The following is a 57,671-nucleotide window of genomic DNA, read 5'->3' as shown; positions in this document are numbered from 1 at the left end:
ACGGCGAAGCCGAAATCGGCCAGCAAATCGCAGACGCGATGCAGAAGGTTGGCAATGACGGCGTGATCACCGTGGAAGAGAACAAGGGCCTAGAGACCGAGACGGACGTTGTTGAAGGCATGCAGTTCGACCGCGGTTACCTCAGCCCTTATTTCGTGACGAACCCGGACAAGATGACGACAGAGCTCGAAGACTGCATGGTCCTGCTGCACGAGAAGAAGCTTTCCTCGCTGCAGCCAATGGTTCCGCTCCTTGAATCGGTGATACAAAGTCAGAAGCCACTTTTAGTTATCGCCGAAGACATTGACGGAGAAGCACTGGCCACTCTGGTTGTTAACAAGTTACGAGGCGGCCTGAAGATCGCAGCGGTCAAGGCACCGGGCTTCGGTGACCGTCGTAAGGCCATGCTGCAGGACATCGCGATCCTGACAGGTGGTCAGGTGATCTCCGAAGAGCTGGGCATGAAGCTTGAGAGAGTAACGAAGGAAATGCTCGGTGAAGCCAAGCGCGTTCATATTACAAAGGATGACACGACGATAATCGATGGAATGGGCGACAGAATCGCGATTACGGAGCGTGTTTCTCAGCTGCGTCGTCAGATCAAAGGCGAAAAGGTTACTAGAACTTCTTCTATTCCACCTACAGAGGAAGTGATGGTTGAGATACTAGACCAGTCAAAACTGGTAGTAACTGAAGAGTTCCAAAAACGATTTGGACTGGATACCAAGGAAAGATACGAATACTTTTTGCAACTTCTTAATTTTGTAAATCATTCAAGGGTGCAAATAATTCCTAGTGGTTTCTTTGTCAAAGGAAAGACTTACGGATTTGAGCGAGATGAATTGATTGAAATACAGAATTTCCTTTCTGGCTTTCGCCTGCAGCAAATCGATTACTTAGAAAAGGAAGCCGAGAAGCGGACTATCACCCGTAAAACGGAACAGTACGTTGGGGGTACAAAATCTGACTACGACCGCGAAAAGCTGCAAGAACGTGTTGCCAAGCTGGCCGGCGGTGTTGCCGTGATCCGCGTCGGTGGCATGACAGAAGCGGAAGTGAAAGAGCGTAAGGACCGCGTTGATGACGCGCTGAACGCGACGCGCGCCGCCGTTCAGGAAGGCATAGTTGTGGGCGGTGGTGTTGCGTTGGTTCAGGCGGCCAAAACCCTCGACGGGTTGAAAGGTGCCAACAGCGACCAGAACAACGGTATCGCAATCGTCCGCAAAGCGCTGGAGGCGCCTCTGCGTCAGATCGCTGAGAATGCCGGTGTCGACGGGTCCGTTGTGGCGGGCAAAGTCCGCGAGAGCGACGATGCATCCTTTGGCTTCAACGCACAGACCGAGGAGTATGGTGACATGTTCGCTTACGGTGTCATCGACCCTGCCAAGGTTGTTCGTACAGCTCTGGAAGATGCAGCCTCCATCGCGGGTCTCTTGATCACCACAGAAGCAATGGTTGCCGACAAGCCTGCCAGGGAAGGCGCTGGCGGACCTAGCGGCGCCATGCCCGACATGGGCGGAATGGGTGGCATGATGTAAACAGCTCAGGGGTTCATTGTAGTTTTGCAAGCGTTCACCGTCGAAAAAATGTTTCCGCTATCGTCTACCATTCGTTTTGAAACTGCTTCGGCTGGCGCAAACCAACTGACCCGCTCCACTGGAAAGTCCAGCATTCAGAGTTATAGGCCCACTGTCGCTCTTCCACTAGGAGAGTATGCACATGCGTAGGTTCTTAGAACGAAGTTGCCCGGTATCAGACCCACATCACGCGCACCTTCTTGCACGATCTTTGGTAGCATTTCGCAAGTCCGCTATGCCCTGTGAGTTGGGCCGCTTGTTGCTCCGGGTTTTGAGTAGACATTCGCGCTCATTTCAACACAGGTCAATTTGGTCTGATACTGTTGAAAAACTCCAATTTTTACGTAAACGGGTGAAAAACTTGCCCATAGAAAGCCTCCCCAAATACTCGTCGAGGGGGTCGGCCTAAGACCAGCTTTGGCGATGTCCGAGCCTCTCAGAGGCTCCACTGGGCACTCGGTTTCAATTTGGCCACCGCAACGGATTCTGGCAGAAAAATGCAGCCGTCGGATTTTCGAGTTTTTCAACAAAATCGGCTCATAGGTGTCGTTCGCGGCACCCTCTATGCAATGTCCGCTTTGGCGGGCCGCATTGCAGCGATCAAGTTGTCGGGCAAACGGCAGCTATGGGCCGATTCTCACAGACGCGATCCGACCTCGGGCACAGAATGCTGCGGTCGCTCCGATGGCGGCAACGAGCCCATGTTGACCGATGCTGCACGACGCACGATCGGCTGCTTTCAGGAAAAAACCAAGTCTGCCCGATGCGCGAATGCCTCAACCAAATGATCCACGAACGCGGTCAGCTTCTTCGGCGCGAAGCGTTTGGATGGATAGACGGCATAGAGACCGCGAGATTGAATCGCGGTCTCGGGAAAGAGGACAATCAGCTTCCCGGCGTTGATCAGGGGCAGTGCTACGTTGCTGCCAACCTGGGTGATGCCCATGCCAAGTGCAGCGGCACGGCCCGCGCTTGCCGGGTCATTCATGATCGCGGTTGGTGCAATCTCAACCCTTTGCGTCTCGCCAGGTTTCGAGCCTGTGAACTCCCACGCAAACACCCGTTGCGAGGGGTTCGACCGCATTCCAATCAGACGGTGACCGTTCAGGTCCTCTATGGACTGCGGCGTCCCGTGGCGGTCGAGGTAATCGGGGGACCCACAGACCAGCGGCGTCACTGGAACGAGAAGGCGGGCGATGTAATCGCTGTCGGGAAGGATGCCGCCCCGGATCGCGAGATCGAACTCTTCGGCCACGAGATCCACAAACCCATTAGAGAGCGACAATTCGATCTCAAGTTCCGGGTGTTCGGCTTGGAACGACGCGATGAGCGGTAGGATTTCATCGCGACCGAATGCGGTTGTCGACGTGATCCGTAACCGACCCCGAAAGGCTTCGCGTTCCTGCTGGATTTCTGTCGCGGCTGTTTCCAGTGCCTCAACCGCTGGCGCACAGCGTTGCAGGAACCGTTGGCCTTCAGGTGTCAGCTTCACTTGCCGTGTGGTGCGCGTAAAGAGCCGCGTCTGAAGCTGCTCTTCCAACGATTTGATGTTCTGGCTGACGGCACCCGGGCTGACACGCAGTGCTTTGGCAGCCGCGGAAAAGCTCTCGCGGCGAGCAGCTTGGATGAAGGTCTCGATAAGGCGCAGGTCGATCATCGCCTATTACTCAGCCGGACTAACAAGTGATGTCAATACTAGCCGTATTCTAAATCGCTGGCTGACCCCGCATCTTGCTCTCACCAACCAGGAGACGACGATGCAACTTGCAGCCAAACCTCTGAAGATCCCAGCACGGTTCGCGGCAGTTCTGTTCGCTTTCATCATGTCAGCCACTCTCGGTGGCGTCATGTCCGCGATCATCACAGCGGTGAACACCGGGTTCTCGGATGGATATCTGACCCGTTGGCTGCACGCCTATGCCCTCGCGTTCTCCCTCGCCTTCCCAAGCGTGACCTTCATCGCACCGGTCGTCCGGCGCTTTTTGGATCGCCACACAATCTGAACTGGAGAAAAACCATGAATGCCCAAAACAACATCACCCCCGACAGCTTTGCCCTTGGTGGCGATCTGATCGTAAACCGCTTGGGCTATGGTGCCATGCGCCTGACCGACCAGCCCGCGAACTTTGGTCCCTATCCCGATTGGGAACAGGGCAAACGTCTTCTGCGTCTGGCCGCCGAACTCGGCGTCAACTTTTTCGACACAGCGCGCGCCTACGGCCCGCAATGGAACGAAAAGCTGCTCGGTGAAGCCCTCGAAGGACTACCGAACATCGTCTTTGCGACGAAGGGAGGGATCGACAAACTGTCACCCATCGAGATGGTCAAGGACGCAAGCCCCGAGGTGCTGACCGCGCAAATCGATGATGCGCTGAAAAACTTGCGGGTCGAGCAGATCGGTCTGTTTCAACTTCATTGGGTCGATCCCAAGACGCCGATTGAGGTCTCTATCGAGGCGCTCGCAAAGGCGCGGGAGGCTGGGAAGATCGCGCATATCGGTGTGTCGAACGTCTCCGTTGAACAGCTTCGCTCAGCGCAATCGGTCGCTCCCATCGCGTCGGTGCAGAACCGCTACAACATCCTCGAACGCGATCAGGACGACATGATCGACCTCACCGCGCGAGAAGGCATCGCCTTCATCCCCTATGGCCCGCTCGGTGCTCACCCCATGCGGAAAGGATCGCCTCTCGCAGCGCAGGCTGGGTCGGGACAGCGTACGGGCGCGCAGACCGCACTAAGGGCGCTTCTGGATCGCTCGCCAAATACGGTCGTCATCCCCGGAACGACCTCCATCCAACACCTTGAAGAAAACATGCAGGCGTAAGCCCTGTCAGATCGGAGACATAGACATGAGACTTCCTATCCTCACATTGGCGGCTGCCGGGTTCGCGGTGGTTACGACAGAGTTCGTGATCATCGGCGTCCTACCACAGCTCGCCGCCGATCTTGGCGTCAGCATCGCTCAGGCCGGACTTCTGGCAACCATCTTCGCTTTTACGGTGGCCATCGCCGCGCCATTCCTGACGGCCCTCGTGGCCAAAGTTGAACGCAAGAAACTGTTCGCGGGACTGCTGGCGATGATCGCTGTGTCCAACGTGTTGACTGCATTTGCCCCGACCTTTGAAACGCTCGCCGCTGCACGGATCATCGGCGCACTGGCCTTACCTGTCTTCTGGGCGGTTGGCACGGCGGCCGCCGCTGGGCTCGGTGGCCCTGAAGGCGGTGGCAAATCAGTGGCCATCCTCTACGCCAGTATCTCGGCAGGTACGGTCATCGGTATCCCGCTCGGCACGCTCCTGGCTGACCTGATGGGCTGGCGCGTCATGTTCGGCGCGATCGGTGCGCTAGCGGCGGTGATGTCGCTCGCATTGCTGGCCTTCTTCCCCACGACGAAGCCTGAAGCCGCGCCGTCGCTGCTGACCCAAGCGTCGATCCTGAAACGCGGGTCGTTCCTTGCGCATCTTGTGCTGACGGCCTTTGCCTTCACCTCGATGTTCGTCGCCTACACCTACCTGGCCGACATTCTTCAGACGCTGGCCAACGTGCCATCCGCACAAGTGGCCTGGGTTCTGATGGGCTTTGGCATCGTTGGTTTGTTCGGCAACTGGCTCGCCGGGCAATACGTGGACCGGAACCCAATGGGCGTGACCGTTGTTTCCCTTGCCGCTCTCTCTGCCGCTTCGTTTGCGACGGTCGCAATGACGGGCCAAGGCATCCTATTCTTGATCCCCTTGGCGATTTGGGGTGCGGCACAGTCGGCCGGCTTCATTGCCAATCAGCTTCGCGTCATGAAGCAGGCCCCGGAAGCGCAGGAGTTCGCCTCAGCTCTTAGTGTGACCATCGCACAGGTTGGGATCGGTCTCGGCGCGCTCATCGGTGGTCGGGTGATCGACACCGCTGGTCTTCCAGCCCTCGGCCCCGCCAACGCGATGATCGGCATCGCCGGCTTGGTGGTCGCGGCATTTATCGCATTGACGATGCGGAGCCGACCATCGGTCGCGGTACCAGCCGAGTAAACGCCCCAAACCGAAACGCGGCTGCCTTTTGGTGGCCGCGTTTCATTTGTGAAAGCTGACCTTCTGGAGCTTGCAGCGAAAGACTGGATTGTCCGCAATTTACCAGTTCGCCGGTGGCTCGAATTTGCAGTTGCAGCGAATGACCGCAAAGCGGGCTGCAAATGCAGCAATCGAACTCAGCGCTCAAGGTCTCCTATGGGCCGGTCCTCGGCGAGGCCTGGAAATACAACGGTGTACCTGCTGAGAGTGCTCCAAGGGCGGAAGAGAGCCCACCTCGACCGATGCTGCGCCGTGCATGAACTGCCGCTTCGGGCTGATACTGTTGAAAAACTCCAATTTTTACGTAAACGGGTGAGAAACTTGCCCATAGAAAGCCTCCCCAAATACTCGTCGAGGGGGTCGGCCTAAGACCAGCTTTGGCGATGTCCGAGCCTCTCAGAGGCTCCACTGGGCACTCGGTTTCAATTTGGCCACCGCAACGGATTCTGGCAGAAAAATGCAGCCGTCGGATTTTCGAGTTTTTCAACAAAATCGGCTATAAGCGCGAAGCATGACGAACTCGATTGCGGGAGGAGACTAGTACATCACTCAGTACTCACCGACGCTTCGAACCATGCGAATGTGGTGTCGGCCCATCCGCTTGGCACTGCGTGACCGCCCTCATGTAGCATCAAAGTAACAGAGCCATCCTCGCAAGTCGTCCAGCGTTTGATCCAACGATCTTCACCAACGTCATGATCATCCGCGCGCGAGCCGCATGCGTTCACAGCACGCCACAAGCGCAGGCCGGTAAACACATCCCCCTGCTGACGTGTGCCATCCCGCACCGGGCGTCCCTCGAGCGGGACAACCGGGTCGGTGAACCCGTGCGTGTGGAACAGATGTACCGGCCCGTTACAGGTTTGCGGCTCCGGTATCCAAAAGGCACCGGCAATCGGAGCATACGCATCAGCCGCCTCGGGCACCTGACAAGCGATGTCCCATATCATCGAGCCGCCGCGGGAGAAGCCGGTAAGCAGAACGGGCAGCGTGTTCAGATCCAGCCGCATGCGAGCATCTGCGATAACATCCAGAATGAATGCAACGTCGTCCCGAGGCATCTGCCGGCCGTCGCGCACGGCCCAATTCGGGGCTCCTTCACCAAAAGGTGGTAGGCCTTGGGGAATTGCAACGGCGGCTTGATTGGCCAAGAACGTCGCCACCACGCTGCTTTGCGTCGCGATCCGCTCAGCATTCGCGCCGCTGCCACCAAGAAACAGGACCAATGCTGTGGGCGGTCCTGCATCGGGCGTGCGCATCCAATAGATGCCTTCGTCCGTCTGACACGGGCCATCTAGACCGGGGCAAGCCACTGCACTTCCGAGTGACACAAAAAGCGGCAACGGAGCCAAGAGAAGAGTGCTTCCGAGACTCTTGAAGAGGGATGACACAGCTACCATCAGGCTGCGACAGATCTAGAAGCCGCATCCCCGTTGGCAATTCGGGTTCCGATGAGACGCAAGATGGCGGCAAAAACACTGGCGCGCGGTTCGCTTCCATCGCGCGCTACCTTGTGATCGCCTTTCGTTTGCGCTGTCAGATCATTTAGCGACCCAAACTTGCCGTATCTCTGCAAACCATGCGTGCGATCAGAAAGCACTCGTGTACCGCATCGTTTGGGGCAAGCCATTTCTGGTGGTATGTTAGAGGCATGTTGTCCCTTTGTAAGTCTCCATAAATTGTCTGAAGACCGGATGTTTCGCTTGGTTGGATGTATCATCGTACTCAAATCAATCTCGCGGGGTTCAATTCCGTGTTGCGTTGAAGCGGAGGTGAAAGCGGATCAGCCGCTATTCGGACACTAACCGCCGTTCCGCTTGCCACTGGAAATTCAGAGACACCAATTCCGATTGCTCGATCCGTGCGACCTGAGCGTGGTCAGGAAAATGTGCCATTAGGTCAGCGACGGCCTGATCGCGTTCAATGTCGGTCATGACGCCATCCGACAAAGCCGCATCGAGCGCCGAACGATAGGCTTCAAGATGCTCGCGTTGCTGCGCAATTGCGTAGGCCGCCGGTGCTGGTGCGTTGTGCGCCCCGTAAATCGTTTCGAGACCAGGCAGACGCTCCGAAAGGCTCTCAACGGTTGCAATCCATGCGTCCAGATCAGCGTCCCTCAGGAAAGCGGTGACGCCGTCTTCCACGACTTCTACCGCGAACAAAGTGCTCTCTTCCTCACTGTAGAGCATCGTATTTGACGGGGCGTTGGCGTTCGGCACCTCGATGACTTCAAAGCTCACGTCCCCAAATTCGAGAGTATCACCGTTTTCGAGCACGTTTTCCGGGAGCGTCTCAATCACCTGCTCCTGTGAAGGGAAGTCATCCCCGAGCGCGGCCTTTCGGCTTGCGATGTAGCCCTCCCCGTCGGTTCTGAGACTGCGGATCGTTGCCGTGGATGCAAATACCTCAGCCTCAGGAAACGCGTCTCGAAACACGCTCAGCCCACCAAAATGGTCCGTATGCGGAACGGGAATGACAATAGCTGCAACCGGTAAGCCGATACGCTCGATCCGTGTGACAGCGTTTGCGGCTTCGGAGAAGGTTCGTTGCGTACTAACGACCACCAATCCGTCCGATGTTTCAATGGCATAAGTGTTGACGGAGTCCGGGTCAGGAGAGCTGTAGGTGTGAACCTGCAAGTCGGCCAACGCGGGCGATGCGAAAGACGCCGTTATGACTAAGGCAGCGCTGAACTTTGACGGAAGATGGAGCATTTCGACATCCTGCGGTTTGGTAGCTTAATTTTGGACAGATGTCCAACTTGGACATTCGTCCAAAATATTCAATATTGGGGTGCTAACATGTTCGTGACCAGAGAGGTGGCACGTGGCCCCCAAACGTGGATTCAGTGATGAGGCTGTTGCCGACGCGGTCATGCAGGTCTTCTGGACGCATGGTTACCGCGCAACTTCCATCGACGATTTGGCGACCGCGACTGGTGTGCGCAAAGGATCTCTTCACAACGCCTTCGGCAACAAAGAAGACCTGTTCGTCATCGCGATCGAGCGATACGCCAAAGATTTTTCTAATCGCATGGCCGATAAAGCTGACGACGCGGACCCGTTGGTCGCAGTACCGGCGTTTTTTCGCGCGGTTACAAGTCGAATGACCGAAGCACACACGCCGCCTGGGTGTTTGACGTCAGCGGCGTGTAGCGAGTTTGGTGAGCTTCCCCCGCGAGCGAAAAACGCGGTTCGGGAGGTTGTCGAACAAACCCGGGCGCGGCTTGCGAAGTTTGCGTCCGCGGCGGTTAATTCTGGTCTTTTGCCTGCGACCACTGACCCAAAGGCCCAAGCGGATCTGTGGTTCGCGATCACACGGGGCATGGCTGCGCTTCACAAAGTAACGGGCGACACCGACGCAGTCGAAAGGATTGCTGAAACTGTCATCGCACAGCTTTCGGGCCGGGCGACTGCCCCATGATAGCGGCGGCAGACAGAGAAAGAGATCAGTTGGCGCGTCTTTGAAAGCCACCAGGCAGTAGTCCTCGTAAAAGGGCGAGGCTCGCCGCTATCGCAAGGCTTGCGATAACCCACGTTAATCCAAGCTCGAAACCTGTGGACCAGCCAATGATCAAAGGGGTGCATGCGCCTGCCAGAAAAAACGCTGTCATCGCCTGGGACGTAGCCTGTTCCGGAGGCGCACCGGACCGCGCCACCTCTGACAACAGGACGCCGTTCCAGGCAAATGCGAAGGCGATGCAGATCACGGATGCAGCGGCGGCCCCGCCGCCGGTTGAGGTTAAAAGGAGTGATAGGCTTAAAACGATGATGAAGATGATGATCTGAATGACTGGCGCGGAGCCAATATGGTCTGCCACCATTCCCAAAACCAGACGTAAGAGAATGGAAACAAACATGGCGGTGCCGAATATCGTGGCCGCCATGTCGGGCCGTATGTCTAACCAAGGGGCGAGAATACCCACATATGTGACGCTGAAGCCCAGTTGAACCGACGCAAGGACGAAGAACACCAATACGAGGCTGGAGACCGCGCGATGGTGGGGGGTGCGCCCTGTGGCGACGGGCATGGGTTTTGGCCGCAGGACATGGAGGCCGACAAGGCGACCGCTTATTTCTGACGCGACCCAGATCAGCAAACAGATCACAGCCAATCCTATAAGGGCCACTGGATAACCAAAGGCATTTGAGACAAGCGGCAGGTAGAATGCCGCGATGAGGCCCCCTAGAGGAACGGCGCTCTGTTTTGCAGAGAACACAAGGTTACGGTGGATGCGGAGGTCCAAGATGGAAAGGATTGAGCCGCTGGCTGTGTTGCTTTGGCCGTAGGCACATCCGAACAATGCCGCGGCGATATAGAGACCAATTTGTTGGTCGACCGCAACGGCCAACAAACCTGTGGCCGCGAAGGCAAGTGTCATCTGACTGACCCGGAACCCGCCAAATCGTCGGACGAGCCTTGCAGAAACCTGAGTGGCAACCGCTGCTATGAAAAACAGCACCGAGCCATATATCCCGATCCAGCTGCTCGACGGATTGCCATCTACGCGATAATCCTGAGCCAGAATTGGGATGCTGAGTGTTCCGGCAACAACCAAGGTCTGGGCGGACATAAGCGTGAAGAGCGTAACTGGTACTGTCCGTCGGTCTGCGGCCAAATCCATCAGGTCTGAGCTTCGAGCTTGAAAAGCTCCGCGTACTGGCTTTGCAGCTTGTTCTTCTCCACTTTGCCCATCGTGTTCCGGGGCAGCGCATCCAACGTGAGCAGGCGCTTGGGGTGTTTAAACCGCGCCAGTTCTTCGCGGCAGATGGTCTCAACCTTTGCGTCGTCCAGAGCGGCGTTCTGTTTCATCACAAGCGCCGCGATCACAGCCTCTCCAAGGTCGGGATGCGGGACGCTAAAAACCGCGCTCTCCCGAACGCCGTCGATCTGGTCCAGCACGGTTTCAACCTCTTTCGGATAGACGTTGTACCCGCCAGAAATGATCAGGTCTTTGGCGCGCCCCACGATAGAAAGATACCCGTCTTCTGAGAACACACCCAAATCACCCGTGATGAAGTAGCCATCGCTTCGATGTTCTGCGGCGGTCTTCTCAGGCATATTCCAGTAGCCTTTGAAGACATTCGGTCCTCGGATCTCGATCGATCCAATCTCGCCGGGTGGTAAGGCGCGGCCCGTCTCCGGGTCTGCGACCCGGATGTCGACGCCGGGCAGCGGCAATCCGACAGAACCGGGACGCCGCGCTCCGCTATACGGATTTGAGCTGTTCATATTGGTTTCGCTCATACCGTACCGCTCAAGAATTGCGTGCCCCGTGACATCGGTCCACGCTTTGTGCGTCTCAGCCAAAAGCGGGGCACTGCCCGAGATGAACAGCCGCATCGCTTTGGCCGCAACGGCCAAGCCGGGCTGTTCCAACAGGCGTGTGTAAAAGGTCGGGACGCCCATCAAAACAGTGGCGCGGGCCATGTCGTCCATAATTGCTTTCGCATCGAAACGTGTGTGGAACAGCATCGAAGCGCCGGAAACCAACGTCACGTTCGTCGCAACGAACAGCCCGTGGGTGTGGAAAATCGGAAGGGCGTGGATCAGCACATCGCTCTCCGAATAGTGCCAGGTTTCCTTCAGGGCCACCGCATTTGACGCCAAATTGCCATGCGTCAGCATCGCGCCCTTGGAACGCCCGGTCGTGCCTGAGGTATAAAGGATCGCCGCAAGATCATCGGCCGCGCGCGCCACTGGTTCAAACGCGTCGATGGACACGGCATGATCCCAAAGGCTGCCGGTTCCATCGGCGGCAAGCGTTTCAACACGCGGTCGCGCCGGCGTGCTGGCGGCGATGTCTTTCGTCCGCTCCTCAGCGTTTGGGTCGCACACCACAAGAAAAGGAGCGGCGTCCTCAATGAAATAAGCGAGCTCCGCACCAGTATACGCGGTGTTTAGCGGTTGAAAGACGCCACCGGCCAATACCGTACCCAGATATAGCTGCAACGCGTCGAGTGATTTTTCGACCTGCACGGTGACCCGATCATCCGGTTGAAGCCCCATACGTAAAAGACCCGAGGCGATTGCCTCAGCACCGCCAAACAGCTCTCCGTGCGTCAGGCGAGAGCCGTCTTCTCGGATCGCAAAAGTTGTCTCAGGGCGGTTTTCCGCACCTGCGGCAAGGGCCGCAGCCAAGTGATTGATCTCGTACATTTCTGGCTCCTCTTCAGCGCAGCAATCGACGCACGGACGGGCCGAATTTCACCTCACCAGTGGTCGCGAAATCCTCTTGATTGCGCGCGATATCCCGGCGGTCATAGAGGTAGTTGACCATCACGCCCCATGCATTTTCCTGGCCACGCAGGCTTTGATCGGCGTTTGCGTGGATCGCCTGAAGACGCGCGCCATTGCCAAGATGGAAGCGTGCGACCGGATCGAGCGGCTGGCCTTTCTGGGTCTTGGCGTGAACCAGATAGTGCGCGGCCAACATTAAGGCATCATCATCCGTCGGTTTGGCTTGGTCTGGATCGAGTTTTTGCAGCGTCTCCGCAACCTGCCTCGGCATTTCTTCATCACTCGGGTTTATGCGTTGATGCCTCACCCAAGCCCGAAGCCTCGGCACCGGCGACAAAGTCACAAAGGTGGCAATGTCTGGTAGTTCACGGCTCAAATCCTCGACGACCTGCTTGATCAGGAAGTTACCGAAAGAGACGCCTTTGAGGCCCGGTTGACAGTTGGAAATGGAGTAGAAGACGGCCGTTGTCGCATCCTTTGACCGGGTAACAACGCGGTCGGGGCTTAGAATGCTGTCAATGGACGTGGGGATCTCCCCGGAGAGCGCCACCTCAACGAAGATCAAAGGATCGTCCTGAAGCGCTGGATGGAAGAAAGCATAGAGCCGTCGGTCATCTGACGACACGCGACTTTTCAAGTCATGCCAATCCTGGATCGCATGCACGGCTTCGTAGTCGATGATACGTTCAAGAACTTCTGCGGAGGTGCTCCATTCGATCCGGCGCAGATCCAGAAAGCCGCGGTTGAACCAGGATGAAAACAAGTGATGGAAGTCGCCATCCAACGCGCGGAGCACCGGGTCAGACTTGGCGATCTTCAGAAGACGAGCGCGCAACCGTACCAGAGATCGCGTCCCGCCCGGAGCCTGGTTCAGGCGGCGCAATAGCTCTTGTGTGCGCGGCTCACTCGCGCGGTGCAGGGCGCGGGCCGATGCCGGATCAGCGGCATCGAACGCATGGATTGCAGTTTCGAGCCCCGCTTGATCAGGCCCGAATTCAGCCGCGATAGTTCGAAACGTGTCCGACAATGCGGTCTCATCCATGCCTTCGAGCGCATCCAACAGCCGTCGTGCCCGGATTAAGGAACTGACCTCTCCCGATCTTCCAAGTAGCTCACGGCACAAGGCAATCGGGTCGGCATCTTGCCTGCCGGGCAGACCAACGCGCGGAATGAAACGGGATGCAATGTCGGTCAGAAACTGCCCGTATCGGGGATCACACTCATGCTGCGAGGCCCCGGATCGGAATTCCCTTTTCCTTGATCGATCGGATACCATCCAGAAGTAGATCGAGATCGGGTCTGACCGAGGCTGAATTCGACATCTCGACGATCTGAACCAAACCGTCCCCATTGATCACGAAAAGACCAGGCTCTGCGAATGGCCTGCCCGTTTCCGCAGGCTTTATGCTGTCCGATACGAAGAGCCCAAGTTGGCGCATCTGTCCGAAGGAAAGGTCATAGCCAACAGGGAACTGCCATTTGAACTCAGCGACATCCGCCTCCGCACGATCCTGCGGGTCGGCGGAAATGGCCAGACCGGCGACGCCGATCGCGGAAAGGTCGGCTAGCATCGTATTGAGTTTAGAGAGGTACGGCTTGCAACGGGCGCAGTGGCGCCCGCGGTAGACGACAACGATGGTCCAGTCGTTGAGTTCCCCTAAATCGAGCACACCACCGTCGACCAGCGGCACTTGCACGGATGGCATTGGTTTTCCGGGAATTAGGGTGGCAGACATGTCGGGCCTCCAAGGTCAATCGATCAAGGTTCTGAAAAGGGCGTAGAGGTCGGCTTGGCCTTCGAAGCCGATACCGGGTCGTGTGGGAGCTGGCAGAGAGCCATCCACGATATCTGCATCGTCTGCATAACCGGAGAAGACGCCAAAGACGTTTGGATACGCCTCGCACATCTGCATCCCAAACCCGAGCGCGGCGGCTAACGCCATCTGGTTGCCGCCATGGGGCAGGACATCCTGCGTGTTCCAGCCGTGGGCGCCCAGCAAGGTCATGCTTCTGGCGCAGGCCGCGTAGCCATAGTTCTGCTGCACATCGATCTGCAGGATGTCTTTGCCCGGGCGCATACCCCCGTAGCGCAACAGATTTTGCAGATCGGGGAGAGAGAACAGGTTCTCGCCCGTCGCCACCGGCGGTCCATAAGCCTCCACGAATGCGCGGTTTGCTTCGAAATCCACCGGATGCGCCGGTTCTTCGAACCAGGCGAGACCTAGGTCCTTGAACGCCGCGGCATAGTCCAGGGCGCGTTCCGGGCTCATCCCGCAATTTGCATCCACGGCGAGCTGATGCGGCCCCTCCAAAATCGCCAGGATGGACTCAATCCGCCGGCGATCTTCTTCGATGGGCAGGCCGCCGATCTTGGTTTTCAAAAGAGTATAACCCGCATCCAGGTAGCCTTGCATTTCGGCCTGCAGGCTTTCGCGGGTTTCCTCGGGCATGTACCATCCGCCACCGACATAGCAGAACATCCGCTCCGGCGCCGTGCCGTCGCCGTATCGACGGGCAAGAAGAACGTGTAGCGGAACACCTTCGATCTTGGCCATCGCATCCCAAATAGCAGTTTCCACGGTGCCGATCGCCATAGAGCGCTCCAGATCGCCGCCCGGTTTCTCGCCCGCGATCATCACGGCATGGATCGCGTCGATATCGAAACCGCCTGACGCCTCATCCAGCAAGCTATCCGGATCGGCGCGCAACAGACGCGGGATCACCCGGTCGCGCATCTGCCCCCCACAGGCATAACGCCCCGTGGAGTTGAAGCCGTACCCAACAACCGGTTTCCCCTCCTGCACCACGTCCGTGATAACTGCGACAATCGACGTGGTCATATCCTGGAAGGAAAAGGCTGCGTTGCGCATCTCGATATGCAGCGGAACGACCCTTTCGCGGATGTCTACGATACGCATGCCGACCCTACCCAAACACCATGTCACCGAGACCGGTGGCCAGTTCAGGCCAGATCGCCACAGCCACCAGCACGATCAGTAGGCAAATCCAATACGGGGTCGCCGCGCCGAAGATGCGCAAGGTGCTGACCTTGTCGTCATTCGCGGCCGCTTTGACAGTATAAACGATCAGACCAAAGGGCGGTGTCAGGATACCCGCTTCGATGGCCAAAATCCCGATGATCGCAAAGGCAATCGGATCGTAGCCGATCAATTCACCCAAGGGCGCGAAAATCGGAACCGTCAGAAGCATGATCGACTTTGAATCGATCAGCATCCCCAGGATGAACCAGATGCAAACCATGAACACCAAGACCGCCCAAGGGGGGATCACCCCCGACCCGAAGAAGTCTTCGATGGACCCACCGATCCCCGTTAGAGCCAAGGTGCGAGAATAGAGCAGCGCCATGAGGATCATGATCATCAAGGGCGCTGCGGTTTTCCCGACCTGAAGAATGCCTTCGAAGATGTCCTTGCGGCCCAGCCGCTTCACGGCAATCGCGAAGATAAGCGCCAACAGAGCGCCGACCCCGGCCGCCTCCGTTGCCGTGAACGCCCCGAACCAAATGCCGCCCAGAACGGCCGCGATCAGACCGCCCATGCAAATGCCGCTAATGAACACATCCCGCGATGTCACGGTATCGAGCGGCGATGGCTGTAAGTCGTCGCCCGAGGCCGCGGCGCTCAGCGACCGGGGCTGCGGCTCTCCCTCCGCGACGGAGGCCGTCGGCCCCTCGCCATAGAGATGAGGCCGGAACCATGCATTGAGGAGGACATAGATCAGGAAAAGACCGGCGAGCATCAGCCCCGGCAGGATGCCAGCCAGGAACAACCGGCCGATGGATTCCTCGACCAAGATGGCCCAGAGGATCATCAGGTTGCTCGGCGGGATCAGCATGCCGAGGCAACTCGATCCGGCGATGACGCCAAGCGCAACGCCACGGTCATAGCCGAGCTTGAGCATTTGCGGATAGGCGATCCGCGTAAAGGCTGCGGCCGCCGCAATACTGACACCTGTCAGGAAGGCAAAAACCGCGTTGCCCAAAACTGTGGCCAGCGCGAGTCGTCCGGGGATGGCCCGAATGGAGCGGTTAATGCCGACGTAGAGGTCCTGCGCTGCACCGGATCGGCTGATGAATTCTCCCATCAACATGAAAAGCGGAAGCGCTGCGAACACGTAACCACGAAGCCCTTGGAATGCGGTACTTGCAAAGGTTGCGATGGTGATGTCGAGGCTGCCGGTGATCAGGAAGAGCCCAAGAAGGCTTGTGATAGCGAGCGAGACGGCAATGTGAACGCCCGCAAATACGAGCACGATTAGAAGGCCAAGGACGGGGATCGTGATGCCAATGTCAAACATCTTCACCACCCCGATCTTGAAGGGTTTCGACGAGCATATAGAGGTAGTTGATGGCTGCGAGCGCGGCACCACCAGCGATTACGGCATAGATCGGCCAGGTGGGGACGCGCAGCGCGCCTTCCCCTTCGTACTCGCCCGAGGTGAAGGCATCCGCCATCGGCTCCAGAACCGCATAGCAAAGCAATGCAAAGATCGCGGCACCGCAGAGATGCCCGAAGACTTCCAACGCCTTTTGCACGGGCTTGGGAAGCAGATGCACTACGAAGTCGGCGCGCAGCATCGATTTCGACCGGACAGCAAAAGCGATCTGTAGAAATGCGATCACCACGATGGAGTTTACGATGATTTCCAAAGTGCCGGTCAGAGGCGCATCGAAGAGCCCGCGCCCCGTCACGTCCAGTGTAATGATGACAGCCAACAGAAAGGCCCAAATGGCCGAGACTGACATTAAACCGCGGTTTATCTTTTCGATGAATGACATGATGCCGTTTCCTCCCAAGGGTCCCCGCCGAGGCATCCGTTTCGGCAGGGACCAGTTTGTTGGCAGCATCGCTGTTGCTGGCCGCAACGCGCCGTCAAAGCCTCAGTTCAGCGCGTAGGTCCCTGCGACCTCCGAGCCCTCGGAAATCAGGGCTTCGATGTAAGCACCAATCACCTCGGCCGAGGGTAGACCTCGCTCGGCGCCTTCGGCAGCGGCGTTCCGTGGAATGTCCACAGCTCCCGCAGCCCAGGCTGCACGCACGTCCGACGCGATCTCCAGCAGCGTGGCACCTGCATCGACCATCGTTTGTACGGCAGTCTCATCGCGCGCTGCGTTGGCTTCGTTGACGCGAGCCTCGTATTCTAGCGCGACCTCGGTGACGATCGTGCGCACCTCTTCCGGCAAGCTCTCCCAACGGTCCGCATTCACATTGAGCAAGTTGATCGGCATCGAGCCAAAGTCGATCCGCGCGATGTAGGGCGCGACTTCGTGAAGATTGAACCCGGCCATCCCTTGGTAGTGGATCAGCATACCGTCGAAGACACCGGTTTGCATGCCGTTGTAGGCGTCGCCCAACGATCCCTGGACCGGCGTTGCGTCCGTTGCGTCGAGCCACGCGAGGTTAGGCCCACCAGCCATGATGCGCCGTCCCTCCAGGTCCTCCAGCGTGGCCCAAGGCTCTGTGGTGATGATGTTGTAATTGCTCGACGCCATGACCGCCAACGGTACCTGGCCATGGGCTTCGACCTGCCCGGGCAACGCAGGGAAGGTATCGTATAGCTCCCGCGCAATCGCCCCGGCCCGCACCGGATCGCCGATGCCAAACGGAGTCTGGAAGCCGTAATTGTTCAGATAAAGCGCACTCGGCTCAAAGGTTGTTGCCATGGCGCCAAAGTCGAGCAGTCCGCTTTCGGTCGCCTCAAAAATCTCTGGCAGCGCCGCCACCGAGCCACCATAGGCCTCAACAAAATTCGCCGTGTGATCGGTTTCGGCCTCAATGCGACGGACGACTTCCGGAACAAAAAAACTCTCGAGCTCGCTCACATATGGCAGCGTGGCTGGATGGCCGGCGCCGATGCGGAAGTTGAAGCGGTCTGCCGATGCAGCGCTCGCGGTGAAGGCAAGTGCTCCGGCAACTGCCGCAATCCCGAAGACTCTGCGGTTTTGATGTTTCATTGGTTCCTCCCTAAGTGGTGAGTTGATTTAGTGTCCAACGCTCCTCAACGTTGGTTCCGGATTGCTTGAACAGCTTTGAGACCGGGCAAAAACGGGGCAGGTCTCGTTTGATCGCTTCGATTTGCTCCGGTAGCGCATCGGTGGTGGCGTTGATGTGCAGGATTACGCTCGTCCAAGGCACATCGACTTCTTCAAGCAGCATCGCGCCCCGGCGGTCGAAGATGACTTCCGCTTCGACCGTCATATCGGAGAGTTGGGCGCCGTGAAGTTTAGCCACCTTGTTTGCGATGACGTTGGTGCATCCGATCAGTGAGGCGGTTGCCACCTCGACGGGCGACATCCCTAGATTTGTGCCGCCCCGTTCCTGTGGTTCGTCGATGACCAGAAGCTTGTCACGAAACGCCACGTCCGTCCGATCCTTGGTCACGCAAACAGCAGGTATCGTCATGTTCAAGGTCGGCTTAAATCTCGGTTTCGGCGTTGGCGCGTTCATCGGGCCGCCCCTATTCCGCCGCCTGCGATGAGGCCGCGACGGCGCTCTCGTCGATGACGGGATTGCGCAAGACGCCAAGCCCCTCGATCTCCACCTCGCAGGTGTCGCCCGGCTTCATCCAAAGCTGCGGTCGGCGCGCGTGACCAACGCCAGCTGGCGTTCCCATTGCAATGACATCGCCTGGATAAAGCGTCATGATTTGGCTGAGGATCGATACCGTCTCGGCGACAGGAAAAATCATGTCCGACAGCGACGAGTCTTGCAGGACCTTCCCGTTCAAACGGGATTGGATACGCATCTCCGCCATGCCCGGTGGCAGGTCGTCGGCCGTTACGATGGCGGGACCAAACGCACCCGTACCATCAAAATTCTTTCCGGCCGTCCATTGCGCGGTCTTCCGCTGGTACTCTCGCACGGACGCATCATTGAAGATTGAGTAACCGAAGACATGAGAAAGCGCCGTCTCCTCCGAAACATGGCGCGCTGTTTCGCCGATAACCACGGCTAACTCTGCCTCATAATCGAAGGTCTCAGACACCACCGGTCTGACAAGTGGACTGCCGCTGCCGATCAGAGAACTGTCCGCCCTCATGAAAAGGGCAGGATAGTCCGGGATGTCAAAACCACCCTCTGCCGCATGATCTTTGAAGTTTAAGCCCAGGCAGATGAACTTGCCTGGATTGCCAAGAACCGGCGCAAGGTCGAGAGTTGCGGCATCAATGAAGTCAGTTTCTGCCGCTCGATCGATTTCAGCCTGCGCACGGGACAAGTTCACTGCCGCGTTGGCGATGAACCCCATCAGACTTGGCGGAAAAGCATCCGATTTTGCGCCAAGGTCGAGCACGCCGTCGTCTGTGTCTACACCGTAGCTGAGCCTGGAATGCCGTTCGAAGGAGCAAAGTCGCATCTGATCATCCTATCGATAAAGTTTTTCGTGAGTACTTTTTATCGATAAAAATAATCCTGTCAAGCATTCGTCGATATTGCTATAGCGAAGAGGCAATCATCGACGGATAACCATGAACGAACGTCTAAGCTCTAAGGCGACCTGCGCGCCCGTCACCATTACGGAAGATGTGTATGCGCGGTTGCGTGCGGATATTCTGAGTGGTGCGCTCTTCCCCGGTGAAAAGCTCAAGGTCGCCGATCTGTGCCGACGCTACGATGTCGGTGCGTCGCCGCTTCGCGAAGCACTGAGCCGACTGAGTTCAGAAAACCTTACCGACAAGACGGAGAACCGCGGCTTTCGCGTCGCATCCATCAGTGAAGCGCAGTATCGGGAGGTGTTTGAGCTTCGATGTCTGTTGGAAGCGGACGCGCTGCAAAAGTCTATTCGCAATGGCGCGCGCGATTGGGAAGACCGCCTGACCGTCGCCTTCTTCCGGTTAGACCGCGTACCGGTGGGTGCGCCGGATTGGGAGGAGTTACACCGCACTTTTCATGTAGAGCTTCTGAGCGAAGCCGGATCAATATTGCTGTTGAGGTATATAGAAGAGCTTTACGATCAGGCTGTTCGATACAGGAACCTGTCGCGCGCAATCTCTGATGACAAGCGGGACGTTCGTGGCGAGCACAAAGCTGTTTTTGAGGCCGCGATCGCCCGCGACATGGATGCCGCGACGGCTGCGCTTATGGGACATTACCAGCATACGCTGCAAGGCCTTCGGAGCGACAGCTAAGCCGCCTGGATTGTCCTCCTTTCGAGCTGTCCGAAGTCTGTATCGACAAGCGTGGTGCACTTTGACCGGATCATCGCGAAGGCTTCTGCCTCGTCAGAAGTTCAAGTCTCAATTCTGAACAAGCCCAGTATCCCGTGTTGCCGTCCGACAGCTCGGCTTGCTCGGAGCCAGCGTCGTGGTCGCCGCATTGGCCTATCGCTTTGCTGTGCGAAAAGCCTGGCTCAACCTAACAAACCAGACCTTGGTTCCGACGGGATGAACGTCCGCTTCCTCCAGCTCAACTGACCTTCAAGTGTTGGTTGGATTTGCTCATGCAGCGAATGGCAGCAATGCGGGCTGCAACCGCAGCATTCGAAGAATGCGCTCAAGGTCGGCTCTGGGCCGTAGGGAACGGCGTCACGCACCTGACATGCGGGACGCGCCGCCGCCGCTCTGGTCAGCTTCGAGCCCTTTTCACAGATGCCGCATCAGGCGCGGCTCGGCCCTCTTCCGACACGCGGGTGCGCGCGCGGCCCGTCTGACAATCCGATACAAAGCAATATCTCGTCGGCGCGCGGGGCATCGGGGACGCAGAGCGTCATGGTGTCGATGTGATCAAACGACCACGCCTCATCTTTGTGCCCCAAGGGTAGATCGATGCTGGCCCCCACGGCGCCGACTTTGTGGTTGGAGGGCATCAGAGACGCTCCACCGCCGATAGCCGCACGGACGGGTTTTCCAAGAGCCGGATGTAGCACGGCAGCGCCATGTTCCATCGCACCGGAAGCTCCGACAAGGGCAGCCTTTCCGTAACACAGGGGCGGTCGATCCAGCAGGGTAAGAAGCTCCTCGGTCAAAGATTGGCCGAGCTGCGCGCTTGTGTCGAACAGCCCTGATAAGTCCGTTTGCGCGATCCCGGCGAACGGGTTTCTGAAAACGGCCATCGCCGCAACACGGGTGATCGGCGCGCACGTCTGCCCCATCTCATCCGCGGTGATGATTTCCTTGGTGAATATCGTCTTGCGAACGTCCATGGTCAGGCCTCCTTCGTAAGGCTCGCGCGAGGTGCATCTTTGATGGTTTGGAACGCCAGGCCAAGGGGGAGCACGGCGGCAAACAGGATGATGGCGAGCCACATGGGGGCCTGCGGATTGCCGGCCGCCTCAAGCAGAGCGCCCGCCGCAGGTGGCGTGATCAACATGATCGCGTAGTACACGGTAAAGAAGATCCCCATGCCAAAGGCGCGGACTTGAGGCCGCATGGCTTGGCCGGCCATTGCCATAATGACCCCCGCCGGCGCCATGCCGATCAAGCCGAACAGTATGCTGGCCCCAATGCCTGCCCCGGGCACGCTCAACAGCAGGAGCGCCACAATGGCGCCCCCCATGCAGACTGCAAGAACGACGTTACGCCCACCGAAACGGTCCACGATCTGCCCGCAAACCGCGCCGGAAGCGATCATAATCCAGCTTCCGATGCTGATGATCCCCGCGGCTGCGATAGCGGATTGGCCCAAGCCTTCGAGGACCTTGGGTCCAAAGGACAAATAGGTGACATAGGCGGCGTTGAAGACGCCCCAAGCCGTGGCCGCGCAGAGGACGAGACGCCATTCCTCTTCGGTCATTTTGATTCGTGGGCCGCCCACAGCTTGCGGCAGATCGTGAGGTGGGCGGTAGACGGCCAACACCCCAAGGGCCGCGATCAAACAATAGCCCGAGGCCACCTGAAACGGCACTTGCCAGCCAAAGGTTTGAGCCAGCCAGGCGTGGCCAATCTGTCCCATGGCGATGCCGAAGGGCCAGGACATGACAAGGACGCTCATGGCGGTTGCGATTTCACGGCCCTCGAACCAGTCGGCGACCATTTTCGTCATGTAGAGCGTCGAGAACAGGAACCCGGCCCCGGCAAAAATGCGTCCCATACCGAGGCCCCAGCTTTCGCTGGCCAAAGACGACACGAGCCCGCCCAACGCCAAGGCGCCCAATCCAATGACCACCATGATGCGGTCCGACACATAGCGCCCCCAAAGACCTGCGGGGATAGCCAGTGCTAAACCGGGGGCCATGAACAGCCCAATCAGCAAGCCAATGCCAACATAGTCGAGCCCGAAGGCAACGATCAGGTCATCGCCCACGGAAGCCACGGTTTGGAACTGAAACCCCAACCCGACACGGGCCAGAAACAGCAGGCCAAGGATGTGCCATCGCATCACGCCCAACCAAGCCCGCGCAGGGCGTGCACGTCGTTCCAGACCTTGGTCATGTGGCGGATCTTGTCGCCGTTAAACTGCATGACGTAGGCGTAGTCCGAGGTGACGCTCTGGCCCATGGGCGGCACCGGGCCACCCTCGCCCGTCTGCGTGCCATGAAATTCCGCCGTTGCCACAACGGTGCCACGCGCCTCATCCGCTGCAAAGGCTGTCAGGACGTAACGGCCATGGGGCACCGGCGTCAGAAGGCCCTTCATCCATTCCGCATAGGCGGCAACCGTCGTCGTCTCGGCCAGCGCATCGGCCTGGCAGGAGAAACTTGCGCCCTCAAGGCAGAAGGCTTGGCAGGCGTCCCATCCGTGACCGGTTTCGCAAGCTTCAAAGAACGCGGTCGCAGTCTCGATCTGAGTCATCTGTCTATCCTTCGGTGTTGATGTGATGCGCTCATCCTAGGCCCACGCCGGGGCAGCCGGGTATAGTGCAGATGCGGTAAATTGGGCGGAGGCGTGCAGTATTCAAACTACAGCATTTGCAGGATTGCTTGTTTGCGGTGCTGTCCGCACACTCCGCCCAAGTCCTTATCTTGTGGAGCGTGACCAGGTGTCGGAACGGGCAAACCTTAGCCAAAGGGAAGTGCAAATCGCGCAGGCCTATGCCGGTGGCCAGACCTATCAGGCCATCGCCAATAGCTTGTGTATCGCGCCCAGTACGGTGCGCACGCATTTGGCCACCATATACCGCAAACTGGATGTCTCATCGAAAGTGGAGCTGGCCACGCGCCTGAAGGGGGAGGCATCCGCACCCCGAAATGCCGCCGAGTTGGCCATGGTCGTCTCAGAATTGGCGCTAAGCCTGGAAGAGGCCATCAGCCGCGAAAGAGCAATGAGCGAGGTCTTGCGGATCATCAGCGCGGCGCGGGGCGACCTGAAGGCCGTGATGCAGGAGATTTTGGCCTATGCGCTGGATCTGTGCGACGCAGAGTTCGGTGTCATGTTTGAATATGGAAATACCCACAAATTTCACGCCACCTTTGCCCTCGGTATACCCCCCGACTTCGAAGCCTGGTTTGACGCGCAGGGGTGGTTCGCCGTCAGTCCTCAAACAGGTCTCGGCCGCATGGATGCGCAGCGCGAGATCGTCAATATATTCGACGTCAAATCCGAGGACATTTACCTAAGCGATGATCCCTTGCGCATCGCGACCGCCGATCTTGGCGGGGCGCGGTCGTTTGTGGCGATCCCGATGCTTGCGGCAGACACGCTTGTGGGGGCCTTCGTGCTCTACCGGCAAACCGTCCGGCCGTTTTCCGACGACACCACGCGGCTGGCGCAGATGTTCGCCGCCCAAAGCGTGATCGCGCTGGAAAACGCGCGCATGATCAAAGCTATGCAAGGGGCCGTGCCGTGACGAAAGCGCCCGCGGATATGCACCCGCTCACCCATCGCGAAAGGCAAATCGCGCAAGACTATGCCCGGGGCGAAAGCTATCAGCAGATTGCCGACAATTTGTGCCTTGCGCCGTCCACTGTACGGACGCATCTGGCCACAATTTACCGCAAACCGGGCGTGTCCTCGAAGCTGGACCTGCGCGATGCGTTGGAGAGCCCAAGTGTCCCCGGGCCGGAAGCTGACCCCGCGGTTCCTGCGCGGCCCTCCATCGCGGTTCTGGCCTTTGAGAACATGTCAGGCGATCCGGAACAGGAGTATTTTTCGGATGGGATCAGCGACGATATCATCACGGCGCTCTCGCGATCCCCATGGCTGTTCATCATCGCGCGCAACACGACCTTTACCTACAAGGGATCGAGCGTGGATGTCCGGCGGGTGGCGAAGGAGCTTGGCGTCCGCTTTGTGCTGGAAGGCAGCGTCCGCCGTTCTGGCGACCGGGTGCGGGTCACGGCGCAATTGATCGACGGCACGACCGGTGGACATCTGTGGTCTAGCGGTACGACGGCCAGTTAGAGGATGTCTTCGACCTGCAAGATCAGATCACCCGCAATGTGGTGGCCTCGATCCAGACCACAGTCGATCTAAACACGATCCCTGAGCCGGTTGAACGCACCTCCCGCCCCGACCTGACGGTTTGGGAGCTGACGATGCGCTCCTGGCATCTGCTCTATGATTTCACGCCCGAAAGCTATGCCCACGCCAAGACGCTGCTGGAACGCGCGTTGGCGATTGACCCCGAAGGCGCCGAGGCGAACATGGTGCTGTCGCTGATTAATCACCACATCGCGATCATGGGCTTTGTCGCGGACACCCGACCGGCCATGGAAGCGGCCTACGCGCTGGCCCGACGCGCAACGCAGTTGGACGACCGCAACGAATATGCCCATTGGGCCTTGGGGATCAGCTGTTGGGGTTTACTCAAATACGATGAGTCTCTGGCAGCCTTGGAGCGCGCGGTGGCGCTGAACCCGAATTGCTCTCTGGCCTATGGCAGCCTTGGGACGCTGCTTGGGATTTTGGGACGGTCAGAGGAGGCGATTGCCCATCAGCACATCGCTATCCGCTCCAACCCGCTTGACCCAAGCATTTTCTTCCGCTTCTCGGGCCTGGCCCTGGCCCACTACTTGGCGGATCGGTTCGAGACCGCAATCGAATGGGCCGAGCGCGCCATACACCGCAGGCCAAGCTGGTACTTTGCTCATTTTGTTCTTGCGGCCAGCCACGTCGCGCTTGGCCGGGAAAAAGATGCGGCTCTAGCGGTAAAGGCCGCTCTGGATGCGCTACCGGGTATTTGCGTTGCAGATTTGGATCGTGTGCCCCTGAAAGACCCGAAAAAAATGCGAACGTTGCGCGAGCGTTTGATCGAAACGGGTCTTCCAAAGTGACTTAAGCGAAGAGGTAGCGGTAGTGGTCAATAGAGTTGCGCTGGCGCAGGTAGGCGAAGTGCGGCGAACTGCCAATCTTAACTTAATAAAACTTCGCGCGTGCGGCGAATGACCATTAAGCGGGCTGCGACCACAGCATTCTGATGGGATGCCCAAGGTCGGCTTTGGGCCGCCGTTGAAGGCGACCCGAATTTACTAGATTTCAATGGCCTCGGCGATTGCTAGCGCGTCCTCAAGTTCGACGCCCAGATATCGAACCGTACTGTCCATTTTGGTGTGTCCAAGCAGAAGCTGAACCGCCCGCAAGTTGCCGGTCTTCTTGTAGATCTGGGTCACCTTTGTTCGCCTCATCGAATGCGTGCCATATGCGCTCGCCTCTAGACCGATTGATGTGACCCAATCGCGGACGATCCGCGCATACTGGCGTGTCGAGTTATGTAGGCGCTCATGAAAGCGGCCGGGCCATAGATATTCCGAGCCGACCATGAGCTCGTCTTCCATCCACTTCTCGACTGAAGCGCGTGTGCCTTCGGATATCTCAAATCGCACGGGTTTCTGTGTTTTACTTTGCAGGACAGAGGCGCGCTCCTTGATCTGACCCGATGCCATTACATCGACGACTTTCATCTTCACCAGGTCACAGCCGCGCAGTTTGCTGTCGATCGCCATGTTGAACAAAGCGAGGTCGCGATGGTTTTCTGCCAATTCAAGTCTAACTCGGATCGCCCAGACATGCTTCGGTTTTAGGGGTCGCTTCTGGCCAACGATGCGGCCCTTGTTCCAAGCAGGACGAAGTGCGCGAATAGCAGGCAAGTTTGGTGTTTCCATGACTGATCCTCCGATCCGCCATGCCCTCCCACAACGACAACCCGACGTTGACGGGGAAGCATATCACAGGATGCCGCGCTGCATCTGAGGTCCGGAATGAGTCCATGTATGCACCGGCTGCCGTTCGCAAGTTCTCTTCTGCATATCGTCTGGAAGTCGCTCAGATGTATCTGGCTTTTTGATCGGCGTGTTGATTGCCGTGGCCCTGTTGGGAGTGCGCACGCGCCGCTGTCTCATTACTTACCAGATCATCGAAGCCCATTTGGGTTCTCAGACTTTGGGTGCGTCTAGTTCCTTTCCATGCAGTTGAGGTTTACGAACATCGGTGGCGGCCTCGATCCGATCAGATCGCAGCCGCTATCTCTTTTCCTTTCCAATCAAAGTCCTTGCCGGAGTTCAGGACGTTCCATGCAATCCGGGCCAATTTGTTGGCCAGTGCGACTCCAAACTTGTTGTGTTGCATGCATGTCGCTGCCGCTTCCAACCATTCGCCAAAGCTGAACTTGTGCCAGTTCTTCGGCCTCATCATGATAATCTGTGCGGCCTGGACAAAGAGCATGCGAAGATACCGACTGCCAGGTTTTGTGATGTTTCCCAATATCGTGCGCCCACCCGTGCTGCTTTGTCGGGGCACCAGCCCGAGCCAAGCTGCAAAGTCGCGCCCACGATCATAGGCTTCGCCCTTGCCGATAGCGGCGACTATGGCAGTTGAGATCAATGGGCCGATGCCTGGAATGGTCATGAGGCGCTGGCAACCCGGCTCAGTTTCGCTGATCTCTTTGATCTCTGACGTGGTCATCTCGATCCGTTTTTCCAGCCAAATCCACTCCTGTTGAAGTCCCAGGATCAATCTCCGCATACGCAGGGACATCTCGCCACTACGATTGTCCAGACTGGCCTCAAGAGAATTGCGCAGCGCGGCGACACTGCGTCTGACAGTGATGCCGTGTTCGGTCAGAAAGGCACGGATCTGGTTCATGACTGCCGTTCGACGCGACACAAGCCGTGATCGAACACGGTGCGACGCCTGCAGATCGAGTCGCTCCTGCGTCTTCTCAGAAACCGTCTTAAGGTTGGGACGCAGAGCAGCCTCCGCAATGGCTTCGGCATCATTGTAGTCGTTCAGCGGGAAAACGATTCACTGGATCGTTTTCTTATCCGCTTCACTTTGCCCTTTGTTGAAAGGCTTTACATACATCGCAGGAATGATCCGGGGCTCAACTGCCAACCCACGCAACGTCCGGCTCACAAAATGGCTGCTCAAGCAGGCTTTCATATCGACAATTCAACGCGGCAACTGTTCAAATGACGCCACCAGCGCCAGCCGTTTGAACTTCTTGCGCCGTACAAGCTGGCCATCAAGATCAAAGCCAACCAAGTGAAAGACATCTTTGCCAATGTCGATGCTGACCGACATCAGTTCATCAAAATCGTTCTTTGCCATGCTACGTCTCCATGTTGCAGAAATTGGCCAAGCCTAGCCTGCTGGGTGAAGCAGCCGGTACGTCCCATTACTGACTGATGCTGCAAGTCGCACAAATGGCAGCTTTCGGAGTGCGCAACCGTTCGCTATACCGCACTCGGCCGTGACCCAGCCGCCTGAAATCAGGCCACTGGGGTGTTAGTAATTCGTCCAAGCAAAGGATGGACTATGAAACGCAGATTTTCAGATGAACAGATCATTGGGATGATCAAGGAATACGAAGCTGGCGTGAAGGCGCAGGAGCTGTGCCGGAAGTACGTGATCTTTTGACCGGCAGGTTATTGCGGAGCAATGACCGAGAGGGGGCGATGCCACGTTCTATAAATACAAAGCCAAGTTTGGCGCCATGAATGTATCGGACGCTGAGAAGCTGCGCGCGCTTGAAGACGAGAACAACCGGCTGAAGCGGATGCTGGCGGATGCCACGTTGGACAACGCTGCGCTGAAGGATCTGGTAACAAAAAACTATTACCGCCCGATGTCAAAAGACGGGCCGTGTCGGACGTGATGGATCGGCACGGCTTGAGTGAGCGTCGGGCGTGTGACCTGGCAGGCCTGCACAGGTCTGTCTTCCAGTATGAGAAACAGGATGGCGGTGACGAAGCGCTGCGGAAACGGCTGCGTGAGCTGGCCAATGAGCGTCGTCGGTTTGGGTATCGCCGTTTGGGCATTCTACTGGCCAGAGTGGGCATTGAGTGAACTCTCACCCGGCAGTCGCTGCTTGCAGCGATGAGAGGGCACAAGAAACTGTTTCGGCTCTACCGCGAGGAAGGCCTGGCCGTGCGGCGCAGGCGTTCTCGCAAGCGCGCATTTGGCACATGCAGGCCTATTCCGGTGCCGGATCGGGCCAACCAGCGCTGGTCACTGGACTTCGTGTCTGACGCCTTTGCCGATGGCCAACGGTTCCGGGTGCTGTGCATCGTGGATGATTGTACCCGCGAAGCTTCGGCCACCGTCGCGGATCGTTCACTGTCTGGTGCGCGGATGACCCGCGAGCTGGATGATCTGATCTGCAGGCGGGGACAGCCCGATATGATTGTCAGCGACAATGGGGCGGAATTGACATCACAAGCTGTCCTCAGATGGTGTCAAGATACTGGTATTGGCTGGCACTACATCGCTCCCGGAAAGCCCATGCAGAATGCCTTTGTGGAGTCGTTCAATGGTCGTCTTCGCGACGAGTGCCTCAAAGAACACATCTTCGGCAATCTCGCTGAAGCCCGGAAGATCATCGAAAACTGGAGGACCGACTACAACACAGAACGACCACACACATCGCTTGGCGGGCCGGCCCCAGCCGTCTTCGCTACCCTCAACCGTGCCACCCGGCCTGCCTCGCTTGAGCTCCGCAAAGGCTCCCCTCTGCAGGCCTTGACCACAAACCCATCAACAGAAAGAAACAAGAACGGATTCCGCCTCTGAACGGCCCGGATCAGGGGGCTGGGTCAGGTGCCACAGACAAACTCCGACAGTTCGCAGTTCCTTGCTGTCGTAGTTCCGTAATTTCCGTCAATCAGCAAGCCCTTAATGAGACGATGCACATCCGACGTCTGCTGGCGACGCGGCAGTAACCTTAGGGCGGCCTCACCTGCTAACGACCACAGGCTGGGCGCACATTGGGCAAGGTCCAAGCGCTTTCCAAAGGTTCTTTCGGGAAACGGGATCAGCTATGGCGAGCGCGCATCCGATTATCTCGCCAGTCTCGGTTTGGCTAGGCCCTTTGCCGCAAAACTTCTTGGGTGCCGATGTCACAGCCTGACGCATGCAGCGGCCCATCAGTATGTTTCGCAACCCGCGCTATCAGTCGCGATCACGCGGGTGGAGCAGCTTTTGGGGCATGCTGTTTTTGTGCGCCGCATAGGGGCGGCGATCGATGTCACACCATGCGGGCATGGCGTAATTGCGCAGGCGCGGAACCTGCTTTTGCAGGCCAGGAAAATCGAGGCGGGGCCAGATATCGACGCGCCCTTCGTGATAGAGTGTTTTGAGGATTATGCCCCGTGGTGCCTGGCGCCCGCCCTGAACCGGCTGGCGGTCAGGAAACCTGTCCAGTTGGAAGACGTTGTCGAGAATCCGCTGATCCTGTTCTACGAAGGGCTGTCAGCCGTTTTCATCCAAAAGCTGTTTCAGGAAATGCGCCTGTCGCCGCACGTGAGGCAGGCTGTGACGTCGCTGGAGATGATGCGTTCGCTTGCCGCGCAAGGGGCCGGGGTCGGGATCTGCTATTCGTGGCCCTCGCAACGCCAGCTACGAGGGCAAACCACTGGCCAGCGTTCCGATTGCAACGCCGCAGACGCAAGCCGATGTCATGCATTTGTGGGCCAGTTTTCGCGACCCTGATCCATGGATTTCAGAGGTGCTGCGGCATCTGTCGAAGATGTGACCATCTGATGTGAGCAAATATCGCAAGATCCCACGCCGGTCCGATGGCGCGCTGGTCTGTTCCATCGTTCAGGCGGGCCGAAACATCGAGCCTTGAAAGTGATATCGGATTCACGAAAGGCTGTGCGCCGGACCTAGCCGCCGTCAGTTAAGGCGCCGTTGTTCCAATCCCCGCTGGCTTCTTCACCCGTGGCATAGCGCATCGTGCCATTGCCCTGACGCTTGCCCGCCTTGAACGTGCCCTCGTAGACGTCGCCGTTGGCATAGGTCGCAACACCTTCGCCCTCGATCTCACCTTCGACCCATGATCCTTCGTAGACAAACCCGTTCGGCATCGTGATTTTGCCCGTCCCGTGGCGCTGGCCCGCTTCGAAGCTGCCGGTATAGACTGTGCCATCGGGGTAGGTGGCGGTGCCCTGACCCTGACGCTGCCCGTCAACCCAGTTACCGTCGTATTTGTACCCATCCGCGTAGGTCATGACGCCCTGACCGTGGTTGCGGGCATTCTTGAAGCCGCCTTCGTAGACCACACCGTTGGTGTAGGTCGCCTTTCCCTGTCCATCGATCACGCCGGTCTTCCACTCGCCGTTGTAGGTGGAGCCATCAGGGTAGGTGATCAGGCCAATGCCATCCGCCAGCCCGTCGGAAAAATCACCGACATAGACCGATCCATCGGGGTAGGTCACGCGGCCCTTGCCTTCGATCTCTCCGGCCACCCAGGAGCCGGTGTAGGTGTAGCCGTCCTGCGCGGTAAAGGTGCCCTGGCCGTCGCGCAGATCATTTGCAAAAGCGCCCTCGTAGGTATCGCCATTGGCGTAAATCACCTTTCCCAGACCTTCCCGGCGGCCACTGGCCAACTGGCCCTCGTAGACGTCGCCGTTGGCCTGCGTCAGCTTTCCGGTGCCATCGATCTGCCCATCGCGCCACAGCCCGACGTAAACCAACCCGTCGGGCATGGTCAGGGTACCTTTCCCGGCGCGTTTGCCAGCGCGAATTTCGCCCTCATACACAGCGCCGTCCGGATAGGTGATCGTGCCGGTGCCTTCCTTGGCACCGTCAACCCAATCGCCTTTGTATTCATAGCCGCCGGGGCTTTGCATCGTGCCCTTGCCGTGATGTTTGGCGTTGCGGAATTCTCCCTCGTAGCGCACGCCGTTGGCATAAAGCGCAATGCCGGTGCCCATGATCGCGCCGCCCTGCCATTCGCCCTCGTAGGTGCCGCCGTCTGCAAAAATGATCTTGCCGAACCCATCGGGCTTGCCCTTGGCGAACAGCCCTTCATAGACTGATCCGTTTGGAAAGCGGGCAATGCCCTCGCCCTTGATCTCTCCATCGATCCACTGGCCGGTGTATTCGTACCCGTTCGGGAGCTTGTAGGTGCCAGTGCCGTGCTGCACGCCACCTCGGAAGGTGCCTTCATACACACCGCCGTCGTCATATTGTTTGGTCAGCACCTGCCCGTCCTGCGCAAACAGCGGTGCTGGCACTAACGCGAGGCAAAAGATCAATCGACGAACAAACATAACAAACCTTGCACCTGTTTTTCAGACGTGAAGCCCGGCCGAACCCCCGAACGACCTAGACCAGAACTTATGCAAAGGCCGCGCAGGGAGCAATGTTCTTTTGTGCTTTGGGGTGTGATGGGCTTTTCACGCGGGCGCAATCTGCTAAATGACGACAAAATGAGCAAAAAGGCCGGCGCGCATGGCGGATCGTTTTCGTATCACTTTGGGGCAATTGAACCCGACGGTTGGTGACCTCAAAGGCAACGCCGCTCTCGCGCGCAACGCGTGGGAAGTGGGGCGCGATGCGGGTGCCGATCTTGTGGCCCTGCCGGAGATGTTCGTTACCGGGTACAATGCACAGGATCTGGTGATGCGCCGTGCGTTTCAGCTCGATGTTGCGGCGCATATTGAACAACTTGCGCGTGACTGCGCCGAGGGACCGGCGCTTGCGATCGGCGCGCCTTGGGTCGAGGGTACCAAGCTTTACAACGCCTACCTGATCCTGAAGGGTGGGCGAATTGCCAGTCAGGTGCTCAAGCACCACCTGCCGAATGAAACGGTGTTCGACGAGGTGCGCATCTTCGATGCCGGGCCCATGGGCGGGCCTTACTCGATAGGAAATTCCCGCGTTGGCAGCCCGATCTGCGAGGACGCATGGCATGAGGATGTGACGGAAACGCTCGCCGAGACCGGTGCGGAATTCCTGCTCGTACCAAATGGATCGCCTTACTACCGTGACAAATTCGAGACGCGCCTCAACCACATGGTCGCCCGCGTGGTGGAAACGGAGCTGCCGCTTATTTATCTCAATATGGTGGGCGGGCAGGACGATCAGGTTTTTGACGGCGCGTCCTTTGCCCTGAACCCCGGGAGCCACCTTGCCATGCAACTGCCGGTGCTGGCGGAAACAATCGCCCATGTCGATCTGGAGCGGAGCCCGGATGGCTGGCGGATCGTCGAGGGTGAGAAGGCTGCGCACCCGGACGCATGGGAGCAGGACTACCGTGTCATGGTCCAGTCGGTGCGCGATTACATGCGCAAGACCGGGTTCAGCAAGGCGTTGCTGGGCCTGTCGGGCGGAGTCGATTCCGCCATTGTGGCGACCATCGCCGTGGATGCGCTGGGGGCGGAGAATGTGCGCTGTGTCATGCTGCCATCGGAATACACCTCCACCACGTCGCTCGAAGATGCCGAGGCTGTCGCCAGGGCGCTCGGCTGCCGCTATGACTATGTGTCGATTGCCGAGGGGCGGGCGGCGATTACCAAAACACTGGCCCCGGTATTCGAAGGCTTCGCGCCCGGTCTTGCCGAAGAGAACATCCAATCGCGGTTGCGGGGTCTGCTGCTGATGGCGATGTCCAACAAGTTTGGCGAGATGCTGCTGACCACGGGCAACAAATCAGAAGTCGCCGTGGGCTATGCCACGATCTACGGCGACATGGCAGGTGGATATAACCCGATCAAGGATCTCTATAAAACCCGGGTGTTCGAAACCTGCCGCTGGCGCAATGCCAACCATCGCGACTGGATGAAGGGGCCGGGCGGCGAGGTTATCCCCGTCCGGGTGATCGAAAAGCCCCCGTCCGCCGAGCTTCGCCAAGATCAGAAGGACAGCGACAGCTTGCCCGATTACCCCGATCTTGACGCTATGCTGGAAATCCTCGTGGATCGCGCCGGGTCAATCGAAGACTGCGTTGCCGCCGGGTTTGACCGCGACGTCGCCAAGAAGGTCGAACATCTGATCTACATCTCGGAGTATAAACGGTTTCAATCGGCACCGGGTGTCCGCCTGACAAAAGGCGCGTTCTGGCTGGACCGGCGCTATCCCATCGTGAACCGCTGGCGCGACCCTTCGTAAGCGGATGCCGGCCAAGGGCTGGTTCCCCGACGTGGCGCCCGCGCAGTTTACGATGTTGTGACTTGAGTGCGCGCAGGCCACGCGCCACAGTCCGCCCGGACACTGAGAGGACAGCTTATGCGTTTTTTGCCGATTGTGGCCCTGCTTCTTGGCGCTTCGCCTGCCCTTGCCTGCGGTCCGGATACGGACTGCGTGCTGGGGGACCGGCACTACCGTATCGCGATGCCCGCGGGTCATGATGGAGCCACCGCGGTGCCGGCCATTGTCTTTTCGCATGGCTACCGGGGATCGGCGCAGGGGGTGATGCGAAACGGGTCATTGCGGCGTATGGTGTCTGATCTGGGTGCTGCGTTGATTGCGGTGAAGTCGAAGGACGACGACTGGGTGATCCCGAATGCGCCGCGCCATATGGACAGCGACGGCGCGGAAGAGTTTCGCTATTTCGACGCGGTGCTGGACGATGCATCCCGCCGCTTTGCAATAGATGAGAGCCGCATCATGGCCACCGGGTTCAGCGCGGGCGGCATGATGGTCTGGAATCTCGCCTGTTCCCGAAGCGACCGATTTGCCGCCTTTGCGCCGATCTCTGGGACCTTCTGGCTCAGACCTCCGGCGTCCTGTGCCGGACCAGTCGCCAATCTGATCCATATTCACGGTGACAGCGACAGCACCGTACCGCTCAGCGGTCGCAGGATCCTGGAGACAAAGCAGGGCGAGGTGCGGGAAGCCCTTGATATGTATGTCCGATATGGTGGGTTTGGCCCGCCGCGGCCTGCCCGACACAGTGGGCTGCGATGTGAAGAAAGGCGCAACAAAACAGGCGATATTCTGGACTTCTGCCTGTTCGAAGGCGGCCATTCCTTCCGCACCGAATACGTGCGGTTCGCATTTGAGAAGTTCCGGCAGGCGGGGCGGCTTTAGCATCGCGCAGGGGTGCCGCCCCGCATGCGGTCAGAGCATCAGCTGATAGCTGTGCGGCACGTAGGCAAAGCCGCCATCGCGCTTGTCGACATAGCCAATTCCGGGCCACGGCATGTGATAGCCGACAAAGGCGGTCTTATCGGTCGCCATCATATCCAGCATGCGGCGACGCGTGGCCGCGGCGGCGGCCTTGTCCATGTCGAATTTCACCTCCCAGTCCGGATGCGCCAGCGACCAGACATAATGGTTGGCGAAATCCGCCCCCAAAATCAGCTGCGTGCCATCTGATTCAACCATGTAGGTCATATGTCCGGGCGTGTGTCCGAAAGCAGCCATGGCCGTCAGACCGGAGGCGACGTCGCCTCCATCCTCCAGAAAGGTGAACTGGTCGGCGAAAGGCGCGATCTTGGCTTTGAAATTGTCGTTGTCCGCTTTCGCCCAGGCATCGAATTCCGCGCGACCCGTCACAAGGCGGGCATTCGCGTAGGTGGCCGATCCGTCCTCAGTCGTCATGCCGCCGATATGGTCGCCGTGCATGTGCGTGATGACAACGGCATCGACCTGATCCGCGGCATAACCGGCCGCCTCAAGCGCCGAGGTCGTGCCCGCGGCGGACAGGCCGGTGTCAAAAAGCACCAGTTCAGACCCGGTGTTGACCACCGTCGGCGTGAAAAAGAACTGGGAGACATCCGTCGGCAAATTGGCTTGCGCAGACACCGCCGCGAATTCGTCGGCGTCCACGTTGAGACCGAAAATGTTGTGCGGTCCTTCGACCGCGCGGGTTCCGGCCAGCAAAGTGGTGACTTCGAAGGCACCGACTTTCACACGGTTGAACGGGCTCATCGCGACGCCTTGCATCGCGGCACCGGCACGGCCCACGGTCGCGGTGGCGGCGGCAAGGGGAAGTGCTGCGGCACCGGTCAGGGCGGCACGCCGGGACAGGGTGATCTGATGTGACATGATCATTTTCCTTTTGTGTTGGACACGCGCAAAGGTAGTGTGTTGCAGGCTGACGCCAACGTAAATCGACCGGGAAGTGATCATTTTTCTGCGAGGAGAGGGGCCAATGGACACCACCGAGGAGGTCACCGCGTTCCTGGATTCCGTCGCACCGGAACGCCGGCACCGCGAAGCGGCGCAGTTGGACAGGATGTTCCGGCAAGTGACGGGGTGGCGCCCCAGATTGTGGCGCAGCGGCATTCTGGGCTACGGCAGCTATGACTATACCTACGCGTCAGGCCGCAGCGGCACGCATCTGGCCACCGGCTTTTCTCCGCGCAAGGCGAAGCTGTCGGTTTACATCATGCCGGGCTACACCGATTTCGGGCACATCCTTGCAGATCTCGGCAAGCACTCAATCGGCAAGTCCTGTCTCTATATCAACAAGCTGGAAGATGTTGACATGGATGTGTTGGGCAGGCTTGTCCGTGCCGGTCTGGACGATCTTGCGACGCGTTGGCCGGTCCATCCGACATGATGGCGTTGCTGGACAATTCGTCGCCCCTGTGACACGACGCGCCTCAACAGGAGATACCAGATGACCACCACCCGTTTTGCCCCGTCGCCGACAGGCTACATCCACATCGGCAACCTGCGCACGGCGCTGATGAATTACCTGATCGCGCGCAAGGCGGGTGGCACATTCATCCTGCGCATCGATGACACGGACCCCGAAAGGTCCAAGGAAGAATACGTCGATGGTATCAAGCGCGACCTGGAGTGGCTGGGCCTGCATTGGGACCGGGTGGAGCGCCAATCCGAGCGGCTGGATCGCTATCACGCGGCGGCGGATGATCTGCGCGAAAAGGCGCGGTTTTACGAAGCCTTCGAGACCCCGACGGAGCTGGACCTGAAGCGGAAAAAGCAGCTGAACATGGGCAAACCCCCGGTCTATGATCGCGCGTCGCTTGCCTTGACTGAGAGCGAGCAGGAGGCCCTGCGTGCGGAACGGGGCAACGGCGTCTGGCGTTTCAAGCTCGATCACGAAAGAATCGAATGGCACGACGGTATCCTTGGCGATATCTCGATCGATGCTGCCTCGGTTTCTGATCCGGTACTCATCCGTGGCGACGGGCAGGTGCTCTACACGCTGGCGTCCGTGGTCGATGACACAGAAATGGGCGTAACGAATGTGGTGCGCGGATCGGACCATGTGACCAACACGGCAACGCAGATTCAGATCATCGAAGCCCTGGGCGGCACCGTGCCGACCTTCGCGCATCACTCACTTCTGACCGGACCGCAGGGCGAGGCGCTTTCAAAACGCCTTGGCACGCTGGCCCTGCGCGATTTGCGCGCTCAAGGCATTCAGCCGATGGCACTGCTGAGCCTCATGGCGCGCCTTGGGTCCAGTGATCCGGTAGAGCTGCGCACCGATATGGCTGAGCTGATCGAGGGCTTCGACATCGGCCGGTTCGGGTCGGCGCCAACGAAATTCGATGTCGATGACCTGTTCCCGCTCACTGCCCGTTACCTGGCGAGTTTGCCGTTCGACGCGGTGCAGGACACGCTGACGGATGCTGGCGTGCCCGCCGACAAGCAGGCCCAATTCTGGGAGGTCACGCGCGAGAATATCACCACGCTTAAGGACATCGCGCCATGGTGGACGATCATGCGCGACGGGGCCGATCCGCAGATCGATGCAGAGGATGCCGCTTTCGTGGCAGAGGCGATGAAACTGCTGCCCGAAGCGCCGTTTGATGACCAGACCTGGGGCAGCTGGACGGCGGCAGTCAAGGAAGCCACCGGTCGCAAGGGGCGTGGCCTTTTCATGCCCCTGCGCAAAGCACTGACAGGCCAGCCGCATGGACCCGACATGTCTTCGCTGATGCCGCTGCTGCAAGTGGTCAAGGCGCGCGGATGAGCGGGCGGCCCGCGCGACAGGTGGCGGGCGGTGGCTGAGACGCAGGCCAAGTTCCTGACGGGCAATCTCTTTCGCCACATCACGGTGATGGCGATGACCTCCTCCATCGGCTTGATGGCGATTTTCGCGGTTGATTTCATCGACATGATTTTCATCGCGATGCTGGGCAAGGCGGAACTGGCCGCCGCCGTCGGATATGCCGCTGCGATCCTGTTTTTCAACACGTCTTTTGGCATCGGCATGGCGATCGCGGCCGGCGCGCTGGTCGCCCGCGCCCTTGGCGCTGCAAACCCGGAACTGGCCGAAGAGCGCAAGACCCATGCGCTGATCTATGGCGCGCTTTTCGGCCTGGTTTTCGCTGCGTCGGTCTGGCTGAACCTTCCCGCGCTCGTGGCGCTGATCGGGGCGGAGGGCGAAACCGCGGCACTGGCGCTTTCCTACCTGCGGATCACCGTGCCCGGGCTGCCGTTCCTGATGGTTGGAATGATGGGTGGCGCGATCCTGCGCGCGCACGGTGACGCCCGCCGGGCGATGATGGCGACGATCTGGGGCGGTTTGGTGAACGCGGTGCTGGATCCTGTGCTGATTTTCGGACTGGGGCTGGAACTGATCGGTGCCGCCCTCGCATCGGTGGCGGCCCATATGGTGATTGCGACCATGGCGCTTGTTCCGATCATCCAACACTACGGCGGTGTCGGGCGACCGAAACCCGCAGGCATGGCGCGCGATCTTGTGCCCATCCTGGCCATTGCCTTTCCCGCCATTCTGACGCAGCTCGCCACGCCCGTGGGTCAGGCCATCGTCACGCGCACAATGGCCCAGTTTGGCGAGGCCGCCGTGGCTGGGATGGCCATCGTCGGGCGGCTCACGCCCTTGTCCTTTGGCGTGATTTTCGCCCTGTCAGGCGCAGTAGGACCGATACTGGGGCAGAATTTCGGTGCCAAGGATCACGAGCGGGTGCGGCGAGGCTTCGACAACGCGGTCGTGTTCACCGGCATCGTTATTGTCCTGGTTTCGGCGATCCTCTTTGCGCTTCGAGCGGAAATCGCCGGTCTGTTCGACGCCACAGGCGTGACGCGCGACCTGGTGTTTCTGTTTTGCGGGCCGTTGTCGCTGCTGTTTTTCTTCAACGGTGTCCTGTTTGTCGGCAATGCGGCCTTCAACAACATGGGCCGCCCGTTCTTTTCCACCTTCCTCAACTGGGGGCGCAACACGGTGGGGATGGTGCCGTTGGTGCTGATCGGGGCCGGGGTGCTGGGCCCGGCGGGGGTCTTGATCGGTCAGGCCCTGGCCGGGGTGATATTTGGCGCGATTGCGTGGATCCTCGCGCGGCGGGTGATCGCGCAGGCGATGGCGCATCCCGAGCCAGTGGTGAGATCAGAATTCGGGCGGCAGGGGCGCCTCATGTCGCTGCTTTACCTGCGCCGATAAGCGGTCCAGATGTCCATCCACCAACGCGGTCTGATCTGACGTCAGTTGCTGGTGGCGCGGGTAGACCGGATCCGCCCGATCATCCAGGATCGGTGTTTCCCAGCCATCCGTGGTGTCGAAGAAGCCCTGGACACCAGCCTCGCCAAAAACTTCATGAAAGCCCTGCACCACGACATCGAGATAGCTGAGCAGGATCATGTGGCTGTCGCGCTCAAGCCGATTTTCCGGTGCGACGGAATAGACGGCTATATCAGGGCGCTGCGGGTGATCATGGTCCACGGCGTGACTGGCTGCCACCCGCGAATACCCGCTTTCGCGCGCATCCAGTGCGGCCCAGTCGGCGCCCGGCACGGCCGCAATCAACCCCTTTATGCTGTGACCGGGCGCCTGTACGCCGGTCAGCAGAACGACACCGAATCGCGGTGTCGCCACCCACGCCCTGCGCCAGCCGTTCAACGTCGCCGGGCGCGGGTCGGGATAGGCGTGGCTCTTGGTGTTTACGAGGCTGCCATAGCCAAAGAAATAGGGATCGCTCATCATCGCCTCATGCAGAACATGGCGCAGTCAATCATTATGCAGAATGGTGCACAAGAGACCTTGACCAATCCGCATACTAAGGAATACCGTCTGCTCACTTCCCGCCCGGGAGAACCGGCTGAAATGCCGGTGCCGAAGGAGCAACCGCCCCGGAAACTCTCAGGCCACCGGACCGTGCGGGAGGAAAGAACTCTGGAGAGAGATGCAAGATGCATCCGCCGAAGGGATAACGATCTCAGGCGAAAAGACAGAGGGGGCATCAGGGCGTGCATTTGCACGTGTCAGATGCCGGTGGTTAGTCACACGATGACCGGCGCAGGGGAGAGGCCGGATGAGTGATTTGCTGAAAACACCGCTTTTTGCATTGCATGAGGAACTGGGCGCGAAAATGGTGCCCTTTGCGGGTTATGCCATGCCGGTTCAATACCCGATGGGGGTGCTGAAGGAACATTTGCACACGCGATCCCACGCGGGATTGTTTGACGTCAGCCACATGGGGCAGGTGATCCTGTCCGGCCCGTCATGGGACGCCGTGGCCCTCGGTTTTGAGAGCCTTGTGCCGATGGATGTGCTGGGGTTGCAGGATGGACGGCAACGGTACGGGTTGTTCACCAACGATGCCGGTGGGATCGAGGACGACCTGATGTTCGCCCGCCGCGGCGACGCGCTCTTTGTTGTTGTGAATGCGGCCTGTAAAAAGACAGACATCGCCCGGATGCAGGCCAAGCTGCCCAAGGAGCTGACTGTAACGGAAATCACCGATCGGGCGCTGATCGCCGTGCAGGGTCCGGCTGCCGAGAACGCGCTTGCCGCACTGGATGTGCGAGCCGCGGAAATGCGCTTCATGGACGTGGCCGACCTCGTCCTTGATGGTCACCCAGTTTGGGCGTCCCGCTCCGGCTATACCGGCGAGGACGGCTACGAGATTTCGGTGCCGGCAGATGAGGCAGAGGCCTTGGCGCGGATATTGCTGGCGCAGGACGGTGTCGCCCCCATCGGGCTGGGCGCACGGGATTCGCTGCGGTTGGAGGCGGGCCTTTGCCTCTATGGAAATGATATCGATGCCACGACCAACCCGGTGGCCGCCGGTCTCAACTGGGCGATCCAGAAAGTGCGGCGCAGCGGCGGAGAACGTGAAGGCGGGTTCCCCGGCGCTGCGGCCGTTCTGGAAGCGCTCTCGGAAGGGCCGGGCCAGCGGCGCGTCGGACTGAAACCGGAGGGCCGCGCGCCCATGCGTGCAGGGGTGACCATTCACGATGCCGCTGAGGGAGGTGCCCTGATCGGCGCGGTAACCTCCGGCGGCTTCGGACCCACGGTAGGGGGGCCGGTTGCCATGGGTTACGTCGCCGCGCGCCATGCCGAGCAGGGCACGCAGCTTTACGGAGACCTGCGTGGCAAGCGGATGCCGGTCGAGGTGGTAAGGCTGCCGTTCGTGCCCGCAAAATTCAAGAGATAACCAACAGGAGAAGACACAATGAAATTCACTGAAGAGCACGAGTGGTTGCGCGAAGAAGATGGCACGATGGTGGTGGGCATCACCACCCATGCCGCGGAGCAACTGGGGGACGTGGTATTTGTGGAACTGCCCGAAGAAGGCACAACCGTGAGCAAGGATGATGAGGTGGTTGTCATCGAATCCGTAAAAGCCGCAAGCGACATTCTGGCGCCTGTCGATGGCGAGATCGTCGAAGTGAACAGCGCGCTGACGGACAATCCCGGCATGGTGAACGATGACCCGCAGGGCGAGGCGTGGTTTTTCAAGATGACCGTCAGCGACACAAGCCAAATGGACGAATTCATGGATGAAGCCGGGTACCAGAAGTTTATCGCCTGACGCCCGGCGGCACCCGTCGGAGCCTCCGGCGGGGATATTTTTGAACCAGAGAAACCGGGTTCCGGGAGAGGAAGCAGACCATGGTGTACAAGCCGACAGAGTATTTGCCGTATGATTTCGCCAATCGGCGTCACATAGGCCCATCACCTTCGGAGATGGCTGAGATGCTCAAAGTCGTGGGAGCGGAAAGTCTGGAGGTGCTGATCGACGATACGCTGCCGCGTGCCATTCGCCAGAAGGAACCGCTTGATTTCGGGCGCGCGATGTCCGAGCGGGAAGTGCTGGAACACATGCGCAAGACCGGTGCCAAAAACAGGGTTCTGACTTCTTTGATCGGGCAGGGATACCACGGCACGGTCACGCCGCCGGCCATCCAGCGGAATATCCTGGAGAACCCTGCGTGGTATACCGCCTACACCCCCTACCAGCCCGAGATATCGCAAGGGCGGCTGGAGGCGCTGCTGAATTTTCAGACGATGGTCAGTGACCTGACCGGGCTTGAGATCGCAAATGCATCCTTGCTGGACGAAGCCACGGCCTGTGCAGAAGCGATGACGATGGCGCAGAGGGTGGCGAAATCCAAGGCGAAAGCCTTTTTTGTCGACCGTGATTGCCACCCGCAGAACATCGCGGTGATGAAAACGCGGGCCGCGCCTCTTGGGATCGAAATCATCGTTGGAAATCCTGCGAAAATGGAGGCGAGCGCCGTGTTTGGGGCGATTTTCCAGTACCCCGGTACCTATGGCCATGTGCATGATTTCACAGACCATATCACGGCTCTGCATGAGCACGGGGCGATCGGTGTTATCTCGGCGGATCCATTGGCGCTGACCTTGCTGAAAGAACCCGGCGCGATGGGCGCGGACATTGCGGTGGGGTCCACGCAACGCTTCGGCGTGCCTGAAGGCTACGGCGGCCCGCATGCGGCTTACATGTCCTGCAAGAATGCCTATAAACGCGCCATGCCCGGCCGGATTGTCGGCGTTTCCGTCGACAGTCACGGCAATCGTGCCTACCGGTTGAGCCTGCAAACCCGGGAGCAGCATATCCGGCGCGAAAAAGCGACCTCGAATGTTTGTACCGCGCAGGCGCTGCTGGCGGTCATGGCGTCCATGTATGCTGTGTTTCATGGGCCGGAAGGTCTCAAAGCGATCGCGCAACGTATTCACCGCAAGACGGTGCGGTTGGCCAAGGGGTTGGAAGCGGCAGGCTTCAAGGTGGATCCAAGGGCGTGTTTCGACACCATCACCGTCGATGTCGGGCCGCTGCAATCCGCGGTGCTGAAATCCGCAGTTGACGAGGGCATAAACCTGCGCCGGGTTGGAGAGGCCCGCGTGGGGATCACGCTGGACGAACGCTGCAAACCGGCAACGCTGGAGGCGGTTTGGCGGGCTTTCGGTATCGTCCGCGAGGATAAGGATTTCAAACCCGACTATCGCTTTCCGGAAGAGATGCTGCGCACGTCCGACTATCTGACGCACCCGATTTTTCACATGAACCGGGCGGAAACCGAGATGATGCGCTACATGCGGCGCCTTGCGGACCGTGACCTCGCGTTGGATCGTGCGATGATCCCGCTTGGGTCGTGCACGATGAAGCTGAATTCGGCCGCCGAGATGATGCCGGTGAGTTGGCGGGAGTTTTCCCTGATCCACCCTTACGCCCCTGCCGATCAGGCCTTGGGCTACCGGGATATGATCGACGATCTGAGCGCAAAGCTCTGCGACATTACCGGATATGATGCGATCTCGATGCAGCCAAATTCTGGCGCGCAGGGGGAATATGCCGGGCTTTTGACAATTGCCGGATATCATCGTGCGAACAATCAGGGGCATCGTAATATCTGCCTTATTCCGATGAGTGCGCACGGGACCAACCCGGCATCAGCTCAAATGGTCGGGTGGAAGGTCGTTGCGGTGAAGTCTGCAGTTAATGGCGACATTGATCTTGAGGATTTCAGGGGCAAGGCAGAGGCTGCGGGCGATCACCTCGCTGCCTGTATGATCACATACCCTTCTACCCATGGTGTTTTCGAGGAAACGGCGACCGAGGTGACAAAGATCACCCACACCCATGGCGGACAGGTCTATATCGATGGCGCCAATATGAACGCGATGGTCGGATTGAGCCGGCCGGGGGATCTGGGCGGAGATGTCAGTCACCTGAACCTGCACAAGACGTTCTGTATCCCGCACGGCGGTGGTGGACCGGGAATGGGCCCGATCGGGGTAAAAGCCCATCTTGCGCCCTATCTACCCGGTGCACCCAATGGCGGTGATGGCGCTGTCTCCGCCGCGCCATTCGGGTCGCCGTCGCTGCTGCCGATCAGTTGGGCCTACTGCCTGATGATGGGGGGAAATGGCCTGACCCAGGCAACGCGGGTGGCGATATTGAACGCCAACTACATTGCCAAAAGGCTCGAAGGTGCTTTTGATGTTCTGTACAAGGGTCCGACCGGGCGGGTTGCGCATGAGTGCATCATCGATGTGCGACCATTTGACGAGACAGCGAAAATTTCAGTTGAAGATATTGCCAAGCGGCTGATTGATTGCGGTTTTCATGCGCCGACAATGAGCTGGCCTGTGGCAGGGACACTAATGGTGGAACCGACCGAAAGCGAGACCAAGGCGGAACTGGACCGGTTTTGCGATGCGATGCTGGCCATTCGTGCGGAAATCGCCCAGATCGAAGCTGGTGATATCGACGCCGAAAACAATCCGCTCAAGAACGCGCCGCACACGGTTGAAGACTTGGTGAGCGACTGGCAACGGCCTTATAGTCGGGAACAGGGATGCTTTCCGCCCGGCGCTTTTCGGGTGGACAAGTATTGGCCTCCGGTAAATCGTGTCGACAATGTTTATGGTGACCGGCATTTGGTGTGCACCTGCCCGCCCATGGAAGACTATGCTGAGGCCGCGGAATAGGGGGCTCTGCCCCCGTCCCTTCGGGACTCCCCCGGGATACTTTTGAACCAGAGAGGCAACGATTTGTTAACCTGTCGCAGGCGAAGGTGGAAGCGCGGTACAGGCGGGGACGCCGATGACCGTAACCGGAGAAGCAAATCGCTTTTTCATGAAGGGCCGCCACGTGCGGCTCTTCCTTTCTCTGGTTTCCAAATATCCCCGCCGGAGGCGTAAAACTCTATTCTCGCGACCGAAGAATGCGTGCGGGCTGGGTGTTGATCGGTGTCCACGCGAACGCGAGGCCCGCCAGAAGCGTGGTTACGGTTCCCCCGACAACGATCAGTAAGGCGGAAGGCCAGACTACGGTATAATCGGTATCCATGATAAACGCGCTGACCGCCCAGCCTCCGGCAATTCCTGCCGCCAGCGCGACAATACCAGCACACAGCCCCAGAAGTGCTGAGCGCAGTGCGAAGCTGATCAGGATACTGCGGCGGGAGGCGCCAAGGGTTTTGAGTACCGCCGCTTCATATACGCGCGCGTCAGTTCCGGCAGCGGCGGCGCCGATCAGCACCAGGAAACCTGTGAGCAACGTTGCCGCTGCGCCATAGGATGTCGCTGCCGCAAGGCCGCTCAGGATACCCGCCACGCGATCAATCGCGTCGCGCACACGGACAGCGGTGATGTTTGGATATTTGTCTGCCAGATCGCGCAGGATGGCAGCTTCGGCGGATGCGTCTGCGTGGACGGTAGAGATGAAGGAGTGCGGGGCGCCTGCAAGTGCTGATGGGTTCATTGACAGGATGAAACCGATGCCGGCTGTGGAGAAGTCCACTTCGCGAAAATTAGCGATGGTCCCCGTGATATCCCGGCCCAGAACGTTGACCGTCAGGCTGTCACCGATCTTCAGGCCCATTTCTTCGGCCTCTTCTGCTGCAAAACTGATAAGAGGCGGGCCACTGTAGTCCTCACCCCACCAGTCGCCTGCGATCAGGCGGGTATCTTTTGGCATCGCGGCGGCGTAGGTGATGCCTCGGTCGCCCTGTAGCACCCAGTGATCGCCCGCGATGTCGCGCGCGGGTTGGTCGTTGATCCGGGTGATGATTCCGCGGAGCATCGGCGCGGACTGGACGCGTTTCACCGCAGGGTCGTTGTTCAGACGGGCCGTATAACCGTCGATCTGGTCCTTCTGGATGTCCACGAAGAAATACGACGGGGCAACGTCAGGCAGGTTGCCGGTAATGGCGTTCCGCAGGTTCCCGTCGATTTGCCCGACGGCGGCGAGAACGGAGAGCCCCAGCCCCAATGACAACACGACGGAAATGGCACCTTCACGCGGACCAGAGATTGCGGCCAAGGCCCATCTCAGCTTCGGGTGACCGCGCGCAAGGCCCATGCCACGCCGGGAAATGGCCTTGATGCAGACTGCCGCGCCACTCAGCAGAACCAAGGCACCGGTGATGCCGCCCGCCGTCCAGAGGGTGAGCCACCATGTGCCGGAAAACCATCCGGCCAGCGCCAACAGCAGGGTCAGGGTGGCCAAGGTGACGACCAGATAGCGCGGCGCGGGCAGGGTGCGCCCCTTGGTCAGCGCGTCCCGAAAAAGTGTGGCTGCCCGGATTTCCTCGGCCCTGGCGAGGGGCCAGAGGGTGAAGAGAAAGGCGGTGAGTATCCCGTATATCGCGGCCTCGAGGAGGGGGATGGGATAAAGTGCAAAGACCGCCGGTATGGGCAGCCGGGTTTCGATGATGGGTGCGAAAAGCAGGGGCAGGAGCCCAGCCAACGCGACGCCGAGACCGACCCCGAAGAGCGACAGGACGCCAATTTGCAGGAAGTAGGTTTGAAAGATCGTCGCGCGATCCGCCCCGAGGGTGCGCAGTGTCGCGATGACGCTGGTTTTACCTGTGAGATAGGCGCGCACGGCTGACGAGACGCCTACACCGCCTACCGCAAGGCCCGATAATCCGACAAGCACCAGGAATGCCCCGAGGCGATCCACGAATTCAGAGACGCCTGGCGCCCCGTTGCGCGCATCGGTCCAGCGCAGGCCGGCGTTTTCAAAGCGTACACGGGCGGCGGCCTCCAACCCGGCCAGATCGGCATTTGCGGGGAAAATCATGCGGTACTTGGTGGAGAACAACGTGCCCGGCGCCAGCAGTGCGGAGTTCTCAAGGCTCGGGGTGCGCACGAGGGTGCGCGGCCCAAGCGCGAAGCCGCCCGCGGCGCTGTCAGGTTCTTGCGCGAGAATGGCAGCCAAGCGAAATTCCTGGGTGCCAAGGCGAAAGATATCTCCCACTGAAAGACCAAGACGGTCCATCAGCACGCGTTCCATAACCGCACCCGGCACGCCGCCACGATCTGCCAGCGCCTGCGCAAGCGGGATATCGGGGATCAGTTCGACGCGCCCGACCAGCGGGTATGCGTCGTCAATCGCCTTGATCTGAGTCAGGCCGCGCTCGACCTGATCGCCGGAGCCAACCACCGCCATTGACCGGAAATCGACGATTTCGGAAACCGCCGTGGCGGTGCTTTCCATCCATGCCTTCTCTTGCTTGGTTGCGAAGCGATAGGTGAAATCCATTTCCGCGTCGCCACCCAGCAGTGCCGCCCCTTCACGCGCCAGCCCGGCTTCGATGCTTGATCGAACGGACCCAACGGCGGCGATGGCGGCGACTCCAAGTGCGAGGCAGGCAAGGAAGATGCGAAACCCGCGCAGGCCACCACGCAATTCGCGGCGTGCAAAGGTGGCCGCGAGCTTCAGGCTCATTCCGCGGCCCGCTGTTCGGGCGCAACGCGGCCATCGGCAAGCCGGACCACGCGGTCGCAGCGCGCGGCAAGTGATTGCGAATGGGTGACCAGCACCAGCGTGGCGCCGTGGCGATCGCGCAGACCGAAAAGCAGATCGATGATCGCGGCACCATTGGCCCCGTCCAGATTACCTGTCGGTTCATCGGCCAGCAGGATATCTGGGCGTGGGGCTGAGGCCCGCGCCAAGGCCACGCGCTGCTGCTCGCCACCTGACATCTGCGAGGGATAGTGATCCTTGCGGTGCGCCAACCCGACCTCTGCAAGCTCGGCCTCGGCCTTGCCAAAGGCATCGCGGTCCCCGGCCAGTTCCAGCGGGGTAGCGACGTTTTCAAGCGCGGTCATCGTGGGGATGAGGTGAAACGATTGAAAAACCACGCCCATATGCGCGCGCCTGAACCGGGCCAGCGCATCCTCGGACATATGGGTCAGGTCGTGGCCAAGCGCCATCACCGTGCCGCCGGTCGCGCGCTCCAACCCGCCCATGAGCATCAGCAAGGATGATTTGCCCGAGCCGGACGGGCCAACGAGACCGAGGCTCTCGCCCTTGTGAACCTCAAGCGAGATGCCGTGCAGGATATCCACACGTCCGGCATTGCCATCCAGTGACAAAGCCGCATCATTAAGAGAGAACACTGGGCTGGTCATGCGCGAAACACCTTTTGCGGTATACGTGGGCATATGGAGGCTGGATCAAGATGCACAAGGTTCTGATGGGAATTCCCTTTCTCTGGCCTGCGATGCTGCAGGCCGACGAGGTGGTGATCGCGGCGCTTGGCGACAGTCTGACACAAGGCTTCGGGCTGGTTGCTGAACAGGGGTTCGTGCCGCAGTTACAGGCATGGCTGGACAGCCGCGGTGCAGAAGTGCAGGTGATCAATGCGGGCGTCTCCGGAGATACAACGGCAGGCGGGTTGAGCCGCGTGGCATGGACGCTGACGCCAGAGGTGGATGCCTTGATCGTTGCGCTTGGGGGGAACGACCTGCTGCGCGGGATCGACCCGTCGGTGAGCCGCGCCAACCTCGATGGTATTTTGAAAGCCGCCGATGCTGCGCAGGTTGACGTTTTACTGGTCGGGATGCAGGCCCCGGGCAACTACGGACCTGAATACAAGGAGGCCTTTGACGCGATGTATCCGGATCTCGCCTGGGAGTATGGTACACTCTTTGCACCGAGTTTCTTCGCCGGGCTGGACGCGGACGGAGGCGATCCTGCATCTGTCCGTGCCGACATGCAGCCAGATGGTATCCATCCGAATGCGGGCGGGGTGGCCAAGATTGTAGCGGCGCTGGGTCCGGAGGTTCTGGCGCTGATCGAGCGGGCAGAGGAGTAGAATGGAATGCCGGGGCGATTCTTCCTGACCTCTCCGATTGTTGATGTGGCGCGCGCATTGGATCAGGGCGTGGGCCCCGTTGCGGATGAACCTGCGCGCCGGAACATCGCGCCCGGTCAGGAGCTTGTCGTGCTGACGGATACCGGATTGTGCAGGATGCGCTGGGGTATCATTCCCGTGGGCCGGGTCGATGCGCGGGGACGCCCGGTTATGAAGACCCTGATCAATGCCCGCAGCGAAACGGTTTTTGACAAGTCTGTCTTCCGGGGCACCGGTCGGGCGGTGGTTCCTGTGAACGGCTGGTACGAGTGGACGGGGGAGAAACGCCGCAAGACGGCCTGGGCGATCACGCCGAAGTCGGGCGGCTTGCTGTTATTCGCGGCCATAACGGACTGCTGGCGCGGACCCGGCGGTATCGAGGTGGACCAGATAGCAACTCTGACCTGCGCGCCATCGGCAGATGTTGTGGACATCCATCACCGGATGGGCGTGATTCTGGAGAAGGATGATATCGGGCTGTGGCTCAGTGGCGTGCAGCAAGCGGTAACGCCGCTGCTCAGATCATGGCCCGCTGGTCGGTTGCAGGTCGAAAAAGCTGTCGACGTGGATTGGAACGGACCCTGAGGTCACAAAAAACGGGCACCAGAGCGCCCGTTTGCAAAGCGTCATGACCGGATGATCAGGCCAGAGCGAGGTTCCCCGCGCTCTCGCGACCATCCCGGCCGGCCTCTACATCGAATGTGACTTTCTGGTTGTCCGCCAGCCCTGTCAGGCCCGCGCGTTCCACCGCAGAGATATGTACAAAGATGTCCTTGCCGCCGCCATCAGGGGCGATAAAGCCGTAGCCTTTGGTTGTGTTAAACCATTTCACGGTGCCTGTGGCCATTCCCGTGTCTCCTATAAAATGCTGCCCGCGGAATGCGGCAGCTTGGCTCGGTCGAAAGCAGATCGAGTGACTGGCCGTAAGGAGCAGTGGTCGATAGTTCGTCGCGTCGCGGCCCTGATAATGAGCGGGTCCCGTTGAAAAGCAAGTGAATTTCTGATGACGCGCGCGGGATCGCTCACATCGGCAAATTCCCGCCAGCCGTGTATTTTATCGATATTGAGCACATGAAAACTTCTTCGTGCAGATGTAAATTTTACCAGTTGATAAAAAAATGAATCCGTGAGAGCCTTTTTAATGTGAGCGAGCCAGAATGGGGAAAACCATGTCCAGCAATGCATTTACTCCCGGTGTCGTGCCTGCACGATTGGACGGTGACGACTACGCCGCGCAGTTTTCCGATCTGCATCCGCGCCTGGATGCCCACGAGGCTTTGGTGGCGGCGGACCGGTGCTACTTTTGTCACGATGCGCCTTGCATCACCGCCTGCCCGACGGACATCGACATCCCGCTCTTCATTCGTCAGATCGCAACCGGGACACCGGATGCGGCCGCAAAGACGATTCTCAGCCAGAATATCATGGGTGGTATGTGCGCCCGTGTCTGCCCGACCGAGCAGCTTTGTGAAGAGGCCTGCGTCAGGGAAGCGGCAGAAGGCAAACCGGTGCTCATCGGGCAATTGCAACGCTACGCGACAGATCATCTGCAGGAACAGGGGATACATCCTTTCTCCCGAGCTGCGGCCACGGGTAAAACTGTGGCCGTGGTGGGGGCGGGACCTGCGGGCCTGAGCTGCGCACACCGCCTTGCGATGTTGGGCCACGACGTTGTCGTCTATGACGCGCGGCCGAAAGCGGGCGGGCTGAACGAATACGGGATTGCCACGTACAAGACCGTCGATGGGTATGCGCAATCCGAAGTCGACTGGCTGCTGCAAATCGGCGGGATCGAGATCAGGACAGACGTGGCGCTTGGTTCGGGGGTTTCGCTGGCCCAGTTGCGCAAGGACCATGACGCGGTGTTTCTGGGCATCGGGCTTGGCGGCGTGAACGCGATGGATGTCTCGGGCGCGGACAAGTCCGGTGTGCTGGATGCCGTCGACTTCATTGCCGACTTGCGGCAGGCCAGCGATGTTGCGCAAGTTCCCGTCGGCCGTGATGTCGTTGTGATCGGCGGCGGCATGACGGCGATAGACGCGGCAGTCCAGGCAAAGTTGCTGGGCGCTCTGAACGTTACGCTGGTCTACCGCCGTGGTCGGGACCGCATGAACGCAAGCGTCTTCGAACAGGATCTGGCGGCGTCCAGGGGGGTCCGGATCGTCACCCATGCGGTGCCCAGCGCAGTGATCGGCAATGGCGCGGTGCGCGAGATCGAATTCGATTACGTCAGGGATGACATGACGCCCACAGGTGATACGCTGCGTCTTGCGGCTGATCAGGTTTTCAAGGCGATTGGACAAACGCTTGTCGGCGAGGAACTGCCTGCGCTGGACGGTCGCAAGATAAAGGTCTCGGGTGCCGGACGCACATCGCTGGAGCATGTCTGGGCCGGGGGCGATTGTGCCTCAGGCGGCGACGATCTGACGGTCACGGCAGTGGCAGAGGGGCGCGATGCTGCGATGGATATTCATCAGGCGCTGACAGGCGCCACGGCCTGAGCCTATCCGACGGAGGAACCCAATGGCTGATTTGACAAGCGATTTCGTGGGCATCAAAAGCCCGAACCCGTTCTGGCTGGCCTCGGCGCCACCGACGGACAAGGAATACAACGTACGCCGCGCCTTTGATGCAGGCTGGGGCGGCGTGGTCTGGAAAACACTCGGGCTGGACCCGCATGTGGTCAACGTAAATGGCCCCCGTTACGGGGCAATCTACGGCGCTGACCGGCGGTTGCTGGGGCTGAACAACATCGAATTGATCACCGACCGTCCGCTTCAGACAAACCTGGACGAGATCAAGGTGGTCAAGCGCGACTATCCGGACCGGGCGATGATCGTCTCGCTGATGGTGCCCTGCGAGGAGGAGCCGTGGAAGTTCATCCTGCCCAAGGTCGAAGAGACGGGTGCGGATGGGGTTGAACTGAATTTCGGCTGCCCACACGGAATGTCTGAGCGCGGTATGGGATCGGCCGTGGGCCAGGTGCCGGAATACATTGAAATGGTCACACGCTGGGTGAAAGCTAATACGCGCATGCCGGTGATCGTGAAGCTGACACCGAACATCACGGACATCCGCAAACCCGCCGAAGCGGCGCTGAAAGGCGGCGCCGATGCGGTGTCGCTGATCAACACGATCAACTCGATCACCTCTGTCGATCTCGACCTCTTCGCGCCGGAACCGACCATCGATGGCAAGGGTGCGCACGGGGGGTATTGTGGCCCTGCCGTAAAACCGATCGCTCTGAACATGGTGGCGGAGATCGCCCGCACCCCCGATCTGGGACAAATCCCGATCTCCGGCATTGGTGGCATCACCACATGGCGGGATGCGGCAGAGTTCATGGCACTGGGCGCGGGTAACGTTCAGGTCTGCACCGCTGCGATGACCTACGGGTTCAAGATCGTGCAGGAGATGATTTCCGGCCTGAGCGACTACATGGACAGCAAGGGGCTGACCTCGGTCGATCAGATCGTCGGACGCGCTGTGCCGAACGTGACCGACTGGCAGCACCTCAACCTGAACTACGTGGCCAAGGCCAAGATTAACCAGGACCTGTGCATTTCCTGCGGGCGCTGTTTTGCCGCCTGCGAAGACACGTCGCATCAGGCGATTGCCATGTCAGAGGACCGCGCCTTTACCGTGATCGATGATGAATGCGTCGCGTGTAACCTCTGCGTCAACGTCTGCCCGGTGGAAGACTGTATCACTATGGAGGCGATGACGCCCGGCATGGTCGACCCGCGTACCGGCAAGGTGGTGGAGCCTGAGTACGCGAACTGGACAACTCATCCCAATAACCCGGCCGCCAAAGCGGCCGAGTAACGTCAGGCGTCATCGCGTTCCAGAATAGGCGCTGTCGGCAGCGGGTTCGGCAGGTCGTATTCAGGTTTGGCCGCGTCAGCAGCGGCCTGCGCCATTGCTTCCGCCCGTTCCTGCGCGCGCGCGGCCGCACGGGCTTCCTGGATCGCAGCGGATTCCGCGCGCAGTTGCGCTTGCTGCGCCAGGTAGTCGATCGTTGGCCGGGTCTGCGCATCTATGACGGATTTTGAGGATGCTTCGACAGGCAACATGGCGACGCGACCGCGCTTTAGCAACGTGGCCAGTTGGGCACCACCGGTTCCGGTGCCATCTCCGGCACCTTGACCGGAATGGTCAGAAGTCGACCCGGCGTTACTGCCGGAGGATGTATTTGCAAGAGGTTGACTGGCCTGAAGCCCTGCGACCTGCGGATCACCTTGTGAGGGTGCGACCGGTTGCGGCGCGTATGGGGCGATAAACGATATTGCACTCATGGTAAGCTCCGATCATTAACGTCAATCTGAGAGCCGCCACCCGCTACCATTAAGGCAAAGTAAATGTTAACGAGGGGTTAAGCGTCGGCAGAAATCGGAAACTGGGTTAACGGGCCGTTAAGGCGAGAGCAGCCGTGTAAAAAGCGTCGTCAGGTAGTCCGCCGCGCCTTCGTGGCTGTCGGGCTCGTCACGCAACAGAACCTGCACCTGTGCGGCAAAATCGGCATAATGCTGCGTGGTGGCCCAGATCGAAAAGATGAGATGGCGCGGGTCGACTTGCGCAAGATGACCCAGATTCATCCAGTTTTGAATCACCGCGCATTTCTCTTCAAACAGCGGTTGCAATCCGGCTTCGAGGTGCGGCGCCATGCGGGGGGCGCCCTGCAGGATCTCTCCGGCGAACAGCCGACTCTCGCGCGGCAGATCCCGGGCCATGTCCAGCTTGCGCTGCACATAGCCCAGGATCTCCTGCAGCGGATCACCCTCAGGATCAAGGGTAACCAGTGGATCGAGCCATGTCTCCATCAGTTGATTGAGCAATGTGACGTGAATTTCTGCCTTTCCGTCAAAGTAATAGAGGATGTTTGGTTTGCTCAGGCCTGCCGTCTCCGCGATCTGGTCCAGCGTTGCGCCGCGATATCCGTGCTGGGAAAACACCTCCAGCGCGGCCTCCAGAATACGGCTCCGGTTGCGTTGTTGAATACGGCTTGGCTTCTTGTCGGTACCGTCTGGCAAGGGCATTTCCAATTCGTTGAAGGACGCTGCAATTTTGAGCGCCGGCAAGGCGGTGTCCGGAATCCTGTCACACGGTGGTGAAAGGAGGTCTTGACTTGAACAAGCCTAATCGCAATCGTGTCTTTACCAAATGGTAAAAATTGCCACTGGTCAAAATAAAATTGCCGCCAGGAAGGACCCTAGCCATGCCCGCGCCCGGACAGAACCTGAAGATCAATCCAGACCGGCTGTGGGACAGTCTCATGGAGATGGCGAAGATCGGCCCGGGCGTCGCGGGCGGAAACAACCGGCAGACCGTAACGGATGAAGACGGGGAGGGCCGGGCCCTTTTTCAAAGCTGGTGCGAGGCTGCCGGGTGTACGATGGGGCTGGACCAGATGGGCAACATGTTCGCGCATCGTGACGGCGCGGACCCGGATGCTCTGCCGGTATACGTGGGCTCACACCTGGATACCCAGCCCACGGGCGGAAAATACGATGGTGTTCTGGGGGTGCTTGGCGGTCTTGAGATCATCCGTACGCTGAATGATCTGGGCGTGAAGACCAGACATCCTATCGTGGTGACGAATTTCACCAACGAAGAAGGGACGCGGTACGCGCCCGCGATGCTGTCTTCGGGTGTGTTCGCAGGTATCCATACACAGGATTGGGCGTACGACCGGGTGGATGCGGAAGGTAAGAAATTCGGCGATGAGTTGAAACGGATTGGCTGGCGCGGGGACGAAGAAGTGGGCGTGCGCAAGATGCATGCGTTTTTCGAGTTGCACATCGAACAGGGCCCCATTCTGGAGGCGGAAGGCAAGGATATCGGGGTTGTCACCCACGGGCAGGGGCTGAGCTGGACCGAAGTGACGATCCTCGGCAAGGACAGCCACACCGGATCAACACCGATGCCGATGCGCAAAAACGCAGGCCTCGGGATGGCCCGGGTGCTGGAGAAAGTGGACGAGATCGCGTGGAGCCATAAACCCCATGCGGTCGGCGCGGCCGGCCATATCGATGTCTATCCGAACTCGCGTAACGTGATCCCGGGCAAGGTGGTCTTCACTGTTGATTTCCGCTCACCAGATCTGGGCGTGATCGAGGATATGGAGGCGCGGTTGCGCAGCGAGGGCCAACGGATTGCAGATGACATGGGGCTGGAGATTTCCTTTGAAAAGGTCGGCGGGTTCGATCCGGTGGCCTTCGACGAGGGCTGCGTGACAGCGGTACGGTCCGCGGCGGAGCGGCTGGGGTATTCGCATCGCGATCTGATTTCCGGCGCCGGGCACGATGCCTGCTGGATCAACCGCGTGGCGCCGACGGCGATGGTCATGTGCCCCTGCGTGGATGGGCTCAGCCATAACGAGGCGGAAGAAATCTCCAGGGAATGGGCCGCAGCGGGCGCGGATGTGCTGTTGCATGCGGTTGTGGAGACGGCGGAGATCGTCGGGTGATTGCGCCCGAGCTGACCATAGCAGAGCGCGTTTCGGCGCTGGTGAAAGCCGAGCTCGCGGAAGCCCTGAACGGATCCGACCCGATGCTGCGCAAGACGGCGGAGGCGATGCGCGAAGTGCTGTGCCCGCCGCGGCCGGTGCAGGTGAACTTTTCCGGCGGCCTGACCCAGGATTGCTGGAGCGTGACGCGGGGCGATGGTGACTACCGGGTGACTTTTATGCCGGTTGCGGGGTATTTCTCGCTCTGTGTGGAAAGTGATTTCGGACCTTTGGATATCGGGGTGCACGGATCGGCGCTGGGGTGCTTTGGATCGGTTTGAGGGGGCTCTGCCCCCGGCCTTCGGCCGCCCCCGGGATATTTTTGAACCAAAGAAGCCGCTGGTCGGCAGAATGGGAGAGATGAGATGAGCAAGGTGATCAAGGGCGGCATGGTCTGCACGGCGGACCGGACATGGAAAGCAGACGTGCGGATCGAAGGCGAGACCATCAAGGAGATCGGCGAGGACCTGACAGGTGACGAGTACATCGACGCCGAAGGGGCCTATGTGATCCCCGGCGGGATCGATCCGCATACGCATCTGGAGATGCCGTTCATGGGGACCACGGCGGCGGAAACATTTGAGTCCGGGACCTGGGCGGCGGCGGCGGGCGGTACGACCATGGTTGTCGATTTCTGCCTGCCCGGTGAAGACGGCTCGATCAAGAACGCGATCAACGAGTGGCATCGCAAATCCGCGCCGCAGATCTGTTCGGATGTGGGTTATCACATGGCGATCACGGGCTGGAATGAGAATGTCTTCAACGAGATGAAGGACGCCGTGGAGATGGGCGTGAATTCCTTCAAGCATTTCATGGCTTACAAGGGCGCGTTGATGGTGGAGGATGACGAGATGTTCGCCTCCTTCCAGCGCTGTGCGGAGCTGGGCGCGCTGCCGATGGTGCATGCGGAGAACGGCGATCTGGTTGCGGCCCTGCAGGAGAAGTATTTCAACGAAGGCATCACCGGGCCCGAGGGGCATGCCTATTCGCGGCCACCCGAGGTCGAGGGTGAAGCGGCCAACAGGGCGATCACCATCGCCGATGCGGCGGGCGTACCATTGTACATCGTGCATGTGTCCTGCGAACAGGCGCATGAGGCGATCCGCCGGGCGCGCCAGAAGGGGATGCGGGTTTACGGCGAGCCGCTTATTCAATTCCTGACGCTGGATGAGAGCGAGTATTTTAACAAAGACTGGGACCATGCGGCGCGCCGGGTGATGTCGCCGCCGTTCCGGTCAAAGGATCACCAGGACAGTCTCTGGGCGGGCCTGCAGGCGGGGTCTCTGCAGGTGGTGGCCACGGATCATGCCGCGTTCAACACCGAGCAAAAGCGCGCGGGCCGCGATGATTTCCGGATTATTCCAAACGGGTCGAATGGCTTGGAGGAGCGCCTGGCCGTTCTGTGGACTGAAGGGGTGGAGACGGGTCGGCTGACGCCCAATGAATTTGTCGCCGCCACCTCGACCAATGTGGCGAAGATTTTAAACATCTACCCGCGCAAGGGCGCCATTGTCGAAGGCGCGGATGCGGATATCGTGGTATGGGATCCGAAGATCACCAAGACGATTTCGCCATCCAACCACCATTCGGTGCTCGACTATAATGTGTTTGAAGGGTTCGAAGTGAAAGCGCAGAGCCGGTACACCCTGAACCGGGGGGAAGTCATCTGGGCCTGGGGCCAGAACAGCCAGCCCAACCCGGGCCGGGGCCGGTTCATTCCAAGGCCTGCGTTCTCTTCCGCGTCTGAGGCTCTGAGCAAGTGGAAAGCGCTGACCGCGCCGAAGATGATCGAACGCGACCCGCTGAACATTCCCGCAGGGATTTAGGATATAAATGATCGTGGCGTGCCCGGTGGCGCGCCCTCCAGACACCTGACGGTCAGCGGAGCATATAACTTGACCAATGCAACAGTGATCAGCGCAAACAGATTATCGCTGACGTTTGAAACCAATGACGGCCCCGTACACGCGCTGAAAGATGTCAGTCTTGATATCGACAAGGGGGAATTCGTCAGCTTTATCGGACCTTCAGGATGTGGCAAGACGACGTTTCTGCGCTGCATGGCGGATCTGGAACACCCGACCAGTGGTGAGATCACGGTCAATGGGGTGAGCGCTGAGGAAGCGCGCAGGATGCGTGCCTACGGGTATGTTTTTCAGGCTGCGGGGCTTTACCCCTGGCGGACGATTGGCGGGAATGTACGCTTGCCCCTGGAAATCATGGGTTATGAGAAGCCAGACATGGATGCGCGGGTTGACCGGGTTCTTGATCTGGTTGAGCTTTCGGGCTTTGAGCGTAAATACCCCTGGCAGTTGTCGGGTGGCATGCAGCAACGGGCGTCGATAGCGCGGGCATTGGCGTTTGACGCAGATATTCTGCTGATGGATGAGCCTTTTGGGGCGCTTGACGAAATCGTTCGGGACCACCTTAACGAGCAACTGTTGAACCTGTGGGCGCGCACCGAGAAAACCATTGCTTTCGTGACCCATTCGATCCCCGAGGCGGTGTACCTGAGTACCAAGATTGTGGTCATGTCACCGAGACCCGGGCGGATCACGGATGTCATTGAGAGCCCATTGCCGCGAGACCGTCCGCTGGATATTCGCGATACGCCGGAGTTTCTGGAGGTGGCGCATCGGGTGCGCGAAGGGTTGCGGGCGGGGCACATTGATGACTGATCGCTGGCAGTTTGTACCCCGGCCCTCCGGGGGGGATATTTCTGAACCAGAGAAACCGAGGGCTTGCGCATGAGACTTACGGTGTTGCCTGTTCTGACAGTTGTCTCCGCGATCTTTCTGATCTGGTATGCGGCGGCTGTCTGGCTGAATGCGCCCTGGGCGTATGACAAGGCGACGCGCACAGGCGAAACCCTCTCGGCGCAGACGCTGGTCGCTGACACATGGTCACAGGAGAAACCCAAACTGCCAGCGCCTCATCAGGTTGGTGCGGAAATCTGGAAGACCACGGTTGAGAAGAAAATCACATCCAAACGGTCGTTGATTTTTCACAGTTGGGTCACGCTGAGCGCCACGATGCTCGGGTTCGCCCTTGGCACCGGGCTTGGTATCGCGCTGGCGGTTGGTATTGTTTACAACCGGACGATGGACATGTCGGTGATGCCGTGGGTCATCGCCAGCCAGACCATTCCGATCCTGGCGATTGCGCCCATGATCATCGTGGTGCTGAACGCGGTGGGCGTTTCTGGGCTGCTGCCCAAGGCGATGATCTCCATGTACCTGTCGTTTTTTCCCGTCGTCGTCGGGATGGTGAAAGGCTTGCGCAGCCCGGATGCAATGCAGCTGGATCAGATGCGCACATGGAACGCCAGCCCGAGCCAGACATTCTGGCGGTTACGGTTGCCATCGTCCATGCCGTATCTGTTCACCTCTCTGAAGATCGCGATG

Annotated in this window: 51 protein-coding genes, 4 pseudogenes and 1 riboswitch (2 of these 56 only partly in view); of the genes and pseudogenes, 29 read left to right on the top strand and 26 right to left on the bottom strand. The window is 59.4% G+C overall.

The features are described from left to right. Together groEL and KX928_RS24360 are read left to right on the top strand one after the other, a co-directional pair. Window positions 1–605: pseudogene (groEL, locus tag KX928_RS24365) on the top strand (chaperonin GroEL); its annotated part reaches 457 nt to the left of the window's first position; the annotation flags it as partial. A 351-nt stretch (window positions 606–956) separates the two neighbouring features. Continuing rightward, window positions 957–1,538: pseudogene (locus KX928_RS24360) on the top strand (TCP-1/cpn60 chaperonin family protein); the annotation flags it as partial. 778 nt (window positions 1,539–2,316) lie between these two features. On the opposite strand, the gene KX928_RS18760 reads toward KX928_RS24360, so the two are convergent. Further along, entirely contained in the window at window positions 2,317–3,234 is a 918-nt protein-coding gene (locus tag KX928_RS18760; RefSeq protein WP_219505765.1) for a LysR family transcriptional regulator, read from the bottom strand. Window positions 3,235–3,334: 100 nt separating this feature from the next. On the opposite strand from KX928_RS18760, the gene KX928_RS18755 reads away from it, so the two are divergent. From KX928_RS18755 to KX928_RS18745, 3 genes are read left to right on the top strand one after another with little or no spacing between them, the layout of a single operon-like run. Further along, window positions 3,335–3,580, top strand: a complete 246-nt coding sequence (locus tag KX928_RS18755; protein WP_219505763.1) for a DUF2798 domain-containing protein — start codon at window positions 3,335–3,337, stop codon at window positions 3,578–3,580. A gap of 14 nt (window positions 3,581–3,594) precedes the next feature. Beyond that, on the top strand, window positions 3,595–4,401 hold the full coding sequence (locus tag KX928_RS18750) for an aldo/keto reductase (RefSeq protein WP_219505762.1): 807 nt from the start codon (window positions 3,595–3,597) through the stop codon (window positions 4,399–4,401). 25 nt (window positions 4,402–4,426) lie between these two features. Next, window positions 4,427–5,593, top strand: a complete 1,167-nt coding sequence (locus KX928_RS18745; protein ID WP_219505760.1) for an MFS transporter — start codon at window positions 4,427–4,429, stop codon at window positions 5,591–5,593. Between the two features lie 584 nt (window positions 5,594–6,177). Here the strand turns inward: KX928_RS18745 and KX928_RS18740 are convergent. Continuing rightward, a complete protein-coding gene (locus KX928_RS18740) occupies window positions 6,178–6,891 on the bottom strand; it encodes a CE1 family esterase (RefSeq protein WP_219505758.1) in 714 nt (237 codons plus the stop codon). Between the two features lie 531 nt (window positions 6,892–7,422). After that, window positions 7,423–8,346 carry an MBL fold metallo-hydrolase gene (locus KX928_RS18735; RefSeq protein ID WP_219505756.1) on the bottom strand — a complete coding sequence of 308 codons (924 nt, stop codon included), beginning with the start codon at window positions 8,344–8,346 and terminating at the stop codon, window positions 7,423–7,425. Window positions 8,347–8,458: 112 nt separating this feature from the next. Here KX928_RS18735 and KX928_RS18730 point away from each other — a divergent pair, with 112 nt between their 5' ends. After that, window positions 8,459–9,055, top strand: a complete 597-nt coding sequence (locus KX928_RS18730; protein WP_219505755.1) for a TetR/AcrR family transcriptional regulator — start codon at window positions 8,459–8,461, stop codon at window positions 9,053–9,055. A gap of 25 nt (window positions 9,056–9,080) precedes the next feature. Here the strand turns inward: KX928_RS18730 and KX928_RS18725 are convergent, their stop codons facing one another. The 10 genes from KX928_RS18725 to KX928_RS18680 form a co-directional block, all read right to left on the bottom strand. Continuing rightward, the gene (locus tag KX928_RS18725) at window positions 9,081–10,256 is read right to left on the bottom strand and encodes an MFS transporter (protein WP_219505754.1); all 1,176 of its coding nucleotides are present in this window, start codon (window positions 10,254–10,256) and stop codon (window positions 9,081–9,083) included. Continuing rightward, window positions 10,256–11,791 (bottom strand): malonate--CoA ligase, encoded by a 1,536-nt coding sequence (locus tag KX928_RS18720; protein WP_219505753.1) that lies wholly within the window; start codon window positions 11,789–11,791, stop codon window positions 10,256–10,258. The genes KX928_RS18725 and KX928_RS18720 overlap by 1 nt, the downstream gene beginning before the upstream one ends. Before the next feature lie 13 nt (window positions 11,792–11,804). Then, window positions 11,805–12,932 carry a malonyl-CoA decarboxylase gene (locus KX928_RS18715; protein WP_219505751.1) on the bottom strand — a complete coding sequence of 376 codons (1,128 nt, stop codon included), beginning with the start codon at window positions 12,930–12,932 and terminating at the stop codon, window positions 11,805–11,807. 160 nt (window positions 12,933–13,092) lie between these two features. After that, window positions 13,093–13,608 (bottom strand): redoxin domain-containing protein, encoded by a 516-nt coding sequence (locus tag KX928_RS18710; RefSeq protein WP_257883935.1) that lies wholly within the window; start codon window positions 13,606–13,608, stop codon window positions 13,093–13,095. Window positions 13,609–13,623: 15 nt separating this feature from the next. Beyond that, window positions 13,624–14,790, bottom strand: a complete 1,167-nt coding sequence (locus KX928_RS18705; protein WP_219505749.1) for an enolase C-terminal domain-like protein — start codon at window positions 14,788–14,790, stop codon at window positions 13,624–13,626. 7 nt (window positions 14,791–14,797) lie between these two features. Beyond that, a complete protein-coding gene (locus KX928_RS18700) occupies window positions 14,798–16,189 on the bottom strand; it encodes a TRAP transporter large permease (RefSeq protein ID WP_257883932.1) in 1,392 nt (463 codons plus the stop codon). Then, entirely contained in the window at window positions 16,182–16,670 is a 489-nt protein-coding gene (locus KX928_RS18695; RefSeq protein WP_219505747.1) for a TRAP transporter small permease, read from the bottom strand. The genes KX928_RS18700 and KX928_RS18695 overlap by 8 nt, the downstream gene beginning before the upstream one ends. Window positions 16,671–16,772: 102 nt before the next feature. Further along, window positions 16,773–17,846: a C4-dicarboxylate TRAP transporter substrate-binding protein gene (locus tag KX928_RS18690; RefSeq protein ID WP_219505738.1), complete on the bottom strand. Its 1,074-nt coding sequence runs from the start codon at window positions 17,844–17,846 to the stop codon at window positions 16,773–16,775. Window positions 17,847–17,856: 10 nt separating this feature from the next. After that, a complete protein-coding gene (locus tag KX928_RS18685) occupies window positions 17,857–18,339 on the bottom strand; it encodes an OsmC family protein (protein ID WP_219505736.1) in 483 nt (160 codons plus the stop codon). Window positions 18,340–18,349: 10 nt separating this feature from the next. Then, complete coding sequence (locus tag KX928_RS18680) at window positions 18,350–19,183, bottom strand: fumarylacetoacetate hydrolase family protein (protein ID WP_308342382.1); 834 nt, start codon at window positions 19,181–19,183, stop codon at window positions 18,350–18,352. A gap of 175 nt (window positions 19,184–19,358) precedes the next feature. Between KX928_RS18680 and KX928_RS18675 the strand changes: the two genes are divergently transcribed. After that, on the top strand, window positions 19,359–20,018 hold the full coding sequence (locus KX928_RS18675; protein ID WP_219505734.1) for a GntR family transcriptional regulator: 660 nt from the start codon (window positions 19,359–19,361) through the stop codon (window positions 20,016–20,018). Between the two features lie 467 nt (window positions 20,019–20,485). Here KX928_RS18675 and KX928_RS18670 read toward each other — a convergent pair whose 3' ends face one another. From KX928_RS18670 to KX928_RS18660, 3 genes are read right to left on the bottom strand one after another with little or no spacing between them, the layout of a single operon-like run. Continuing rightward, window positions 20,486–21,031 (bottom strand): amino acid synthesis family protein, encoded by a 546-nt coding sequence (locus tag KX928_RS18670; protein ID WP_219505733.1) that lies wholly within the window; start codon window positions 21,029–21,031, stop codon window positions 20,486–20,488. 2 nt (window positions 21,032–21,033) lie between these two features. Then, window positions 21,034–22,206, bottom strand: a complete 1,173-nt coding sequence (locus KX928_RS18665) for an MFS transporter (protein WP_219505731.1) — start codon at window positions 22,204–22,206, stop codon at window positions 21,034–21,036. Continuing rightward, window positions 22,206–22,619 carry a nuclear transport factor 2 family protein gene (locus KX928_RS18660; protein WP_219505729.1) on the bottom strand — a complete coding sequence of 138 codons (414 nt, stop codon included), beginning with the start codon at window positions 22,617–22,619 and terminating at the stop codon, window positions 22,206–22,208. Before KX928_RS18660 ends, KX928_RS18665 begins: the two co-directional genes overlap by 1 nt. 187 nt (window positions 22,620–22,806) lie before the next feature. Here KX928_RS18660 and KX928_RS18655 point away from each other — a divergent pair, with 187 nt between their 5' ends. From KX928_RS18655 to KX928_RS24110, 3 genes are all read left to right on the top strand, one after another. Further along, window positions 22,807–23,613: a LuxR C-terminal-related transcriptional regulator gene (locus tag KX928_RS18655; protein ID WP_219505727.1), complete on the top strand. Its 807-nt coding sequence runs from the start codon at window positions 22,807–22,809 to the stop codon at window positions 23,611–23,613. Beyond that, window positions 23,610–24,167 (top strand): LuxR C-terminal-related transcriptional regulator, encoded by a 558-nt coding sequence (locus tag KX928_RS24115; RefSeq protein ID WP_308342381.1) that lies wholly within the window; start codon window positions 23,610–23,612, stop codon window positions 24,165–24,167. The genes KX928_RS18655 and KX928_RS24115 overlap by 4 nt, the downstream gene beginning before the upstream one ends. 134 nt (window positions 24,168–24,301) lie before the next feature. After that, a complete protein-coding gene (locus KX928_RS24110; RefSeq protein ID WP_257883930.1) occupies window positions 24,302–25,039 on the top strand; it encodes a tetratricopeptide repeat protein in 738 nt (245 codons plus the stop codon). A gap of 195 nt (window positions 25,040–25,234) precedes the next feature. On the opposite strand, the gene KX928_RS18645 is transcribed toward KX928_RS24110, so the two are convergent. After that, window positions 25,235–25,867 (bottom strand): tyrosine-type recombinase/integrase, encoded by a 633-nt coding sequence (locus tag KX928_RS18645; protein WP_219505725.1) that lies wholly within the window; start codon window positions 25,865–25,867, stop codon window positions 25,235–25,237. Between the two features lie 343 nt (window positions 25,868–26,210). Continuing rightward, window positions 26,211–27,311 (bottom strand): annotated as a pseudogene (locus tag KX928_RS18640) (IS110 family RNA-guided transposase). Window positions 27,312–27,518: 207 nt separating this feature from the next. Here KX928_RS18640 and KX928_RS18635 point away from each other — a divergent pair. Continuing rightward, window positions 27,519–28,772: pseudogene (locus KX928_RS18635) on the top strand (IS3 family transposase). A gap of 105 nt (window positions 28,773–28,877) precedes the next feature. Continuing rightward, window positions 28,878–29,690, top strand: a complete 813-nt coding sequence (locus tag KX928_RS18630) for a LysR substrate-binding domain-containing protein (protein WP_219505723.1) — start codon at window positions 28,878–28,880, stop codon at window positions 29,688–29,690. Between the two features lie 176 nt (window positions 29,691–29,866). On the opposite strand, the gene KX928_RS18625 is transcribed toward KX928_RS18630, so the two are convergent. Beyond that, entirely contained in the window at window positions 29,867–31,255 is a 1,389-nt protein-coding gene (locus KX928_RS18625; RefSeq protein WP_219505722.1) for an MORN repeat-containing protein, read from the bottom strand. 181 nt (window positions 31,256–31,436) lie between these two features. On the opposite strand from KX928_RS18625, the gene KX928_RS18620 reads away from it, so the two are divergent. Then, window positions 31,437–33,095: an NAD+ synthase gene (locus KX928_RS18620; protein WP_219505720.1), complete on the top strand. Its 1,659-nt coding sequence runs from the start codon at window positions 31,437–31,439 to the stop codon at window positions 33,093–33,095. Window positions 33,096–33,212: 117 nt separating this feature from the next. After that, on the top strand, window positions 33,213–34,016 hold the full coding sequence (locus tag KX928_RS18615; protein ID WP_219505718.1) for a CE1 family esterase: 804 nt from the start codon (window positions 33,213–33,215) through the stop codon (window positions 34,014–34,016). Between the two features lie 30 nt (window positions 34,017–34,046). Here KX928_RS18615 and KX928_RS18610 read toward each other — a convergent pair whose 3' ends face one another. Beyond that, on the bottom strand, window positions 34,047–34,976 hold the full coding sequence (locus tag KX928_RS18610) for an MBL fold metallo-hydrolase (protein WP_219505716.1): 930 nt from the start codon (window positions 34,974–34,976) through the stop codon (window positions 34,047–34,049). A 106-nt stretch (window positions 34,977–35,082) separates the two neighbouring features. On the opposite strand from KX928_RS18610, the gene KX928_RS18605 reads away from it, so the two are divergent. From KX928_RS18605 to KX928_RS18595, 3 genes are read left to right on the top strand one after another with little or no spacing between them, the layout of a single operon-like run. Then, window positions 35,083–35,493, top strand: coding sequence for a DUF1801 domain-containing protein (locus KX928_RS18605; protein WP_219505713.1), 411 nt, complete (start codon window positions 35,083–35,085; stop codon window positions 35,491–35,493). Window positions 35,494–35,553: 60 nt separating this feature from the next. Next, the gene (gene gltX, locus KX928_RS18600) at window positions 35,554–36,879 is read left to right on the top strand and encodes a glutamate--tRNA ligase (protein WP_219505710.1); all 1,326 of its coding nucleotides are present in this window, start codon (window positions 35,554–35,556) and stop codon (window positions 36,877–36,879) included. Between the two features lie 30 nt (window positions 36,880–36,909). Beyond that, window positions 36,910–38,310, top strand: coding sequence for an MATE family efflux transporter (locus KX928_RS18595; protein ID WP_219505707.1), 1,401 nt, complete (start codon window positions 36,910–36,912; stop codon window positions 38,308–38,310). Here the strand turns inward: KX928_RS18595 and KX928_RS18590 are convergent. Continuing rightward, window positions 38,257–38,847: a gamma-glutamylcyclotransferase family protein gene (locus KX928_RS18590; RefSeq protein ID WP_219505704.1), complete on the bottom strand. Its 591-nt coding sequence runs from the start codon at window positions 38,845–38,847 to the stop codon at window positions 38,257–38,259. The genes KX928_RS18595 and KX928_RS18590 overlap by 54 nt on opposite strands. A 96-nt stretch (window positions 38,848–38,943) precedes the next feature. Beyond that, window positions 38,944–39,032, top strand: a riboswitch (glycine riboswitch). Between the two features lie 146 nt (window positions 39,033–39,178). Between KX928_RS18590 and gcvT the strand changes: the two genes are divergently transcribed. The 3 genes from gcvT to gcvP all read left to right on the top strand — a co-directional run bounded on the left by gcvT (window position 39,179) and on the right by gcvP (window position 43,605). Continuing rightward, window positions 39,179–40,303 (top strand): glycine cleavage system aminomethyltransferase GcvT, encoded by a 1,125-nt coding sequence (gcvT, locus tag KX928_RS18585; RefSeq protein ID WP_219505702.1) that lies wholly within the window; start codon window positions 39,179–39,181, stop codon window positions 40,301–40,303. A gap of 18 nt (window positions 40,304–40,321) precedes the next feature. Then, window positions 40,322–40,681, top strand: a complete 360-nt coding sequence (gcvH, locus tag KX928_RS18580; RefSeq protein WP_219505700.1) for a glycine cleavage system protein GcvH — start codon at window positions 40,322–40,324, stop codon at window positions 40,679–40,681. Between the two features lie 80 nt (window positions 40,682–40,761). After that, window positions 40,762–43,605 (top strand): aminomethyl-transferring glycine dehydrogenase, encoded by a 2,844-nt coding sequence (gene gcvP / locus KX928_RS18575; protein ID WP_219505698.1) that lies wholly within the window; start codon window positions 40,762–40,764, stop codon window positions 43,603–43,605. Window positions 43,606–43,822: 217 nt separating this feature from the next. Here the strand turns inward: gcvP and KX928_RS18570 are convergent, their stop codons facing one another. Further along, on the bottom strand, window positions 43,823–46,351 hold the full coding sequence (locus KX928_RS18570) for an ABC transporter permease (protein ID WP_219505696.1): 2,529 nt from the start codon (window positions 46,349–46,351) through the stop codon (window positions 43,823–43,825). After that, entirely contained in the window at window positions 46,348–47,037 is a 690-nt protein-coding gene (locus KX928_RS18565) for an ABC transporter ATP-binding protein (RefSeq protein ID WP_219505688.1), read from the bottom strand. Before KX928_RS18565 ends, KX928_RS18570 begins: the two co-directional genes overlap by 4 nt. Before the next feature lie 50 nt (window positions 47,038–47,087). Here KX928_RS18565 and KX928_RS18560 point away from each other — a divergent pair, with 50 nt between their 5' ends. Beyond that, window positions 47,088–47,723: an arylesterase gene (locus KX928_RS18560; RefSeq protein WP_219505686.1), complete on the top strand. Its 636-nt coding sequence runs from the start codon at window positions 47,088–47,090 to the stop codon at window positions 47,721–47,723. A gap of 6 nt (window positions 47,724–47,729) precedes the next feature. Continuing rightward, the gene (locus KX928_RS18555; RefSeq protein ID WP_219505685.1) at window positions 47,730–48,347 is read left to right on the top strand and encodes an SOS response-associated peptidase; all 618 of its coding nucleotides are present in this window, start codon (window positions 47,730–47,732) and stop codon (window positions 48,345–48,347) included. Between the two features lie 55 nt (window positions 48,348–48,402). Here the strand turns inward: KX928_RS18555 and KX928_RS18550 are convergent, their stop codons facing one another. Next, window positions 48,403–48,609, bottom strand: coding sequence for a cold-shock protein (locus tag KX928_RS18550; RefSeq protein WP_159977586.1), 207 nt, complete (start codon window positions 48,607–48,609; stop codon window positions 48,403–48,405). A 322-nt stretch (window positions 48,610–48,931) separates the two neighbouring features. Here KX928_RS18550 and KX928_RS18545 point away from each other — a divergent pair, with 322 nt between their 5' ends. Both KX928_RS18545 and preA read left to right on the top strand, forming a co-directional pair. Beyond that, entirely contained in the window at window positions 48,932–50,263 is a 1,332-nt protein-coding gene (locus KX928_RS18545; protein WP_219505683.1) for an NAD(P)-dependent oxidoreductase, read from the top strand. Between the two features lie 22 nt (window positions 50,264–50,285). Next, on the top strand, window positions 50,286–51,587 hold the full coding sequence (gene preA, locus KX928_RS18540; RefSeq protein ID WP_219505681.1) for an NAD-dependent dihydropyrimidine dehydrogenase subunit PreA: 1,302 nt from the start codon (window positions 50,286–50,288) through the stop codon (window positions 51,585–51,587). A 2-nt stretch (window positions 51,588–51,589) separates the two neighbouring features. Here preA and KX928_RS18535 read toward each other — a convergent pair whose 3' ends face one another. Together KX928_RS18535 and KX928_RS18530 are read right to left on the bottom strand one after the other, a co-directional pair. After that, complete coding sequence (locus tag KX928_RS18535; RefSeq protein ID WP_219505679.1) at window positions 51,590–52,057, bottom strand: hypothetical protein; 468 nt, start codon at window positions 52,055–52,057, stop codon at window positions 51,590–51,592. Between the two features lie 117 nt (window positions 52,058–52,174). Continuing rightward, window positions 52,175–52,792: a TetR family transcriptional regulator C-terminal domain-containing protein gene (locus tag KX928_RS18530; protein WP_373274811.1), complete on the bottom strand. Its 618-nt coding sequence runs from the start codon at window positions 52,790–52,792 to the stop codon at window positions 52,175–52,177. 185 nt (window positions 52,793–52,977) lie between these two features. Here KX928_RS18530 and KX928_RS18525 point away from each other — a divergent pair, with 185 nt between their 5' ends. From KX928_RS18525 to KX928_RS18505, 5 genes are all read left to right on the top strand, one after another. Then, window positions 52,978–54,228 carry a Zn-dependent hydrolase gene (locus KX928_RS18525; RefSeq protein ID WP_219505676.1) on the top strand — a complete coding sequence of 417 codons (1,251 nt, stop codon included), beginning with the start codon at window positions 52,978–52,980 and terminating at the stop codon, window positions 54,226–54,228. Then, window positions 54,225–54,548, top strand: coding sequence for a hypothetical protein (locus tag KX928_RS18520; protein ID WP_219505674.1), 324 nt, complete (start codon window positions 54,225–54,227; stop codon window positions 54,546–54,548). The genes KX928_RS18525 and KX928_RS18520 overlap by 4 nt, the downstream gene beginning before the upstream one ends. Window positions 54,549–54,632: 84 nt before the next feature. Beyond that, the gene (hydA, locus tag KX928_RS18515) at window positions 54,633–56,093 is read left to right on the top strand and encodes a dihydropyrimidinase (RefSeq protein ID WP_219505672.1); all 1,461 of its coding nucleotides are present in this window, start codon (window positions 54,633–54,635) and stop codon (window positions 56,091–56,093) included. A 69-nt stretch (window positions 56,094–56,162) separates the two neighbouring features. Further along, on the top strand, window positions 56,163–56,945 hold the full coding sequence (locus KX928_RS18510; protein WP_219505670.1) for an ABC transporter ATP-binding protein: 783 nt from the start codon (window positions 56,163–56,165) through the stop codon (window positions 56,943–56,945). A 69-nt stretch (window positions 56,946–57,014) separates the two neighbouring features. After that, window positions 57,015–57,671, top strand: partial view of an ABC transporter permease gene (locus KX928_RS18505; protein WP_219505668.1) — the 5' portion only. 207 nt of this gene lie beyond the right edge of the window; the window shows 657 of its 864 coding nt (coding positions 1–657); its start codon is at window positions 57,015–57,017; its stop codon lies off the right edge, out of view.

Origin of the sequence: Roseobacter insulae, assembly GCF_019375555.1 — a bacterium.
GTDB lineage: Bacteria > Pseudomonadota > Alphaproteobacteria > Rhodobacterales > Rhodobacteraceae > Roseobacter > Roseobacter insulae.
Note: the sequence above shows the minus strand (reverse complement) of the source record. Positions and strands in the feature narration are given on the sequence as shown.

Bases quoted from the DNA above. Each gene is read 5' to 3' on its own strand.
- KX928_RS18725 (WP_219505754.1), bottom strand. From the start codon at position 10,256: ATGGATTTGGCCGCAGACCGACGGACAGTACCAGTTACGCTCTTCACG.
- KX928_RS18525 (WP_219505676.1), top strand. From the start codon at position 52,978: ATGCCCGCGCCCGGACAGAACCTGAAGATCAATCCAGACCGGCTGTGG.
- KX928_RS18565 (WP_219505688.1), bottom strand. From the start codon at position 47,037: ATGACCAGCCCAGTGTTCTCTCTTAATGATGCGGCTTTGTCACTGGAT.
- KX928_RS18605 (WP_219505713.1), top strand. From the start codon at position 35,083: ATGGACACCACCGAGGAGGTCACCGCGTTCCTGGATTCCGTCGCACCG.
- KX928_RS18535 (WP_219505679.1), bottom strand. From the start codon at position 52,057: ATGAGTGCAATATCGTTTATCGCCCCATACGCGCCGCAACCGGTCGCA.
- KX928_RS18755 (WP_219505763.1), top strand. From the start codon at position 3,335: ATGCAACTTGCAGCCAAACCTCTGAAGATCCCAGCACGGTTCGCGGCA.
- hydA (WP_219505672.1), top strand. From the start codon at position 54,633: ATGAGCAAGGTGATCAAGGGCGGCATGGTCTGCACGGCGGACCGGACA.
- KX928_RS18670 (WP_219505733.1), bottom strand. From the start codon at position 21,031: ATGGACGTTCGCAAGACGATATTCACCAAGGAAATCATCACCGCGGAT.
- gltX (WP_219505710.1), top strand. From the start codon at position 35,554: ATGACCACCACCCGTTTTGCCCCGTCGCCGACAGGCTACATCCACATC.
- KX928_RS18710 (WP_257883935.1), bottom strand. From the start codon at position 13,608: ATGTCTGCCACCCTAATTCCCGGAAAACCAATGCCATCCGTGCAAGTG.
- KX928_RS18625 (WP_219505722.1), bottom strand. From the start codon at position 31,255: ATGTTTGTTCGTCGATTGATCTTTTGCCTCGCGTTAGTGCCAGCACCG.
- KX928_RS18660 (WP_219505729.1), bottom strand. From the start codon at position 22,619: ATGACTCAGATCGAGACTGCGACCGCGTTCTTTGAAGCTTGCGAAACC.
- KX928_RS18690 (WP_219505738.1), bottom strand. From the start codon at position 17,846: ATGAAACATCAAAACCGCAGAGTCTTCGGGATTGCGGCAGTTGCCGGA.
- KX928_RS18615 (WP_219505718.1), top strand. From the start codon at position 33,213: ATGCGTTTTTTGCCGATTGTGGCCCTGCTTCTTGGCGCTTCGCCTGCC.
- KX928_RS18555 (WP_219505685.1), top strand. From the start codon at position 47,730: ATGCCGGGGCGATTCTTCCTGACCTCTCCGATTGTTGATGTGGCGCGC.
- KX928_RS18760 (WP_219505765.1), bottom strand. From the start codon at position 3,234: ATGATCGACCTGCGCCTTATCGAGACCTTCATCCAAGCTGCTCGCCGC.
- KX928_RS18735 (WP_219505756.1), bottom strand. From the start codon at position 8,346: ATGCTCCATCTTCCGTCAAAGTTCAGCGCTGCCTTAGTCATAACGGCG.
- KX928_RS18695 (WP_219505747.1), bottom strand. From the start codon at position 16,670: ATGTCATTCATCGAAAAGATAAACCGCGGTTTAATGTCAGTCTCGGCC.
- KX928_RS18750 (WP_219505762.1), top strand. From the start codon at position 3,595: ATGAATGCCCAAAACAACATCACCCCCGACAGCTTTGCCCTTGGTGGC.
- gcvT (WP_219505702.1), top strand. From the start codon at position 39,179: ATGAGTGATTTGCTGAAAACACCGCTTTTTGCATTGCATGAGGAACTG.
- KX928_RS18700 (WP_257883932.1), bottom strand. From the start codon at position 16,189: ATGTTTGACATTGGCATCACGATCCCCGTCCTTGGCCTTCTAATCGTG.
- preA (WP_219505681.1), top strand. From the start codon at position 50,286: ATGGCTGATTTGACAAGCGATTTCGTGGGCATCAAAAGCCCGAACCCG.
- gcvH (WP_219505700.1), top strand. From the start codon at position 40,322: ATGAAATTCACTGAAGAGCACGAGTGGTTGCGCGAAGAAGATGGCACG.
- KX928_RS18645 (WP_219505725.1), bottom strand. From the start codon at position 25,867: ATGGAAACACCAAACTTGCCTGCTATTCGCGCACTTCGTCCTGCTTGG.
- KX928_RS18685 (WP_219505736.1), bottom strand. From the start codon at position 18,339: ATGAACGCGCCAACGCCGAAACCGAGATTTAAGCCGACCTTGAACATG.
- KX928_RS18550 (WP_159977586.1), bottom strand. From the start codon at position 48,609: ATGGCCACAGGCACCGTGAAATGGTTTAACACAACCAAAGGCTACGGC.
- KX928_RS18705 (WP_219505749.1), bottom strand. From the start codon at position 14,790: ATGCGTATCGTAGACATCCGCGAAAGGGTCGTTCCGCTGCATATCGAG.
- KX928_RS18545 (WP_219505683.1), top strand. From the start codon at position 48,932: ATGTCCAGCAATGCATTTACTCCCGGTGTCGTGCCTGCACGATTGGAC.
- KX928_RS18740 (WP_219505758.1), bottom strand. From the start codon at position 6,891: ATGCGCACGCCCGATGCAGGACCGCCCACAGCATTGGTCCTGTTTCTT.
- KX928_RS18610 (WP_219505716.1), bottom strand. From the start codon at position 34,976: ATGTCACATCAGATCACCCTGTCCCGGCGTGCCGCCCTGACCGGTGCC.
- KX928_RS18630 (WP_219505723.1), top strand. From the start codon at position 28,878: ATGAGACGATGCACATCCGACGTCTGCTGGCGACGCGGCAGTAACCTT.
- KX928_RS18675 (WP_219505734.1), top strand. From the start codon at position 19,359: ATGAACGAACGTCTAAGCTCTAAGGCGACCTGCGCGCCCGTCACCATT.
- KX928_RS18590 (WP_219505704.1), bottom strand. From the start codon at position 38,847: ATGAGCGATCCCTATTTCTTTGGCTATGGCAGCCTCGTAAACACCAAG.
- KX928_RS18720 (WP_219505753.1), bottom strand. From the start codon at position 11,791: ATGTACGAGATCAATCACTTGGCTGCGGCCCTTGCCGCAGGTGCGGAA.
- KX928_RS18745 (WP_219505760.1), top strand. From the start codon at position 4,427: ATGAGACTTCCTATCCTCACATTGGCGGCTGCCGGGTTCGCGGTGGTT.
- gcvP (WP_219505698.1), top strand. From the start codon at position 40,762: ATGGTGTACAAGCCGACAGAGTATTTGCCGTATGATTTCGCCAATCGG.
- KX928_RS18560 (WP_219505686.1), top strand. From the start codon at position 47,088: ATGCACAAGGTTCTGATGGGAATTCCCTTTCTCTGGCCTGCGATGCTG.
- KX928_RS18570 (WP_219505696.1), bottom strand. From the start codon at position 46,351: ATGAGCCTGAAGCTCGCGGCCACCTTTGCACGCCGCGAATTGCGTGGT.
- KX928_RS18665 (WP_219505731.1), bottom strand. From the start codon at position 22,206: ATGCGATGGCACATCCTTGGCCTGCTGTTTCTGGCCCGTGTCGGGTTG.
- KX928_RS24110 (WP_257883930.1), top strand. From the start codon at position 24,302: ATGCGCTCCTGGCATCTGCTCTATGATTTCACGCCCGAAAGCTATGCC.
- KX928_RS18620 (WP_219505720.1), top strand. From the start codon at position 31,437: ATGGCGGATCGTTTTCGTATCACTTTGGGGCAATTGAACCCGACGGTT.